Below are 54,427 nucleotides of genomic sequence, written 5' to 3'. Positions count from 1 at the left end.
GGTCGCGCGTGTCGCCCGCCTCGAAGATGGATCTCAGCCGCGCCGCGAGGTCGGGGTGGAAGGGATCGCCCGCCTCCTCGAAGGCCTCGAACCCGTCGGCGTCCAGCACCTCGGCCCACAGGTAGAAGTAGTAGCCCGCGGCATAGCCGCCGCCGGCGAAGAGATGGCCGAAATGCACCGGGCGGTGACGCAGCCCGATAGCCTCCGGCATGCCGATCCCCGCGAGGAACTCCGCCTCGAAGGCATCGAGGTCCAGCGTCTCCGGCGCGGGATGGCGGTGCAGCGCCAGGTCGAGCAGGGCGGAGGCGACGTATTCCGCCGTCGCGAAGCCCTGGCCCTCGTTGCGGGCGGCCAGCAGCCTGTCCAGCATCGCCTCGGGCAGCGGCTCGCCCGTCTCATGGTGGCGGGCGTGCTCGCGCAGGGTCGCGGGCACGCTCAGCCAGTGTTCCATCACCTGGCTCGGGAACTCCACGAAGTCGCCGAGCACGGCGGTGCCGGACTGCGAGGGGTAGCGCGCGCGGCTCAGCAGCCCGTGCAGCGCGTGGCCGAATTCGTGGAACAGCGTCCGCGCCTCGTCGAAGGACAGCAGCACGGGGACGGATTTCGCGAGGTTGTTGTTGTTGACGACGATCGGCGCGGTGCCGCCATCCAGCCCGTCCGCCACGCGGAAGCTGCTCATCCACGCGCCGGACCGCTTGCCGCCGCGGGCGAAGTTGTCGAGCAGGAAGACCCCGCGATGCCCGCCATCCGCGTCCCGCACCTCGAAGGCGCGCAGGTCGGGGTGGTACAGGGGGATGTCGCGCCGTTCCTCGAACCGCACGCCGAACAGCCGCGTCGCCGTGCCGAACACCGCGCGCAGCATCGCCTCCAGCTCGAAATACGGCTTCAGCGCCGCGCCGTCGAAGTCGTGCCTCGCCCGCCGCGCGCGTTCCGCCCAGAAGCGCCAGTCCCAGGCCTCGATCGGGCCCTCCTGCCCGCCGGCGCGGGCGAGGGCGGCGAGTTCCTCGCGCTCCGCCTCGGCGCGGCGCCTCGCCGGCTCCCACGCCGCGCGCAGCAGGCTCTCCGCGGCCTCAGGCGTCCCCGCCATGCTGTCCACCAGGCGGTACTCGGCGAAATCCGCGTGGCCGAGCAGCCGCGCGCGTTCGGCGCGCAGCGCCAGGATGCGCTTCACCAGCGCGGCGTTGTCGCGTTCGGGGTGCAGCGCGCCGCGCGCCACCCAGGCGCGCCAGGCCGCCTCCCGCAGGTCGCGGCGCGCGGAGAAGGTCAGGAAGGGCTCGACCGAGGAGCGCGACAGGGTGACGACGTAGCCCTCCATCCCGCGTTCCCGTGCGGCTTCCCGCGCCGCATCTCGGGCGAAGCCAGGCAGGCCGTCGAGGTCGGCTTCCGCCAGGACCAGCTGCCAGTCGTTCTCGTCCGCCAGCACGTTCTGGCCGAAGCGGGTGTGGAGCGTCGCCAACTCGGTGGAGATCGCGGTCAGCCTCTCGCGCGCCGCGCCGTCCAGCGCCGCGCCGCTGCGCAGCAGGCGCAGGTGCAGCCGTTCCAACAGCCGGAGCTGGTCGTGCGCGAGGCCGAGCCCGCCGCGCGTCGCGTGCAGCGCCCCGACCCGGCGGAAGATGCCGGGATGCAGCGACATCTCCGTCCGGTGCCGGGCGAGCAGGGGCGCCCATTCCCGCTCCACGGCCTGCAGCGCCTCCCCGGCGCGGCTGAGCGTCAGGTTGAAGAAGACCGAGGCGGTGCGGGTCAGCGCCGCGCCCGCGCGTTCCAGCGCCTCCACCGTGTTGGCGAAGGACGGCGGCGCGGGGTCGGCCGCGATCGCCTCCACCTCGGCGCGGTGGGCGGCGACCGCATGGTCGAAGGCGGGCGGGAAGTGCTCCGGCCGGATGCGGTCGAAGGGGGGCACGCCGAAGGGCGTGTCCCAGGGGGCGAGCAGCGGGTTCGTGGGGTCCGTCATGCCCCCCCATCTGGCGCCGCCGCCCCCGGTGGTCCAGGGCCGGTTCAGGCCGCGTTGTCCCGGCACCAGCGCGCCGCCTGCTCATGCGTCGCGAACCACACGCCCGGCCGCGTCCTGATATGCGACACCAGGCGGTCCAGCAGCGCGATGCGGCTGCGGTGGCCGATGACATGCGGGTGCATGGTCAGCAGGAACATGCCGCCTTCGTCGTAGGCACCTTCGAACTCCGCGCGGAAGATCTCCTCCACCGCCGAAGGCGCGGTGTAGGGGCGCAGCGCGGAGAAGCGGACCATGTTGAAATACACCGCGTCGTCGCGGATCCATTCGGGCGGCAGTTCCACGATGCCGGTCGGCTCGCCGCCATCCATCAGCTCATAGGCGTCGTCATCGGCCATCAGGGAGCTGTCGTAGAGCAGCCCCATCTCCCTGATGATCGACATGGTGTCGACCGAGAAGTCCCAGGACGCGGTGCGGATGCCCACGGGGCGGCGGCCGCTGAGCTTCTCCAGCACATCCGCCGCGCGCAGCGTCAGGTCGCGCTCGACGCCCGGCGGCAGCTTGGTGTTGGCCTCGTGGATCCAGGAATGGATGCCGATCTCATGCCCTTCGCCCGCCACGCCGCGCACCTCGTCCGGGTGCAGCAGGGCGGAGACGGCGGGGTAGAAGAAGGTGGCGGGGATGGCGTGGCGCGCCAGCAGCGCGCGGATGCGCGGGATGCCCTGGCGGTTGCCGTACTGCCCCTGGCTGATGCGCATCGGGCTTTCGTCGGCGTCGCGCAGCGGGATGGTCTCGTGGTCCGCGTCGAAGGACAGCGCCACGCAGCAGCGCGCGCCGCCCGGCCATGCCTTCGGCCGCAGCGGCCGCCCGGCGCGGGCGCGGCCGACGATGTGGCGCCATTCCGGTTCCGACCATTCCCAGGGATTCGGGCTGCGGTCTGCCATGGGGTTTCCCTTGCTGTGCCGAGCCGCCATGCTGCGCCGGCATGTCGCACTCCGGAAGCCCCGCATGACGCAGCCCACCGATCCCGCGCTGATGACGGCGGAGCAGCTGCTCGCCCTCTACGCGCGCCGCGCGCTGAGCCCGGTGGAGGCGCTGCGCGCGGTGACGGAACGGGTGGCCCGCTACAACCCCTGGGTCAACGCCTTCGCCGCCATGAACCCGCGCGCGCTGCAGCAGGCGGGCGAGAGCGAGGCGCGCTGGATGGCCGGCCGCCCCCTCGGCCTGCTCGACGGCGTGCCGGCCACGGTGAAGGACCTGCTGAACATGGCGGGCTTCCCGACCCGCCGCGGCAGCCGCGCCACCGATGCGACGCCCGCAACCGAGGACGCGCCCGCCGTGCTCGGCCTGAAGCGGGAAGGCGCGGTCATCATCGGCAAGACCACGACGACGGAATTCGGCTGGAAGACGCCCGGCGACTGCCCGCTGCACGGCGTCACGCGCAACCCCTGGAACCCGCAGCGCACCCCGGGCGGCAGTTCCTCGGGCGCGGGGGCGGCGGGCGCGGCCTGCTTCGGGCCGCTGCATATCGGCACCGATGCCGGCGGGTCCATCCGCATCCCCGCCGCCTATTGCGGCCTGGTCGGCATGAAGCCGAGCTACGGGCGCATCCCGCAATGGCCGCATGGCGCCTTCTCCGCCGTCGCCTGCGCGGGGCCGATGACGCGCACCGTCACCGACGCCGCGCTGATGTTCTCCGCCATGGCGCGCTTCGACCTGCGCGACCCCGTCTGCCTGCCGGACGAGAAGCGGGACTGGCGCTGCGGGCTCGATGACGGGGTGAAGGGGCTGCGTGTGGCGATCGTCCGCAGCTTCGGCTTCCAGCCGCCGCTCGACCTGGAAGGGGAAGCCGCGCTGCGCGTCGCCGCCACCCTTCTGATGGAGGCGGGCGCCACGGTGGAGGAGGCGGACCCCGAGATGCCGGATGCGCGCGCCATCTTCTCCCGCGTGTGGGGGGTGGCAATGGCCCGGCTGTGGGACCAGACGCCGGAGGACAGGCGCGACCTGCTCGACCCCGGCATCGGCGATGTCGCGCGCCAGATGGGCGGCATGGGCGCGGCCGATTTCCTCGGCGCCGACATGCTGCGCCTGCAGGCCGCCCACGCGATGGCGCGCTTCCACCAGCGCTACGACCTGGTGCTGACCGCCTGCACCCCCACCGCCGCCTTCGACGCCGACACGCCGACGCTGAAGCCCGCCGAGGCGCTGTGGCGCGACTGGGCGCCCTGGACCTTCGCCTTCAACCTGACCCGCCAGCCCGCCATTGCGGTGCCGGTCGGGCTCGACGAATCGGGCATGCCGCGGGCCGTGCAGGTGGCGGCCGCGCTCTACCGCGACGACCTGGCGCTTCGCGCCGCCCGCGCGCTGGAACGCGCGGCGAGCCTGCCCCTCGCCAACCCCGACGAGACAGGGCAGATGCAGCCTCCAGGCCGCCATACGGTGAACTGAGGAGAGGACCCCCTGATGCGTCTCGTGACCTTCCGCCGCCCCGACGGGTCCGGTGCCGCGCCCGGCATGCTGGACGATGCGGGCCGGGTGCGGGACCTCGCGGCGGCCGATGCGACGCTGCCGGCCACCCTTCTCGACCTCATCCGCGGCGGGGCCGGTGCGCTGGACGCGGCGCGCGGCGCGGCGGGGAAGGCCCCGGTGGTCGCGGATGCGGTGCTGCTCGCGCCCATCCCGCGGCCGGGCAGGAACATCTTCTGCGTCGGCAAGAACTACCGCGAGCACGCGAAGGAATTCGCCAGCTCCGGCTTCGACGCCACCGCGAAGGAGGTGGAGCCGGAATTCCCCGTCGTCTTCACCAAGCCGCCGAGTTCCGTCATCGGCCCGGGCGAGCCCATCCCCGCCCATCTCGACCCGACCGGCAGCACCGACTACGAGGGCGAACTGGCGGTGGTGATCGGCACGGGGGGGCGGGGGATCCGCAGGGCCGACGCGCTGGCCCATGTCTTCGGCTACACCATCGTCAACGACGTCACCGCCCGCACGCTGCAGCAGCGCCACCGGCAATGGGTGCTGGGCAAGGGCATCGACGGCTTCTGCCCGATGGGCCCCGCCATCCTCACCGCCGACGCGGTCCCGGACCCCGCGGCGCTGCGCCTGACCACGCAGGTGAACGGCGAGAAGCGGCAGGATGCCCCCGTCGCCGACCTGATCTTCGACATCCCGACGCTGATCGAATGCATCAGCGCGGGCATCACGCTCGAACCCGGGGACATCATCGCCACCGGCACGCCCGCCGGCGTTGGCATCGGCTTCCGTCCGCCGGTCTTCCTGAAGCCGGGCGACCTGGTGCGCATCGAGGTCGCGGGCATCGGCGTGCTGGAGAACCGCGTGGCCTGACCCGCCCGCCGCGCCACCGCGCACGAACGGGCCAACCCGAGGGGAGAACGCCAGACATGCACCGCCGCACGCTGCTCGCCGCCGCCGCGCTGCCGCTCGCGCCCGCCGCCCTGGCGCAGGCGACCGAGTTTCCGACCCGTTCCATCACCATGGTCGTGCCCTTCCCGCCGGGCGGGCAGGCGGACCTCGCCGCGCGGCCCACCGCGGCGGCGATGGAGCGCATCCTGCGCCAGCCCGTCGTGGTGCAGAACCGCGGTGGCGCGGCCGGCGCGATCGGCAACGCCTTCGTCGCCCGCAGCGCGCCGGATGGCTACACGCTGGTGATGGCGCTGTCCTCTCTCGCCGTGATCCCGGAGGCGGAGCGCCTGTTCAACCGCCCGCCCCCCTACACGGCCGACCAGTTCGCCCCGGTCGCGCTGGTGAACGCCGATCCCACGATGCTGGCCGTTCCCGCCACCGCACCCTGGCGCACGATGGAGGAATTCGTCGCCGCCGCCCGCGCCAACCCGGGCAGCATCCCCTACGGCTCCTCCGGCACCTACGGCACGCTGCATGTCGCGATGGAGATGCTGGCGGCCTCCGCCGGCATCCGGCTGCTGCACGTGCCCTTCCAGGGGGCGGGCCCGGCCATCACCGCCCTGCTCGGCGGGCAGATCCAGGCGCTTGCCTCCGCCCCCGGCACGCTGACGCAGCATGCGCGGGACGGCCGGCTCCGCGTGCTGGGCTGCTGGGGGCGCGACAGGGTGCCCGCCTTCCCGGACGTGCCCACCTTCATCGAGAAGGGCTTCGCCGATGTGGAGTTCTACATCTGGGCCGGCCTGTTCGCCCCGGCGGGCACGCCCGCCCCGGTGATGGGCCGCCTGCGCGATGCGGTGCGCCAGGCCGTGCAGGACCCGCAGCTCGTGCAGGCCTTCAACGCCGCGGGCGCGCCGGTGGCCTACATGGATGCTCCGGACTTCGCCCGCTTCTTCGCCGAGGACAGCGCGCGGCTGGTGCGCGCCGTCGGTCGTATCGGCCGCGTGGAGTAGCGCGGGGACCCTTCCCGGCGGCGTGCGGCGATGGCAGCCTCGGCCGCCGGAGAAGGAGCCGACATGCCGAACCCCGAGACCGAGATCCTCGCCTGGCTCGCCGCCCAGAAGGGCGCCATGCTCGACGCGCTGCGCGAGATGGTGGACACCGACGGCGGCAGCTACGACAAGGAAGGGGTGGACCGGGTCGGCGCGCAGGTCGCGCGCTTCATGGCCGCGCAGGGCATCCCGGTGGAGACCCTGCCGCAGCCCCGCTTCGGCGACTGCCTGCGCGCCACCGTCGATGACGGCAGCGGCACCGGCGGCGGCAACGACCGGCGCAACATCGTCCTGATGGGCCACCGCGACACCGTCTTCCCGAAGGGCGAGCCCGCGCGCCGCCCCTTCACGATCGACGGCGACCGCGCCTATGGCCCCGGCGTCGCCGACATGAAGGCGGGGCTGGTGATGAACATGTTCGTCCTCGCCGCCTTCCGGAAGTTCGGCGGCGCGCCCGGCCCGCTGGTCGGGCTGTTCACCGGCGACGAGGAGATCGGCTCCCCCGAGGGCCGCCCGGTGATCGAGGCGGAGGCGCGGTCCGCACGCGCCGTGTTCAATTCCGAACCCGGCCGGCCGAACAACGGCATCGTCACCGGCCGCAAGGGCGGCGTCTTCTCGGTCTTCGACATCGAGGGCAAGGCCGCGCATTCGGGCGGCAACTTCGAGCAGGGCGTCAGCGCCATCGGGGAACTCGCCGCCAAGATCACCGCGATCCATGCGCTGACCGACCTCTCGCGCGGGATCACGCTGAATGTCGGCCTCGTCTCCGGCGGGCAGAGCGTGAACACGGTCGCGCCCCACGCGCAGGGCCAGATCGACCTCCGCTATGTCGAGCCCGCCGACCGCGAGGAGGTGATGGCGAAGATCGAGGCGATCGTGGCGCGCAGCCACGTCCCCGGCACGCGCGCGACGCTGACGATCAAGGGCGAGTTCCTGCCGCTGACGCAGACGCCTGCGGCGGCGAAGCTGTTCCATCTCTACGAGGGCGCGGCGAGGGACAGCGGCTTCGCGACCTCCGGCGAGTTCTCCGGCGGCTGCGCCGATTCCGGCTTCACCGCCGCGGTCGGCGCGCCGACGCTCTGCGCCGTGGGGCCGGTGGGCGGCAAGGCGCACAGCCCGGAGGAATACCTCGAGATCGGCAGCCTGGTGCCCCGCGCCCAGGCCCTGGCGCGGTCCATCCTGCGCCTCGACGCGACCGGGCTCTGAGGGGATGGAGGACCGTCCCCCCGCGCAGGACGCTCCGCCCGAGGAAGCGCCGCTGCTGCGCACCATCGCGATGCCGGCCGATGCCAACCCATCGGGCGACATCTTCGGCGGCTGGCTGCTGGGGCTCATGGACCTGGCCGGCGGCAATGCGGCGATGCGCCGCGCGCGCGGGCGGGTGGCGACCATCGCGGTGGACGGCATGGTGTTCCACCGCCCGGTGCTGGTGGGCGACGAGGTGAGCATCTATGCCCGCGTCATCGGCGTGGGGAACACCTCCATGCGCGTGCGGATCGAGGCCTGGCGCCGCCGCCTGGCGGAGGACGCGATGGAGCAGGTGACGGAGGGCACCTTCACCTTCGTCGCCATCGATTCCGAGCGGAAGCCGCGCCCCGTGCCCTCGGGCGAGGTCGCGCATCCGTGAATCCCGCCGAATGGACGATCCTGCGCCCCCAGGTGATCCGCTGGGCGCAATGCGACCTCTACGGCCATGTCAACCACACGGCCTACCTGACGATGTTCGAGGACCTGCGCGTGGACCACTGGCAGGCGGTGGCGGGCGCCCGCATCTCGCCCGACCGCCCCGGCCCGGTGGTCGCGCAGATCGAGGCGCGCTACCTCCGCGCCGTCGGCTTCGGGGACGAGGTGGTGCTGGGCTGCCGCACCGTCGCGCTGCGCCGCACGTCGTACACGCAGGACTATGTGCTGTGGAAGGACGCCGAGCCCTGCGTCACCGCCCGCAGCGTGGTCGTCGTGACGCGCCAGGACACCGGCGCGAAGGTGCCGCTGCCGCCGGAGATCAGGGCGAGGCTCATCGCGGAAGGCGCGCGGGAGGAGTAGGCGGCCCGCGCCGCCTCATCCTTCCCGCCAGGGGCGGCGCCGCCACAGGCCCTGGATCGCCTCGTGGTCGGCGCGCATCATCGCGCGGTACTCGTCGCCGATCAGTGCCCGCATCGGCATCCCCGTGCGCTCGGCCTCCGCCACCATCGCGGGGTCGGCCAGCGCCTCCCGGAAGGCGTCGCGGAGGCGGGCCACGATCTCGGCCGGCATGCCCGGCGGGCCGGCGATGCCGCGGGCGCTGCCGCCCATCGCGTCGAAGCCCTGTTCGCGGAAGGTCGGCACCTCCCCGGTCGGGGCCCAGCGCGCCGGGCCGCCCTGGCCGAGGCAGCGGATGCGCCCGTCGCGCAGCAGGGGCAGCCCCTCGCTCATGTTCAGGCTGCCGATCGGCAGGCTGCCGCCCAGCATGTCGCGCATCACCGGTGCGGTGCCGCTGTACGGCACATGCAGCAGCCGCACGCCGGCCGCCTCCTCGAAGGCGAGTTGCAGGAGGTGGTCGTCGGAGCCGATTCCGGCGGTGCCGACGCCGATCGTCTCCGGCGCGCGGCGCGCGGCCTCCCGCAGGTCGGCCAGTGTCCGCCAGGGGCTGTCGGCGCGCACCCAGAAGCCGCCGGGGTCGTCCACCACATTGGCGATGTAGGTGAAGTCCTCCGGCCGGTAGCGCGGGCGGCGTTCCACCGCGATGGCGTGCATGGCGGTGTTGGTGACCGCGCCGATCGTGTAGCCGTCCGGCGCCGCGTTGAAGATCGCCTCGAAGCCGATCTGCCCCGCGGCGCCGGCGCGGTTGACGATGGCGAAGCGCGCGCCGGGCAGGCGCGGCTGCACGTATTGCACGATGGGCCGCACCATGTTGTCCACGCCGCCGCCGGGCGGGAAGGGGACCACGACCTCGATCGGACGGTCGGCGGGCCAGGCGGCCTGCGCGATGCGCGGCGCGGCGAGCAGGCCGGCGGCGGCGCCGAACAGCAGGCGTCGGGTGGTCATGGCGGCGCGTCCCCCCTGGGTCGTTGCCCGCATCCTCGCCCATCGCGGCCCCGCCCGGCAAGCCGCGGCCCCTGCGGAGTTGCAGGCCGGATGGGGCGGGGGCATCGTCCGCCGCATGATCCCAGCCCGCCCCTACCGCCTGCTGATCAACCGCCGCCACGGCACCCCCGGCGTCGTCGTGCTGCCCGAAGGCGGCTTCCGCCGCGCCCGCGCCGAGATCGAGTCCTGGCCCGGCCACGCGCCGACGCCGCTCCGCCCGCTGGACGAGGTGGCACACGCCACCCGCGTCGCGGCCGTCCACTACAAGGATGAAGGGGGACGCTTCGGCCTGGGCTCCTTCAAGGCGCTCGGCGGCGCCTATGCGGTGGCGAAGCTGCTGGTCGGCGAACTCGCCCGCCGCGGCGTCGCGGCCCATGCGACGACGAAGGAACTGGAAGCGGGCGCGCATCGCGACGCCGCGCGCGGCATCACCGTCACCTGCGCGACGGACGGCAACCACGGCCGTTCCGTCGCCTGGGGGGCGCAGCGCTTCGGCTGCCGCTGCGTGATCTTCGTGCATGAGACGGTGAGCCAGGGCCGCCGCGACGCCATCGCCCGCTACGGCGCCGAGATCCGCGTGGTCCCCGGCACCTATGACGACGCGGTGCGCGAGGCCGCCCGCACGGCCGAGCGCGAGGGATGGTTCGTCGTCTCCGACACCTCCTACCCCGGCTACACCGAGATCCCGCGCGACGTGATGCAGGGCTACCGCGTGATGGCGGAGGAGGCGCTGGACGCGCTGGACCAGCCGCCGACCCATGCCTTCGTCCCCGGCGGGGTCGGCGGCGTCGCGGCCGCGGTGTCGGTCCAGCTGCGCGCCCGGCACGGCGACCGGGTGAAGCTGGTGGTGGCCGAGCCCGAGAAGGCCGCCTGCCTGCTGGCCAGCGCCGAGGCGGGGGAGGCGGTTTCGGTCCCGGGCGAGCTGGACACGCTGATGGCCGGGCTGGCCTGCGGCGAGCCCAGCCTGCTCGCCTGGCAGGAGCTGGAGCGCGGCGCGGCGGCCTTCATGGCGGTGCCGGATGCCAGCGCGGTGGACTGCATGCGGCTGCTGGCGCGGCGCGACCCGCCGGTGGTCGCGGGCGAAAGCGCGGTGGCCGGCCTCGCCGCCTTCCTGCTGGTGGCGGAGGACCCGCTCTCTCGCGCGATGCTCGGCCTCGACGCCGACAGCCGCGTGCTGGTCTTCGGGACCGAGGGCGCCACCGACCCCGAGCTGTACGCAAGGCTGACAGCGTCGGACGATTGACGCGGCGGCGGCGCGGCGGCAACCGGGCGGCGCCTGGCGCGATGGCGCAGGCACCATCCGGAGTGTGATCGACGATGTTCCGCCGCCCCCTTCTCGGCGCCGCGCTTGCCGCCCCCTTCCTTCGCCCCGCCGCCGCGCAGACGGCCTGGCCCGCCCAGCCGCTGCGCCTGATCGTGCCCTTCGCGGCCGGCGGCCCGACCGACATCCCCGCCCGGCTCTTCGCCGAGCGGATGGGCGAGTTCCTGCCGAACCGCGTGGTGGTTGAGAACCGCACCGGCGCGGGCGTGGTGGTGGGCACCGATGCCGTCGCCAAGGCCCCGAAGGACGGGCTGACGATGCTCTACACCACCGTCGCCCATGCCTCGCTGCGGCCGCTCTTCCCGCGCCTGCCCTTCGATCCGGTGGCGGATTTCGTGCCGGTCGCCCTGGTCGGCGTCATCCCGATGGTGGTGACGGTGAACAAGGACCTCCGCGCCGCCAACATGCGGGACCTGCAGGCCCGCCTGCGCGAGGCGCGCGGCGGGCTCGACTACGCCTCCTCCGGCAATGGCGGCGCGCTGCACCTGGCGACGGAGCTGATGCTGCGGCGCATGGGCGTCAGCGGCAACCACATCCCCTATCGCGGCACCGCCGCGGCGATGCCGGACGTGCTGAACGGCACCATCCCGCTCATCGTCGATGTCGCGACGTCGGCCGTGCCATTCGTGCAGCGGGGCGAGACGCGGGCGCTGGCGGTGATGGACGACCGCCGCCTGCCGCAGCTGCCCGACGTGCCGACCACGGCCGAAGCCGGTTTCCCGGACCTCACCGCCTTCACCTGGCACATGGTGCTGGCGCCGGCGGGCACCCCGGCCGAGGTGGTGGCCGCCGCCAATGCCGCCTTCAACCGCGCCGCCGCGCAGGATGCGGTGAAGCAGCGCCTCGGCGACCTCGCGATGCGGCTGGTCGCCGATTCGACCCCCGCATCGGCGGCCGAATGGCTGCGCGCCGAGACGGCGAAGTGGGAAGGCCTGATCCGCGAGGCGAACATCCGCGTGGAGTGACCCGGCCGGCGCCGCCGCGGCGCAACTTCCACACGCGATCCAGAGTTGCTGGACGACGAGCAACCCTGGATCCGCCGTGACGCAACTGCCCTGGATCGCCCGTGCCGCCGGCACGCCCTACTTCATCGACGAGGCCGGGCGGGACTGGACGCCGATGGGCCAGAACGACGCGATCACCTGGCCCGAGCTTGCCGCCCTGTACCGCCGGCGCGACCTGCCGGCGGTGGAGCGCCACCTGCGGCACCTGCGCGACCACGGCGTGACGGTGCTGCGCCTCATGCTCGAATACACCCACCGCGAGCACCGCTACCTGGAACGGCCGGCGGGCCGCTTCGTGCCGGCGATGGTGCGGCTGTGGGACGACCTCGTCGCGCTGTGCCGCAGCACGGGGATGCGCCTGCTGCTGACGCCCTTCGACACCTTCTTCCTGTGGCGCCGCTGGCGCTTCCATCCCTATGCGCGGGAGAATGGCGGGCCCTGCGCGTCGCGGCGCCGCCTGCTGACCTGCCGTGCGACGCGCGAGTTGGTGAAGGCGCGGCTCGCCTTCGCATCCGAACGCTGGGGCGGGGACGGGACTGTCTTTGCCTGGGACCTCTGGAACGAGATGCACCCCGCGCAGGGCGGCGACGACCCGGCGAGCTTCGCCGACTTCATCGACGATGTCGGCCCCTGGCTGCGCGAGCACGAGACGCGCGCGCATGGGCGGGCGCATCTGCAATGCGTGTCGGTGTTCGGGCCGGAACTCGGCTGGAAGCCGGCGATCCGGGAGCCGATCTTCCGCCACCCCGCGCTCGACTTCGCCTCCTCGCATTTCTACGAGGAGGGCACCATCGACGACCCGCGCGACACGGTGGCCCCCGCCCTGGCCTGCGGCCGCCTGACGCGGGAGGCGCTGGCCGAGATCGCCGACGACCGCCCCTTCCTGGATTCCGAGCACGGGCCCATCCACACCTTCAAGGACCGTCACCGCACGCTGCCGGAAGCCTTCGACGACGAGTATTTCCGCCACATGCAATGGGCGCACCTGGCATCCGGCGGGGCGGGCGGCGGCATGCGCTGGCCGAACCGCCACCCGCATGTGCTGACCGGCGGGATGCGCCGCGCGCAGCGCGCCATGGCGGGCTTCCTGCCGCTGCTGGAATGGTCCCGGCTGCGCCGGCGCAACCTGAACGAGGAGATCGAGGTCACGACCCCCGGCATCGCTGCCTTCGGTTGCGGCGATGCGGAACAGGCGGTGGTCTGGCTGCTGCGCCGTGGCCCCTTCGCGCCCGATGGAAGGCTGGACCCGGCGGTGGCGGGGCCGGTGGAGTTGCGCGTGCCGGGCCTTGCCCCCGGTTCCTGGTCCGTCGCGTGCTGGGACACGCGCGAGGGGCGCGAAGTGGCGCGCATCACCGCAACGGCAACCGGCAACGGCGTGGCCGCGGTCACGCTGCCCGCCATGGGGGGCGACATGGCCCTTGCATGGCGCGCCGGTCATTGACACCGCGCCCCCGCCCCCCCATCCGTTGCATGTCCAATGCAAGCGGCCCGACGAGGCCGGGGGAGAGACGTCCATGAGCACGCCGCAGATCGGCCGCCGCCACATCCTCGCGCTCGGCGCCGGCGCGCTCGCCGCGCCCGGCCTGCTGACGCGCCCGGCCGGCGCGCAGCCCGCCGCATGGCCGACCCAGCCGACGCGGATGATCGTGCCCTTCGCCGCGGGCGGCCCGACCGACATCCCCGCGCGGCTGCTCGCCGACGAGATGTCGAAGACGCTGCCGCACCGCGTGGTGGTGGAGAACCGCACGGGGTCCGGCGTGGTGATCGGCACCGACCTGGTGGCGAAGGGCCCGCAGGACGGCACCACCATCCTCTACACCACCGTCGCCCATGCGGTGACGCGCGCGATGTTCCCGCGCCTGCCCTTCGACCCGGTGGGCGACTTCACGCCGGTGGCGCTGGTGGGGCAGGTGCCGGTGATCCTGCTGGTGAACAACAACTTCCCCGCCCGCAACGTGCAGGAATTCGTTCGCGTCCTGCGGGAGAATCCGGGGCGCTACGACTACGCCTCCTCCGGCAACGGCGGCGCGGTGCACCTGGCGACGGAGCTGTTCCTCCATGCGGCGGGCGGGCTGCGCGCCAACCACATCCCCTTCCGCGGCTCCTCCGCCGCCATGCCCGAGGTGCTGTCGGGCCGCATCCCTATGATCTTCGACATCGCCGCCTCCGCGCTGCCCTATGCGCGGTCGGGCGAGTTGCGGGCGCTCGCGATCAGCACGAAGGAACGCTCGCCGCTCGCGCCGAACATCCCGACCTTCATCGAACAGGGCGTCGCCGGCTACGAGGCCTATACCTGGCACATGGTGCTGGTGCGGTCCGGCACGCCGCAGCCGGTGGTGGACGCGATCAACCGTTCGGTCAACGCCGCCGTGAACCTGCCGGCGGTGCGCGCGCGGCTGACGGAACTGGCCATGCAGGTCGTGCCCGACAGCACCCCGGCCTCCGCCGCCGACTATCTCCGCAGCGAGATCGGCGTGTGGGAGCCGCTGGTGCGCGCCGCCAACATCCGCGCCGACTGAGGCGGACGTGCCGGCGCGGCGCCCCGGCGCCGCGCCTTCAACCGCCGAGCCGCGGCACCGGGTCCGCCACCGCGGCGGGGCCGGGATGCACCACCACCTGCCGCAGCCCCTGCGGCCCCGCCTGCCACTGGCACAGCAGCGGCCGCGCGCGCTGGTTCTGCCCGCGTTCGTCGAAGCGTGCCCCCCAGCCGGTGGGGGTCGTGCCCTCCGGCTGGTCGGTGGCGAGGAGGGCGGCGCGGACGCGTTCCTTTTCCGGCCCGCCCGCGCGCTGCATCGCGTCGAGGAAGATGCGCGCGCCGACGAAGCAGGCCATGCCGTGGCCCGACCGCGGCTCCGCCCCGTAGCGCCGCAGATAGGCCTCGGCGAAGGCGCGCGCGCCGGGCGCCACGCGCTCATTCACCTCGAAGGGCGTGAGGTCGGCGCTCATCGCGCCGCGCAGCGCATCGCCGAGGCTCCGCGCCGTCTCCGCCAGGCCGTAGCCGCCTGCGGTGCCGACCACCATGCGCGGCTGCCAGCCCGCGTCGCGCAGCGCGCGGAACAGCAGCGCCTCGTCGCCCGGCGCGCCGGTGTGCAGCACCACCTCCGCCTCCTGCCCGCGCAGGCGCTGCACGGCGGCGTTGAGGTCCGCCGCGCGGGGCGCATAGGCGATGCGCTCCACCAGCGTCAGGCCGCGCGCGCGGATCATCGCCTCCTGCGCGGTGGCGACGGACTGGCCGCCCGGCGCCTCCTCCTGCGCGATGGCAAGGCGCAGCCGCTCGGGCGCGATGCCGAACGCGGGCGCCAGCACCTCGACCACGGCGGCAAGCGAGGTCGCGGCGAAGTCCGCCGCCCGCGGCGAGGCGCGGAACACCCAGCGGAATCCGCGCTCCAGCAGCCCGTCGCCGATCGCGCCGAGTTCGAAGAAGGGCACGCCCGCGACCTCGGCGACCTGGGAGGCGGGCAGCGCCACGGCGGAGGCGAAGCTGCCGAAGATCGCGCTCACCCGCTCGGCGCCCGCGACCAGGCGGCGCGCCTCGGCGGCGGCCGCCGGCTCGTCTGCCGCGTCGGCCCGCACCAGGCGCAGCGGCCGCCCGAACAGGCCGCCGGCCGCGTTCCGCTCCTCCACCGCCAGCTCGACGCCGCGGAAGCTCTCGTCGCCGAGCACGGCGAGGCTGCCGGAAAGGGGGAAGATCGCGCCGATGCGGAGTTCCGCCGGCGCCTGCGCCCGCGCCGGGCGCGGCGCCCCCGCTGGAAGCGTCCCGAGCGCCGCGCCGGCCATCGCGCCGAAGCCTCGGCGACCGATGCCCTGCATGCCGAAATCATCCCCAAGCCCGCGGCCGCGACCCTCACACGCCGCGCGCCGCGCGCGCAACCCCGCGGATCGACCGTTCCCGCCGGCTTGACGTGCATCGCCGCCGCGTGGTCCCTCGCGCCAGCCGGGGCCGAGGAGGGGATTGACGGCATGGTTGCGCTGCCAGCCGAGATGACGTTGATCGACCATGGCGCCGGGGGCGGGCCGGAGGTGCTGGTGCCCGCGCGCGGGCCGCTGCCCGTCCCGCGCGGGGACGAGGTGCTGATCCGCACCCTCGCGGTCGGGGTGAACCGCCCCGATGTCGCGCAGCGCAGCGGCAGCTACCCGCCGCCGCCCGGTGCCTCGCCGGTGATCGGCCTGGAATGCGCGGGGGAGGTGGTGGCGGTGGGCGCCGCCGCCGCGCGCTTCCGGGTGGGCGACCGCGTCTGCGCGCTGACCAATGGCGGCGCCTATGCCGAATACTGCACCGCGCCGGAGGCACAGACGCTGCCCTGGCCGGACGGCTACGACGCCCCCCGCGCCGCCGCCCTGCCGGAGACCTATTTCACCGTCTGGGCCAACCTGTTCGGCCATGGCCGCCTGGCGCCGGGCGAATCGGTGCTGGTGCATGGCGGCACCAGCGGCATCGGCGTCACTGCCATCCAGCTCGCCAAGGCCTTCGGCGCGACGGTCTACGCCACCGCCGGCAGCGCGGAGAAATGCGCCGCCATCCTCCGCTTCGGCGCCGATGCCGCGATCGACTACAAGGCTCAGGACTTCGCGGCCGAGGTGAAGGGGCTGACCGGCGGCAAGGGCGTGGATGTCGTGCTGGACATGGTGGGCGCGCCCTATTTCGCGCGGAACCTGCGCTGCCTGAAGCTCGACGGCCGGCTGGTGATGATCGCCTTCCTCGGCGGCCATGTGGCCGAATCCGCCGATCTCCGCCCCATCATGGTCAAGCGCCTGACGGTGACGGGCAGCACGATGCGGCCGCGCAGCACGGCGGAGAAGGGCGCGATCGCGGCCGCGCTGGAGGCGAAGGTCTGGCCGATGCTGGCCGCCGGCAAGGCCGGCCCGCACATCCACGCGACCTTCCCGCTGGCGCAGGCGGCGGAGGCGCACCGCCTGATGGAGAGCAGCGCGCATGTCGGCAAGATCATGCTGACGGTGGGCTGATGGCCGCCTGGCTGCTGCTCGGCGCCGGGCTGCTGGCGCTGGTCCTCGCGGCGCGCATCTCCGCCCCCATGGCGCGGCGCGCCACGGGGGGATGCGCGGTGCTGGCAGCGATGGCGGGCGGGCTGCTGCTGCTGCGCCGGCCGGGGCTCGGGCTGCTGCCGGGCTACGGGCAGCGCCGGTGGCGGCAGCCATGACCCTTCCTGGAGCATCCCCGCCTTGAACCTGCACCGCATGCTCCTCGCCCGCGCCGCCGAGGGCCGCCCGGTCCGCGTCGCCGTGATCGGGGCCGGCAAGTTCGGCTCCATGTTCCTGCACCAGGCGCCGCGGATGCCGGGGGTCCATGTGCTCGGCATCGGCGACCTTTCCGTCCCCCGCGCCCGCGCCGCCCTCGCCCGCATCGGCTGGGCGGAGGAACGGCACGGGGCGGCGGATCTCGACGCGGCGGCGCGGGCGGGCGGCACCTTCGTCACCACGGACAGCCTCGCCCTCATCGCCGATCCGCGCGTGGAGGTGGTGGTGGAGGCGACGGGCGACCCCGCCGCCGGGCTGCGCCACGCCCGCCACGCCATCGCGCATGGGAAGCATGTGGTGATGGTCAATGTGGAGGCCGACGTCCTCGCCGGCCCCGTGCTGGCGGCCGAGGCCGCGCGGGCCGGCGTGGTCTATTCGATGGCCTATGGCGACCAGCCCGCCCTGGTGGCGGAGATGGTGGACACCATCCGCGCCGCCGGCTTCGCGGTGGTGGCCGCGGGCAAGGGCACGAAATACCTGCCGCGCTACCATGCCTCGACGCCCGAGACGGTGTGGGACTTCTACGGCCTGACGGCGGAACAGGCGGCGGCGGGGGGCATGAACCCGCGCATGTTCAATTCCTTCCTCGACGGCACGAAATCGGGGATCGAGATGGCGGCGATCGCGAATGCCATCGGCCTCGCCCCGCCCGAGGACGGGCTCGCCTTCCCGCCCTGCGGCACGTCGCAACTGCCGAATGTGCTGCGCCCGCGGGAAGAAGGCGGCATCCTGCCGCGCAAGGGGATGGTGGAGGTCGTGTCCTCCCTGACGCGGGAGGGGGCGGAGATCCCGGACAACCTGCGCTGGGGCGTCTATGTCGTCTTCGAGGGGGAGACGGAGTACGCCCGCCGCTGCTTCGCCGAATACGGCGTCGCCACGGACGGGTCCGGGCGCTACGCCGCGCTGTGGCGGCCCTATCACTTCATCGGCCTCGAACTCGGCGTCTCCGTCGCCTCCGCCGCGCTGCGGCGGGAGGCGACGGGCAGCGCCACGGACTGGGCGGCGGATTGCGTGGCGGTCGCCAAGCGCCCGCTCCGCGCGGGGGAGATGCTGGACGGGGAGGGGGGCGGGACGGTCTGGGGCAAGTGCATCCCGGCCGCGCGGTCCCTCGCGCTCGGGGCGGTGCCGATCGGGCTGGCGCAGGGCGTGGCGCTGGCGCGCGACGTGGCGGCGGGGGCGCTGGTGACGGAAGCGGACCTTGGGCCGCGCGGCGCGGACGCGCAGGACGCGCTCGGCCTGCGCGCAAGTCTGCGGCATTTCCTGCGCGGGCCGGCGTGACGGCGCATCCGCGGGCGCCGTCCGCCTTCCCGTGCCGCGCGCGGCGCGGCTAGGGTCGTTTCACGATGCCCATGGCCTCCGCCTTCCGGCTGCTCTTCGCGGCCGTCATCCTGTTCGGCGGCGCCTGGCCGATCACCAAGGCCGCGCTCTCGGACGCGACGCCGCTTTGGTTCGGCACCGGCCGCGCGGCGCTGGCGGCGCTGGTCGCGGCGGTGCTGCTGGCGGCGCTCGGCCGGCTTCGCTTCCCGGCCGCCGAGGACCGGCGCGCCGTGTTCTTCCTCGGCCTGTTCCAGCTGGGCGGCTTCTTCGCGCTGACGCACTTGGCGGTGGCGCTGGTGCCGGCGGGGCGGACCGCGGTGCTGTCCAATGTCGTGACCTACTGGCTGATCCCGCTGTCCGTGCTTGTGCTGGGGGAAAGGGTCTCGGCCCGGCGATGGGTGGCGGCGGGGCTGGGGCTGGCGGGGGCGGCGGTGCTGATCGGGCCCTGGGCGGTGGACTGGACCGACCACGACGTGCTGATCGGCCATTTCCTGCTGGTGCTGGCCGGGCTGCTCTGGACCATCGCCATCATCGCCAGCCGGAAATGGCCGCCGAGGACGGCGATGCTGGACCTGCTGCCCTGGTGCTTCGGCATCGGCGCGCTGTTCCTGACGCCCTTCGCCCTGGTGCTGGAGCCGCAGGGCGGGGTCGGCCTGCATGCATGGCCGCACCTGCTCTACATCGGCATGGTCGCGGCCCCGATCGGCACCTGGTGCGTCATCGAGGCCGGGCGGAAGCTGCCGGGCGCGGTGGCCTCGGTGGGCTTCCTGATGGTGCCGGCCTTCGGGGTCCTGCTCTCCACCCTCTGGCTCGGCGAGCCGCTCGGCTGGGACGTGATCCTGGGAGGGCTGCTGATCGTGGGGTCGGTCGTGCTGGCAGCGCGCGGATGAGGGGTGCTGGCAGCGCGCGGATGAGGGGTGCTGGCAGCGCGCGGATGATCCCGCTGCGCCGCGGGCCGGCGCCGGGCGGGGCGGTCCAGGGCGGAGCGATGCGACGGGGATGAAACTCGCCATCACCGAGGCCGGGCAGGGCGCGGGCCCACCCGTGGTGCTGCTGCACGGCCTGCTGGGCGCGGGGCAGAATTTCGGCGCGGTGCAGAAGGCCCTCGCCGCGGCGGGGCGGCGCGTCCTCGCGCTCGACCTCCGCAACCACGGCGCCTCCCCCCACGCCCCGACCATGTCCTATTCCGAGATGGCCGCGGACGTGGCGGAGACGCTGGATGCGGCCGGCGCCCTGCCCACGGCGGTGGTGGGGCATTCGATGGGCGGCAAGGTCGCCATGGCCCTGGCGCTGGCCCGGCCCGCGGCGGTGGAACGCCTGGTGGTGGCGGACATCGCCCCGGTCACCTACCCGACGCCGCTGTTCACGCAATACCTGGCCGCGATGCGCGCCATCCCGCTGCGCCCCGGCCTGGCGCGACGGGATGCGGATGCGGCGCTGGCCGGGGCGGTGCCGAACCCGGCGCTGCGCGGCTTCCTGCTGCAGAACCTGGTCTTCGCCGCCGACCCGCCGCGCTGGCGCGTCGCGCTCGACGTCATCGCGTCGGAGATGGGATCGATCGGCGGCTGGCCGGACCCGCCCGGCCGCTACGATGGCCGCGTGCTGGTGCTGGCCGGCGACCGGTCCGACTACATCCGCCCCGACCACCACCCGCGCTTCCGCGCCCTGTTCCCCGCCGCGGCGTTCGAGACGATGGCCGCCGGCCACTGGCTGCACGCCGAGAACCCGCAGGCCTTCCTCGCCGCCCTCACGCGGTTCCTGCGGGAATAGCTTCCGCCGCCATGCGCCGGCGCGTCGCCGCGTCCAGCATGGCGCGGAGGGAGACGAGCAGCGGATCGACCGAGGTCGCGGCGCGCCCGTAATCCAGGTTGAAGCCGATATCGAGGCCCGGCGCGTTCAGTCCCTGCGTGTGCTGGAGGATGGTCTCGAGCTTGTCGAGCCCACGTGCCAGCCGCCCCTCGCGCGAGGAGCCGGTCTCGTATTCCTCCCACAGCGCCAGCAGCTCCGCCCGCAGCGCCGCGGGCAGGGGGGCGGTCAGTTCGGCCATCGCCTGCCGCTCGGCCGCTTCCTTGTCGTGGCCGGGCGTCTGCAGCGGCGCGGGCAGGTCGCCGGTCAGCGCCTCCGCCAGGTCGTGCAGCAGGCAGATCTTCAGCAGCCGCGCGGGATCGGCGCCGAGGGGCCCGGCCAGCAACATCGCCATGAGGCTGAGGCGCCACGTATGCTCGGCCGTGCTTTCCGGCCTTCCGTCGGACCCGTAGCCGGTCCGCAGCGTGCCCTTCAGCTTCTCCGCCGCGCGGAGGAAGTCCAGCACGCCTTCCAGTTCCGTCCTCGTCATCGTCCTGTCCGCAGCAAGGGAAGGACGAACGAGCGTCGCATGGAAGGGACGCGCCTGTCACCGGAATCGCAACATCAACCCTGCGCTACCCGACGCCGCCCAGGCGGACCAGCGTGATCTCCGGCGGCACGCCGAGCCGCACCGGCAGGAGGGAGGTGCCGAGGCCGCCCGAGACGACCATGTGCTTCCCCTCCTCGACCACATGTCCATGTGCGTAGCGGTTGCCGAAGGCCGAGGGCACGATGGGCGACCAGCCGCCGAGCCGCACCTGCCCCCCATGCGTGTGGCCGCAGAGCGTCAGCGCGACGCGCCCCGCCGGCACCTGCGGGAAGATGTCCGGCTCGTGGCTCAGCAGGATGACGGGGTCGCGGTCCGTCACCCCGGCCAGCGTGCGGCCGAGGTCGTTGGCGCCGAGGTAGCGGCCCTCGCCCTCGTTGAAGGCCCAGAGGCTGCCGAGGCCCGCCACCCAGAAGCCCTGCCCGCGGAAGCCGGTCTTCACCGCCGCGTTGTGCAGCACCGACAGCCCGGCATCGGCCAGCTGCCGGGCCATGCGCGGCGGGCCGCGGCGGAATCGCTGCGCCTGCGGGTCCTCCCACCAGTCATGGTTGCCGAGCACGGTGTGCACGCCGTGCGGCGCGCGCAGCCCGCGCAGCACCTGCGCCGTCTCGGCCGCGGGGATCACGCGACGGATGAACCTGGCATTGCCGAGATAGTCGCCGAGCAGCACCACCAGGTCCGGCCGCAGCGCGTTGGTCGCCTCCACGATCTCCTGCACGCGTTCCAGCGGCATGAAAGGCTCGTTGGCATGGATGTCGGAGAGCGCGGCGATGGTCAGCGCCCGGTCGGCCGGCCAGCCCGGCGGGCGCAGCCGGTATTCCGCGACGCGAAGCCGGTACGTCGGCTCGATCCAGAAGCCGTAGAGCCCGCCCGCGGCCAGCGTCGCCGACAGCCCGCCCAGCACCGTCAGCAACGCACCCCGTCGTGTCATCGGCCCCCGCCCCCTTCGCGTCCGGCGCGCATGGGGCACGAAGCGTCCGCGCGCGACAACCCGGCCCGGCTATCCCTGGGGCACCAACGGCCGGCCGAAGGCGGCCTCGATCTCCGAGATCCAGGCGGCTTCCTGCCCGTGGTAGCGCGGCGAGAGGTGGAAGGGCTCGACCCGCCGCACCCCGGCCGCCCGCGCGATGACGCCGGCGGCGGCGGTGGTCAGGTGCATCCGGTCGGCCGCGATCGCGGCATCCGCGGCCAGGAAGGGCGCCTCGATGAACAGCGTGTCGGCCCCGCGGGCGAGGTCGATGGCCGCGGCGCGGTTCGCCGGCGTGTCGGCGAAGTCGGTCAGGTAGGCGATCCGCTGCCCCGGGCTGACCCCGACGAGGTCGCGCAGCGCGCCGAGCGGGCGGCGCGGCGCGCCCCGCGCTTCCGCCGGGCGGGCGAAGACGGGCACCGGATGGTCGTCCGCCAGCCCCGCCGCCACCGCCGCCTTCAGGCCCGCGAGCCAGGGCCCGGTCGGCAGGCCCGCCGCATCCAGCCGGCTGCGCCAGACATTCAGGTGCACCGCCTCCCGCAGGGCGAAGCCGAGCGAGGGCGTGCCGTGGTCGAGCAGCGCCGCGTGCAGCCGCAGCGCACCGACGGTGAGCAGGGCGCCGTCCGGCCCCGGCGCCAGGGGCGGCATCTCCTCCGCCGCGAAGGCCGTCCGCAGGCGCAGCCGGCTGCGCGGGAAGGGCGGCGCGGGATGCACCTCCGTCACCTCCAGCACCAGTTCCGCCGCGATGCGGTCCACCAGGTTCCAGGTGTAGGACCGCATCCGGTGGTGCAGCCGCGCGGCGAGGCCCGGCGGGCCGACCAGTCGCAGCGTCTTCTCCCGCCCCACCAGCGGCCGCAGCAGCCGGTCGAGATCCGCCCAGTGGTCCATGTGGGCGTGGGAGACGCAGAGCGCCTCGACCCGCAGGAGGTGGCCGGGCGACAGGGCGGAGAGGTCGCCGCAGTCGAACAGCACCGCGCCCGGCGCGTGCATCGCCTCCACGAAGACCGCCGGGTCGCCGGTGCGGCCGTTCAGCAGGCGGGGATGCAGCGTCGGGCGCATCCGCCCCGCTTACTCCCTGCCGCGCGGGCGGGGGAGGGGTGGCGGCGCCGCCCTACTGGGGCTTGAAGCGGCTGGCCTTCGCCGCATCCGCCGCGCGCCACAGGTACCAGGCCGCGATGGACCGCCAGGGCCCCCAGGCCTCGCCGATCGCGGCAAGCTCGCGGGGCTTCACCTGGGCATCGGCCCCCGTCGCCACGCGCCAGCCCTCGCGCACGCCGAAATCGTCCACCGGCAGCACGTCCGGCCGGCCGAGGGTGAAGATCAGCAGCATCTCCACCGTCCAGCGGCCGACGCCGCGGATGGCGACCAGTCGCTCGACCAGCGCCTCGTCCTGCAGGCGGGCCGCGGCGCGGCGTGTGGGAACCAGCCCGCCCACGGACTTCTCCGCGATGTCGCGGATCGCGGCGACCTTGGCGCCCGAAAGGCCGCAGGCGCGCATCGCCTCCACCGGGGTCGCCAGCACCGCATCCGCGGGCGGGAAGTCGTGGCCCGGATGCAGCGCGATGAAGCGGCCGAGGATGGCTTCCGCCGCGCGGCCATGCACCTGCTGGTGCGCGATGGCGCGCACCAGCGCCTCGTACGGCTCGCGCCGCACCGGGCGCAGCGTGCAGGGGCCGATGCTGCGGATCACCGCCTTCAGCACCGGGTCGCGCCGCAGGTGCTTCAGCGCGGCGGGCCCGCCCATGGCGGGCGCGGCGCGCGGCAGCTTCGGCGCCAGCGCCGCCGGCCCCGCCTCGCTCACCGGAACACCAGGTGCGGCAGGGTCAGGGTGATCCAGGGAACGTAGGTGATGACCATCAGGCAGGCGAAGATGACGCCGATGAAGACCGGCAGGTAGCGCATCATGCGGTCGATGCTGGTGCCGGCCACCTGCGCGGCGGCGAACAGGTTCACGCCGAAGGGCGGCGTGATCATGCCCATCGCCAGGTTCACCACCATCACCGTGCCGAAATGCACGCCGTCGATCCCGAAGCGTTCCGCCGCCTCCTGCAGGATGGGGGCGAGCACGATGATCGAGGCCGAGGTCTCGACGAACATCCCCACCACGAACAGGAACAGGTTCACGCCGAGGAGGTAGAGCCCCGGCCCGTCGAAGGTCTCCACCAGCCAGGCCGCCGCCAGGTCCGGCACGCCCTGCCGGTTCAGCAGCCAGGAGAACAGCGCCGCGCAGGCGATGATGAACATGATGACGGCCGACGAGACGACCGACTTGCGGAAGATCGGGTAGAGGTCCCGCCAGCCGAGTTCGCGGTGCAGGAACATGCCGACCAGGATGGCATAGACCACCGCGATCACGCTCGCCTCGGTCGGCGTGGTGACGCCGCCATAGATGCCGCCGAGCACGACCACCGGCATGAACAGCGCCCAGCCCGCCTGCCGCAGCGCGGTGCGGAAGGGCAGGCGGCCTTCGCCGTCCTGCTTCCCCCAGCCGGCGATGCGGCACCACACCAGTACGGTCGCGATCAGCGCGCCACCGATCAGCAGGCCCGGCCCGAAGCCCGCGATGAACAGTTCGGGGATGGAGGTCTGGGTGGTGACGCCGTAGAGGATCATCGGGATCGACGGCGGGATGATGACGCCGAGCTCCGCCGCCGTGGCCTGCAGCGCGGCGGCGAAGGCCACCGGGTAGCCCGCGCGTACCAGCGCCGGAATCATGATGGCGCCGATCGCGAAGGTGGTCGCGACGCTCGACCCGCTGATCGCGGCGAAGATCATGCAGGTGACGACGCAGGTCGCCGGCAGCCCGCCCTGGATGCCGCCCACGAGCGACTTGGCGAAGTCCACCAGCCGGCGGGAGATGCCGCCGACATCCATCAGGTTGCCCGCCAGGATGAAGAAGGGGATGGCGGCGAGCGGGAATTTGTCGACCGCGACGAAAAGCTGCTGCGCCGCGACGATCAGCGGGAAGCTCGTGTAGCCCTGGATGCCGACGATGGCGGCAAGCCCGATGGCCACCGCGACGGGGATGCTGGCCGCGAACAGCACCAGCATCACCGTGAGCATCGCGCCGCTCATACCGCGGCCTCCAGTTCCTCGTTGCGGCGGTCCAGGAAATGCGCCACCGCGCCCACCATCGCGAAGACCGCGCCGACCGGGATCGCGGCGTAGCCCCAGGACATGCTGACCTCGAGCCCCGCCATCTCCTGGAACTGCACGCGCCCCGCCATGATCCAGCCGAACCAGAACATCACCCCCATCAGCGAGAGCGAGCAGGCCAGCGCCGCGGCCTCGATCCCGCGCTGCAGCGTGCCGCGGGCATAGCGATGCGCGACGTCGATCGACACCAGCGCCCCCGCCCGCAACGCGACCGCGACGCCGAGATAGGCCATCCACACCAGGCTGACGCGGACCAGCGCCTCGGACCAGGTGGCGGGCGTCTCCGTCGCGAAGCGGGAGACCACCTGCCACAGCCCCGCCAGCACCGCGATGGCAAGGGCCAGGCAGGCGAGGATGGAGGCCGCCCCCGTGGTGACGCGGTCGAGACCCAGCACGGCGCGGCGCAGCGCGGCGCGCGCCCCGCCGCCGGACCCCGCCCAGAGCGCCGCGGCGACGGCGGCCAGCGTCGCCGCCCCCGTCGCCCAGAGCGGCATGGCATTCATCGCGTTCATCCGCCCCCCGGACAGAGACAGCGGGCGCGGGCCGGTCCCGCGCCCCCGCTTCGCGGTGCCCTCTTACGAGCCCGGCTGCCACTCGCGGATACGGCGGAGCAGGGCGGCGTCGAGCTGCTGCTCGATCTGCGCGGCCTGCGGCGCGAGCGCCTGCTGGAAGGCGGCGTTGTCGACCGAGGTCGTCACCGTCATGCCGCGGCGGCGCAGCTCGTCGATGCCGGACTGGTCGTCGGCGGTGACGCGGGCGCGGTTGGCGTCCCGCCCGGCCACGGCTGCGGCCTGGAAGGCGGCGCGGTCGGCGGCGTTGAGGCGGTTGATGAAGCCCGGGTTGCAGATGAGGATGCCCGGCGAATAGACGTGGCCCGTCAGCGTCAGGAAGCGCTGCACCTGGTTCAGGTTGTTCGCCACGATCACCGGGATCGGGTTCTCCTGCCCGTCCACCGTACCCTGCTGCAGCGCCGGCACCAGTTCGCTGAAGGCCATCGGCGTCGGCAGGGCGCCGAGCGCGTTGAAGGCCCGCATGTGCACCGGGTTCTCCATCGTGCGGACCTTCAGGCCGCGGATGTCGGCGGGCTGGTTCACCTCGCGCCTGGAATTGGTCAGGTGGCGGAAGCCGTTCTCCATCCAGACCACGCCGACCAGCCCGCGGGAGGGGAAGCGGGCCAGCAGTTCCTGGCCGATCGCGCCGTCGAGCACGCCGCGGGCATGGGCGGTGTCGCGGAACAGGAAGGGCACGTCGAGGTTCCGGGCCTCCGGCACGAAGTTGCCGACCGGGCCGTTGGAGCCGAGATAGCACTCGATGGTGCCGATCTGCGCGCTCTCGATCGCCTCGCGCTCGTTGTCGTTGCGCTGGATGTTGACGCGGAAGCGGTTGTTGGTCGCGCGCTCGAACGCCTCCTTGATGGCGCTCGCGCCGGCGCCGTAGTGGCTGTTCAGCGGCAGCGGGTGCTGGATGGTCAGCTGGGTCTGCGCGAGGGCGGGCGCGGCGCCGAGCGGCAGGGCCAGCGCGGCGGCGAACGCCAGGCGGCGGGCGATGGTCATGGAAGCTCTCCCCAGGTCCGGGCGCCGCGACCGGCGTCCGCTGCGGAGCCGTATAGGTGAAGCGGGGGCCGGCCTTCAATCCCGCGCCGGCCCCCGCCTTCCCCGCGCCGCGCCTCAGTGCCCGTGCGGCGCCGGCAGGGGCAGGCCCAGATGCAGGGTCGCGTTCGCGATGATCAGGCCCTCCCACAGCAGCTCGATGCCGATATAGGCGATCAGCGCCAGGCCGATCCAGGCGATGAACCTGTAGCGGTCCAGCAGCCGCGCCAGGAAATTGCCCAGCACGCCCATCAGCACGATGGAGACGAGCAGCCCCGCGACCAGCATCGGCACGTTGTTCCGCGCCACCGCCGCGACGGCGAGCACGTTGTCGAGGCTCATCGACACGTCGGCGACGATGATCTGCCACAGCGCCTGGAGGAGGGTCTTCTCCTTGTGCTCGCCATGGCTCTCCTCCTCGTCCTCCTTGCCGCGAAGCTCCTTCATGAAGCCCCAGGCGATGTAGAGCAGCGCCAGCCCGCCCACGATGTCGATCCACCACAGCGTCAGCAGGAAGGTGGCGAAGATCGAGAAGACGATGCGGAGCACCGCGGCCGCCACGATGCCGAACATCACCGCCCTGGTGCGCAGCTTCTCCGGCAGGCCCGCGGCGGCAAGGCCGATGACCACGGCGTTGTCGCCGGACAGCACGATGTTGAGCCAGAGGATCTCCAGGAACTGCGGCGCCTGGGAGAGCAACGAATCCATTCCGAATCTCCAGGGGCGGCTCGACCCCTGGCCGCGTCCCTCCGCGGCGGACGCTAGGGGCGGCGCCGCGCCGCGTGAAGTTTCGGTGGAGTGTCAATGCCGCAATCATGTGACGGCGCCGACACGCGCGATCCACCTCGCGCGCCGCGGCGCGGGAATGGCGGGCCGCCCTGGCGCGGCACGCGCGGCTTGCGCCGCATCACCGGCAGGCGCAAGACGGGAAGGCAGGGCGCCCGGCCGTCCCTCGGCGCCCGGCGGAGGAAACGCCATGACCGCCACCACCGAACCCCTCGTCCTCGACCTCGTGGAATATGTCGCGGCCCGCCCGCGCCCCTATGCCGAGGCGATCGACGCGTGGCGCACATCCTGCCCCCGCCTGACGGTGTGGGAGGAGGCGTCGGAGCGCGGGCTGATCCGCTGCCATGCCGAGCCCGATGGCAGCCTGCTGGTCGCGGCGACGGCGGATGGGCGCGCGGCGCTGGCGGCCGCCGGCCGGCTCAGCGCCACAGCGCCACGCTGATCCAGCCGATCGCCAGCACCGCCGCGAGGGAGGGCGCGAGCAGCCGCCACAGCGCCGCCTGCCGCGTGCCATCCGCCAGCAGGCCGCAGACCAGCGCCGTCACCGCGAAGGACATGCCCGCCCCCGCCGCGCCGGCGAAGTTGTGCAGCGCCGGGGCGAGCATCTCCGGCAGGCCCGCGGCGCGGCCCAGCGCGGCCTGCACCGGCATCAAGGCCGCGTTCGACCCCACATTGCTGCCCGTCACCATCCCCGAGAGCAGCCCGAGCGGCGGCACGAGATAGGGCGCCGCGGGCCCGAGCGCCGCGGCGGCGGCGCCCGCCAGCGCACCCGCCACCCCCGCCCCCGCCAGCCAGCGCGCCAGCACCACGTACAGCAGCATCGCCAACGCCGGCCGCCAGGCGCGCCACAGCGCGCCGCGCGCCCGCGCCGCGCCATCCGCCCGGCGCAGCAGCAGCGCCCCGGCCACCACCCACAGCACGACGGCGACATGGGTGGCGGGGAAGCCCGGCAGGTCGGGGAAGGGCGCCCAGGCCGGCGCGCGCGCCCAGCCGCGCGCCAGCAGCAGCGCCGCGGTCAGGCCCAGATAGGGGGACATCGCCACCCCCGCCCGCCGCCAGCCCTCCGCGCCCCGTGGCGGGTCGAGCCGCCAGAGCGCGAGGAGCAGCGGCAGGCCCGTCGCCAGGATTCCCGCGACCTCGAAGGGGAACAGCGCGTGGGACGCCACGAGCAGCGCCGCGACGACGACGAGGAAGGCGGTCTGCGCCAGCCGCTCCGCCGCCGGCACCGCCACCCCGGCCGCGGCGCAGAGCCGCCACAGCACCGGGCCCAGCAGCGGCAGCCAGGCGGCGTTGGGCCAGGCCGTCGCGGCGGCGACCGCCTGCGCCGGCAGCCCGATCAGCGCGGCGCCCAGCGCCGTGCCGGGGCCGAGCCCGCCCCAGGGCACCAGCACCAGCGCCAGCAGCGCCATCGCCCCCGCCGGCGCCCCGCCGAGCCCCATGCCGCGCAGCGCCGACAGGGCGAAGACCGCGCCGACGGCAAAGCCCGTGACGCTTTCCATGAAGCCGCCCATCAGCAGGGTGGCGACGAAGATGCGTCGCGGCGCGGCCGGCGCCGCGCGGGCCGGTTCCTCGCGCGCGAGGGAGGCATGGAACAGCAGCCCGCCGGTGACCACCCCGATCGGCTTCGCCGCGAGGAAGGCGCCGCGCGCCGTCTCCTCCGCCAGGAAGGCCAGCGGCGCGGTGCCGCCGGGCAGCGACAGCAGCACGCCCGGCACCGCCGCGGCCAGCGCGGCCAGCACCGCCGGCACCGGCCCCGCCCGCCCCGACAGCAGCAGCGCGACCAGCAGCAGCAGCGGCGCGGCCTGGAGGATCAGCAGCATCGCCCCATCCTTGCTATCCGGGAACGGCGCCGGCAAGTTGCCGCCCCATGGACGATGCCGTGCTCTACGCCGCCTATGGCAGCAACCTCGACCCGGCCCGGATGCTGTCCCGCTGCGCGGGGGCCGAGGCGGCGGCGACCGGCAGCCTCGAGAACTGGCGACTCGTGCTGAACCTGAGGGCGAGCATCGTGCCCGAGACCGGCGCGCGCACGCCGGTCGCGATCTGGCGCATCCCGCTGTCCGAACTCCCCGCCCTCGATGCGGCGGAGGGCTATGCCGAGGGCAGGCCGGAGGCGATGAACACCTATGCCCGCGTCAGCCTGCCCGTGGCGGTGGCAGGGAATGAGCGGTTCATCTGCTACACCTATGTCGAGGCCCGCCACCGCCCCGGCCCGCCAGATGCCGCCTATGTCCGCCACCTGCGCGACGGCTACGCGCATTTCGGCTTCGACGCCGCGGCGCTGCAAGCCGCGCTGTCGCCCTGGCGCGCGACGGGCTGAACGGCGTGCCGGGCGGCGGCCGACGTCATCGCCGCCGCGCTTCCGCCACCGTCACCGCCAGCGCGCCGCCCAGGATGACGGCGGCGCCGAGCCAGCCCCAGGCATCCGGCGCCTCGCCGAAGACGAACCAGCCGAAGGCCGCGACCGCCAGCAGGCGCAGATACTGGAAGGGCGCGATCGCGCTCGCCTCCCCGGTGCGGAGCGCGTCGGTCACCATCCAGATGATGCCCGGCGCGATCAGGCCGAAACTGGCCAGCAGCAGCCAGTCGCCGGCCGAAAGCGGCACCCAGGCCGCGGCCGCGAAGGGCAGGGCGCCCGCCGTGGTGACGATGCCGACCCAGGCGATGACGGTGCGCGTGCTCTCCGTTGCGGTCAGGACGCGGCTGGTCAGCGTGATGCCGCACCAGGCGACCGCGGCGCCCACCGCCGCGAGGGCGCCGAGCGTGTCGATCTGCGCGCCCGGCCGCAGCATCACCGCGACCCCCACCAGCCCTGCCAGCGTCCCCGCCCAGCGCCAGCGGTCCACCTTCTCCCCCAGCACCGGGCCGGCGAGGAGGGTGGTGAACATCACGTTGGTGAAGGACAGCACCGTCCCTGTCGCGAGGTCGAGCCGCGTGAAGGAGAAGTAGTAGAGCGCCCAGGTGACCAGCGAACAGGCGCCGCGGAACAGGTGCAGCGCCAGCCGCCGCGTGCGGAACACCGCGACGCCGCTTGCCGCGATGGTGGGCGCCACCCAGACGAGCTGCCCGGCCGCGCGCGCGGCCACCTGCACCTCGGTCGGCACGCCGCGCGCCGACAGCCAGCGGATGAACAGTAGCTCCACCGCGAACAGCATCGCCGCGCCGGTCATCAGCGCGGCGCCGCGCAGGTTATCGTTCCTGTTCATCCCGTGCGGCGCATTGACGCGGCGTCTGTCCCGGCTAGCGTGGGCCGCAGGTTGGGGCGGCGCCGGGCAACGGCGCAAGCGCCCCGGGCGCATGGGCGGGTTGCGCCCTTGCGGAACGGAAGGGACGGGCAGCTTGGCGAAGGAAGCGGAACAGGCGCAGGCGCGGGACGCGGTGGACCGCGGCCCCATCCTCATCTGGGGGGCGGGCGCCATCGGCGGGACGGTCGGCGCGCACCTTGTCCGCGCGCGGCATGCGGTGGTGTTCTGCGACATCGTGGGGGACCATGTGGCCGCCATCTCGGACCCGGCGCGGGGGCTCGCCATCGAAGGGCCCGTCGCGCAGCTGAAGGTGGTCGCCCCCGCAGTGACGCCCGATGCGGTGAAGGGCACGTTCCGCCGCATCTTCCTCTGCGTGAAGACGCATGAGACGGAGGCCGCCTGCCGGCAGCTGCTGCCGCATCTGGCGCCCGACGGCTACGTGCTGTCGCTGCAGAACGGCCTGTGCGAGCGCACCATCGCCGAGGTCTGCGGCGCGGCGCGCACCATGGGCGCCTTCGTCAATTTCGGCGCGGACTGGCTGGAGCCGGGCCGCATCCTCTACGGCAACCGCGGCGCCGTGGTGGTGGGAGAGCTGGACGGTGCGGCGACCCCGCGCGCCGCGGCGCTGCACGCCCTGCTGCGCGACACCTTCGAACCCGACGCGGTGCTGACGCCCAACATCTGGGGCTTCCTGTGGGGCAAGCTCGCCTATTCCTCGCTGCTCTACATGCAGGGGCTCGCCGAGGCCGGCATCGCCGACACGCTGGCGCGACCCGAACTTCTGCCGCTGATCCGCGCGCTCTGCACCGAGGTGCTGGAGGTGGCGCGGGCGGACGGCGTCGCGCCGCTCGGCTTCAACGGCTTCGACCCCGCCGCCTTCCGCGCCGGCGCCGGCGAACAGGCGGCGCGCGAATCGGTCGCCGCGCTGGTCGCCTTCAACCGGCCCAACGCGAAGACCCACAGCGGCATCTGGCGCGACCTCTGGGTGCGCCGCCGCGCGACGCCGGCGGATGCGCAGATCGGCGCGGTGCTGCCGGTGGCGCGGGCGCATGGCATGGCCTGCCCGACGCTGGAGCGCCTGATCGCCATGATCCACCAATGCGAGCGCGGCGAGCGCCCGATGTCCGACGACAACCTGCTGGAGCTGATGCGCGGATGAACATCCGATTCGACGGGGTGACGGTGGCCGTCACCGGCGCGGGCCACGGCTTCGGCCGCGCCATCGCGCAGGGCTTCGCCGCGCTCGGCGCGCGCGTCTTCGCCTGCGACCTCTCGGCCGCCGAACTGGAGGAGACGGCGCGCGGCGGGGCCGGCATCGCGACGCAGGCCTTCGACCTGACGGCGAAGGGCGCCGCCGCCGGCTGGATCCGCGGGATCGAGGCTGCGACGGGCGGGCCCGTCGGCGTGCTGGTCTGCAACGCCGGCGGCGTGCGCGGGCAGGTGATGCGCCCGGTGGAGGAGGTGCCGGAGGAGGACTGGCACGCGATCTTCGACATCAACGCCCATGCCGCCTTCAACCTGGCGCGCGCGGTCGCGCCGGGGATGAAGCGGGCCGGCGCGGGGCGGATCGTCACCATCAGCAGCGGCGCCGGACTCAAGCCCAGCCGCACCGGCATCCAGGCCTATTGCGCGGCGAAGCACGCGCTGGTCGGGCTGACGAAGCAGCTTTCGCGCGAACTGGGGCCGCACGGCATCACGGTGAATTCCGTGGCGCCCGGCTTCGTCCTGTCCAACCCCGCTTCCATCGCGCAGTTCGAAAGCTATGGCGAGGCCGGGAAGAAGGCGATGATCGAGGGCATCGCGATGCGCCGGCTCGGCCGGGTGGAGGACATCGCGAACGGCGTGCTGTTCTTCGCATCCCCCCAGGCCGGCTGGATCACCGGGCAGATCCTGTCGGTGGATGGGGGAAGCTGACGCCAGGCGCCGGGCCTTCCCGGCCAGCGCCGCGCGGCGCCGTTCCGCCCGGCGCCGAATCTGTCTAGGATCGGCCGATGCACGATGCCGCGCCACCGCCCATGCCGGATGCGCAGCAGCCCAGGGTGCGCCCCCCGCCGCTGCGGCGGCGCGCCTTCTGGCCCCTCTGGGCCGCCTCGGTCACGCTGCCGCTCGCGCTGCTGGCCGGCGCGGCGGTCTTCGCATGGGACCGCATCCAGGATGCCGCGCGCGCCGACCTGCGCAGCAGCGTGGACATCCTCCACGAACATGCCCGCCGCGCCTTCGAGACGCAGGACACGCTGCTCGGGACCCTCCAGTGGCACACGCGCGGCCTGTCCTGGGCCGAGATCGCGGCCAGCGCGGAGCTGGCGGAGATGCTGCGCCACCTGGGGGATGTCGCGCCCGGCACGGGCAACATGGGCATGGTGGCGCCGGACGGGCGGGTGGCGCAGATCGGCGCCTCGCCCTTCCCGCCGCCACCGATCGACTTCTCCGACCGCGACTATGTGCGCCACCAGCAGGGCGCCGAGGCAGGGCCCTTCGTCTCGGGGCCGCTCACCGGCCGGCTCACCGGGCGTCCGGCCTTCAATTATTCCCGCCCGCGCCTCGGGCCGGACGGGCGGCCGGATGGCGGCACGCTCTGGACCACCTTCCGCCCGCGCGCCTTCGGCGCCGTCTACGAAGCCCATGCCGCCGGGACGCAGGACGAGATCATGCTGCTGCGCAGCACGGACGGCCTGGTGCTGGCCAGCCATCCGGAGATGCCGCCCGGCACCATCGGCCCCGCCTTCCCGCGTCAGCCCACGCCCCGCGCCCGTGGCGAGATGGCCTTTGTCGAGGCCCCGTCGCCCGCCGACGGCGAACGCCGGCTCTACGCCGCGCGCGTCCTGCCGGGCATGCCGGTGATGGTGGCGCAGGGCCTGCACCCGGACGGGCCCGCCTCCGAATGGCGGAGGGAGATGGCGGGCATGTCGGCCGTGGCCGCCACCGCGATGCTGGTGCTCCTGTGGCTGACCTGGCTGGTCCGCAGCAGCGCCCGGGCGGAGGCCCTGGCCCTGGCGCGCGGACGGGCCGAGGCGGAGCGCCGCGCCGAGGCCGAGGCCGCTTTGCGCCAGCGCCAACGCCTCGGCGTGCTGGGGGAGGTCGCGGCCGGCGTCGCGCATGACTTCCGCAACACGGTCCAGGCCGTGCAGGGGGGCGTGGTGCTGGCGCGCAAGGCGGTCGATGCGGGGGATGCGGACCGGGCGCGCAGCCTGCTGGCGATGGTGTCCGAGGCCGCCGGCCGCGGCGCGGCCCTGACCGAGCGAATGCTGCGGTTGGCCCGGCGCGAGGAGCCGGCGGAAGCCGGCCGCCCCGCCGGCAGCCTCAACCCCGCCGCGGTGCTCACCGCCGCGGCCGAGCTGCTCAGCCGCACCCTGCCGCCCGGCTATCCTGTGACGCTCGAGATCCGCCGCGAAGGGCTGCCCGCCCGCGTGAATGGCGACGCGACGGAGCTGGAGGCAGCGGTGCTGAACCTGGCGCTCAATGCGCGCGATGCCATGCCGGACGGCGGGAGCATCGCGATCCGGCTTGATGCGGGGGCGGGGGGCGCGGCAGGGGACGGGCCCAGCCCCGCCGAGGCCCGCATCACCGTGACCGACAGCGGCACGGGGATGGACGAGGAGACGCTGAAGCGCGTCAGCGAACCCTTCTTCACCACCAAGGCGCCGGGCAAGGGCACCGGGCTGGGCCTCGCCTCGGTCCGTGCCTTCGTGCTCCGGGCCGGCGGCAGCCTGCGGGTCGAGAGCGATGGCCCCGGGCGGGGCAGTTCCGTCACGCTCCGGCTGCCGGCGGCAACCCCGCCCGCGGGCTGAAGGCGCGGCGCCTACCTCACGCCCGGGAAGGCCCGCGCGGCGCGCTCCTCCGCCTCCATCTGGCGGCGGCGGGCATCGGCCATCCGCGCCTCATGCGCCGCCATGCTGTCCGGGGACCGGCCGGCCTGCGGGCCGGTGCCGGTACGCGTGCGCCGCGTCGCCTGGCCGGCCTCGGCCTGCGCGCGGTGCTGCGCGACGCGGCGCTGCTGCTGCTGGGCCTGCTGGCGCTGCGCCGCCTGCGACTGGCGGCGCAGCTGCTGCGTGCGGGTCTGCGGCGCCTGCGGCGTGGTCGCCTGCAGCGACGCGGCGGGCGCACCCGGCGCGTTGTGCAGGTCCTGGCGCATGTCTGGCCGCTGGCCGTGGATCTGCCCGGCCCCCATGCCCGTCATCGGGTTCGACTGGGCCGTCGCCAGCCCCGGAAGCCCCAGCCCCAGCGAGAAAGCCAGCGCCATGCCAGCCATGAACCTCATGCCCCGCACTCCCGTCCGTCATGCCGAAGCCGGACCATAACGCGAGGCGCGCGGACTGGGCAGCCCGTCCGTTCCGATCGCGGCATGAGGCGCTGTCTCTGGCGTGTCAGGCGAGCGTCGCCAGCAGCCCCGCCATCAGCCGCGCGCGCGGCACCAGCGTGCCGACCACGATGTGCTCGTCGAGCGTGTGGGCGCCCGCCCCGCCGACTCCGAGCCCGTCGAGCGTCGGGATGCCCATCGCGCCGGTGAAGTTGCCGTCCGACCCGCCGCCCGAGGACTGGTGGGAGATGTCGAAGCCGATGGCGCGGGCCAGGGTGCGGGCGTGGTCGTACAGCGCCATCACCCCCGCATCCGGTTCCCAGACCGGGCGGGTGACGCCGCGCCTGACCTCGAGCTGCACGTCGGGCACGGAGGACTGGAGCGCCAGCATCCGCCCCACCCCCGCATCCAGGTCCGCCTGGCGCTTGGCCATGGACAGCACCTCCAGGTCGCAATGGGTGGCGACGCAGTTCACCCATTGCCCGCCGCGGATGACGCCGGCCGAGAAGGTGCAGTCCTCCGTCGTCATCGCCTCGATCGCCAGCACCTGGCGGCACATCTCGCGGATGGCGCTGCGCCCTTCGGACAGCGTCCAGCCGGCATGGCTGGGCCTGCCGGTGGCGCGCAGGTTGAAGCGGGCGATGGCGTAGCGGCCGCTGACCACGCCGCCATCCGGCCGCGCCGGTTCCGGCACCAGCACGAAGCGGGCGCGGGCGGCCTCCGCCTCGATCAGGTCGCGCGTCGAGGGGCTGCCGACCTCCTCGTCGCCCGTCAGCAGGAAGGTGACGGGCAGCGGCGTGGACAGGCCGGCGCGCAGGATCTGGCGCATCGCCTCCACCGCCAGGTAGGTGCCGCCCTTCATGTCGAAGATGCCGGGGCCGCGCACCGTGCCGCCATCCCGGCGCCAGGGCAGCCTTTCCAGCGTGCCGACGGGATGGACGGTGTCGAGATGCGCCATCACCAGCACGCCCGGCGCGGCATCGCCCGCCGGATGGGGGAAGCGGGCGCGCACGCAATCCCCGAAGCCCATCCGGCCGGGGATGCGCTCCACCCGCGCGCCGAGCAGCGCGAGTTCCCGCCCCGCCAGCGTCATCATCCGGCCGACCGCGGCGGCGTCGAAGGTCGGGCTCTCGCATTCCACCCAGGGGCGCAGCCCCGCCAGGATCGCCTCCGTGTCGAAGGGCAGGTCGAGGGCGGGGTGGCGGGTGGTGGCGGCGTCCATGCGGCGGCTCCGGACTGGTCCGCGCCAGCCTGCGCAAGCCCCGGCGGCTCGGCAAGGGGGGCGCCTGCCGCCCCGGTATACCGGCCCCCCCGCGGGCTGGTAGCCTGGGGCGGATGAGTGACACCCCCCCGACCTTCCGTCCGCGCCTCGCCCCCCAGGCCGGCCCGGCCGCCTGGAGGGCCAGCGAATTGCGGCCCTCCGACTGGATGATCCCCCTCGGCGCCGAGGATGCGGCGGAGCTGGAGGCGGCGCTCGCCGCGCTTGGCGGCCGCGCCCCCGCCGCCGCGGCCGAGGTGCCGCTGCCGCGGCTCGGCGCCGTGCTGCGCCAGGCGGCCACCAGGCTCGACACCGGGCGCGGCTTGGCGCTGCTGCGCGGCCTGCCGATCGACCGGCTGGGCGAGGCGTTGCAGGAGCCGCTGCTGACCGCGCTCGGCGTCCATCTCGGCCGCGCCGTGCCGCAGGGGACGCAGGGGGAGGTGGTGACGCGTCTGGCCAGCCCTGCTTCCGGCGCCGCGCGCTGGCGCTTCCATGCGGACGCGGCCGATGCGGTCGCGCTGCTGGTGCTGCGCCAGCCGCCCGATGTCGACCCGGTGATGCTGGTCGCCGCCGCGGCGGTGCAGAACGAGATGCTGAAGCGCGACCGCGCCGCGCTGGAGGTGCTGCACCGGCCGCTGCCGCATGTGGTCCCCGCCGCGCCGGGGGCGCCGCCGCGCGTCGCCGACCTGCCGGTGTTCAGCACCGCGTCGGGCGCCTTCGTCGGCCGCTACGCCCGCGACGCGATCGAGGCGGCGCAGCGCCTGCCCGAGACGCCGCGCCTGACCGCGGCGCAGGTCGAGGCGCTGGACCTGCTGGACGCGATCTGCGCCGAACCCGGACTTGCGCTGCGGATGGAGGTGCGGCCGGGCGACGTGCTGCTGTTCAACCCCCTGCAGGTCTGGAAGCGCCGCGCCGAGATGGCCGAGGGTGCGGAAGCCGAGGCGACGCGCGTCGCGCTGCGGCTGCTGCTGGTCACGCCGACCTCCCGCGCGCTGCCGCAGGGCCTCGTGCAGCTCGGCGCGGCGGAGGAAGGCGGCGCGCGCGGGGGCGCGACGGTGGCGGGCGGCATGGTCGGCGGCTGATTCGCCGCTCAGGCGATTCCGCCTCGGCGGATCAGGCGCTAGGCTGCGCGCATGCGCATCCTCGTCGCCAACGCCAACACCACCGAAGCCATCACCGAGGCCTGCGTCGCCGCCGCGCGCGCCGCCGCCGCGCCCGGCACCGTGATCCTCGGCGCCACGCCCGCCTTCGGGCCGCGCGTGATCTCGACGCGGGCGGAGAACGCCATCGCCGCGCATGCGCTGCTGGAGACGCTGGCCGCGCATGCGGGCCGCGTCGATGCGGTGGTGCTGGCGGTCAGCCACGACACCGCGCTCGACGCCGCGCGGCAGCTGATGCCCTGCCCCGTGGTGGGGATGACGGAAGCCGCATGCCTGACCGCCTGCACCCTGGGCGGGCGCTTCGCCATCCTCACCCTCGGCCAGGCGGTGCCGTACGAGGAACTGGTCGCGCGCCACGGCCTTGCCGCGCGCTGCGCGGGCGTCACGGGCCTGCCGATCACCCCGCCGCAGGTGCTGGAGGACCCCGCCGCGGCGCGGCGCGCCCTGCTCGGCGCGGTGGAGGCGCTGGCCGAGCGTGCGGATGCCGTCGTGCTCGCCGGCGCCGTGCTGGCGGGGATGGACCGCGTGCTGCAGCCGCAGGCGCGGCTGCCGCTGCTCGACGGCATCGCCTGCGCGGTGAAGCTGTCGGAGATGCTGGTCGCGCTCGGCCTGCCGAAGCCCGCCGCCGGCAGCCATGCCGCCCCCCGCGGGCGGGAGGCGATCGGGCTCGCCGCGCCGCTGGCGGCGCTGCTGCGCGGAAACTGACCGCCCCCGCCTCACGTTCCACCGCCGGTCTGGAGGAACGGCGATGCGGCTTGGTGGCGGACGGGAAAGCCGGAACGTGGAGGACCGCCGCGGCGGCGGCGGCGGGTTCGGGCGCGGCGGCCTTGCGGTCGGCGGCGGGATCGGCGGGGTGGTGCTGGCGCTGCTCGCGCTGTTCCTCGGCGTCGATCCCGGCGTGATCATGTCCGGCGACCCGGGCGGCGCGCCGCCGGCCGCGCAGGGCGGCGGCGGCCCGGCGCGCCAGCCGCCGGCCGATGATCCCGCGGCCCGCTTCGTCTCGCGCGTGCTCGCCGAGACGGAGGATGTCTGGACGCCGGCCTTCGAGCAGATCGGCCGCCGCTACGAGGCGCCGCGGCTCGTGCTGTTCTCGGGCGCGGTGCAGAGCGGCTGCGGCGTCGCGGAATCGCAGGTCGGCCCCTTCTACTGCCCGCCCGACCGGCGCGTGTACATCGACCTCGAATTCCTCGCCGACATGCAGCGGCGGCTCGGCGCCACCGGCGACTTCGCGGCCGCCTACGTCATCGCGCATGAGGTCGGGCATCATGTGCAGAACCAGCTCGGCGTGCTCGGCCGCGTGGAGAGCCTGAAGCGCCGCGCGGGCGAGCGGGAGAGCAACGCGCTGCAGGTCCGCGTCGAGCTGCAGGCGGATTGCCTGGCCGGCGTCTGGGCCCGCCGCGCTCAGGAAGCGCGGCAGATCCTGGAGGATGGCGACATCGAGGAAGGGCTGAACGCCGCCGCCGCGGTCGGCGACGACCGGCTGCAGCGCCGCGCCCGCGGCACGGTGGTGCCGGAGAGCTTCACCCATGGCAGCTCCGCCCAGCGCGTGCGCTGGTTCCGCAACGGGCTCGAAAGCGGGCGGATCGAGGCCTGCGACACCTTCGGCGCGCAGCAGCTCTAGCCCGCGATCGTCCTGAGTGGGCACGCCGCAGGCGGGCATACGAAGGGCGGGAATCGCCAGGCCAAAGGGCGCTGCCCCCGCCCCCCTGGCCAGCCGGGTCGTCCCGACCCTAGGCTCGGCCCATGCCGCGCATCGCCGTCGCCCGCCTCTGGTTCGAGGGCAACTCCTTCACCCCGGTCCCGACCGGGCTGGCCGAATTCCACGCCCGCGAATGGGTGGCGGGGCCGGAGGCGCTGGCGCGCTATGCCGGCACCGCCACCGAACTCGGCGGGCTCGGCGCCTTCCTCGCCGGCCGGCCGGGCTGGCGGGCGGAGGTGCTGCGCTGCGCGGCCGCGCAGCCCGGCGGCAAGATGACCGCCGAGGCCTACGATGCCTGGATCGCCGAGGTGCTGGCAGGCCTGCGCGCCGGCGCGCCCTGGGATGGCGTCTATCTCTCGCTGCACGGCGCCTGCGTGACGGAGGACGACGCGGAGGCGGACCTCACCACCCTGCGGCGGGTGCGCGCCGCGATCGGCGCGGTGCCGCTCGTCGCCAGCTTCGACTTCCACGGCAACATGGCGGAGGAGATGGCGACGCTGCTGGACGGCGCGAGCGTCTACCGCACCTATCCGCATGTCGACATGGACGCGACGGCGACGCGCGCGCTGGCGCTGCTGGAAGGCGCGATGGCCGGGCAGCGGCTGCACGGCGCCATCGCGAAGCGCCCCTTCGTGCTGCATTCCTTCCAGATGCGCTCCGCCGAGGGGCCGATGGCGGAGGTCTGGGCGGAAGCCGCGCGGCTGCAATCCGGCGCGGTGGCGGAAGCCGCGCCCTTCGGCGGCTTCGCCTGGGGCGACAGCCCCCATGCCGGCCCCTGCGGCATGGCCTGGGCGACGGAACCCGCTGCGGCGCGCGACGCCGCCGAGGCGGTGGCCGCAGCGATCGAGGCGCGCCGCGCCCGATTCGTCGTCTCGCTCCCCGCACCGGCGGAGGCGCTGGCCCGTGCGCTCGCTGCGCCGCCCGGCCTCGTCGCGCTGCTGGACCCCGCGGACAACCCGCTGTCCGGCGGCGTCGCGGACACGCCGGCGCTGCTGCGGCTGCTGGTGGAGGCTGCGCCGCCGGTGCCGACGGTCTTCGCCTTCCTGCACGACGCGGCCGCGGTGGCGCGCGCGCGGGCGGCTGGGCAGGGGGCATCGGCGTGCTTCGCGCTCGGCGGCCGCACCACCGACACCTTCGGCCCGCCGGTCGAGGTGACGGCGGCGGTCGAGCGACTGACGGAAGGGCGCTTCGCCAACACCGGCCCGATGGAGCGCGGCGCGCCGGTCGATCTTGGCCCGACGGCGGTGCTGCGGGTGGGGGAATGGCTGCGCGTCATCGTCACCAGCCGGAAGGAGGCGGCGGTCGATCCCGCCTTCTTCGAACTGCACGGCATCGACCTCGGCGCGACGCGGCTGCTGGCCAACAAGGCGAAGAACCACTTCCGCGCGGCTTTCGCGGGGCGCTGCGCCGCGATTGTCGAATGCGACTGCCCCGGCCCCGCCGCGCTTGCGCTCGGCACGCTGCCCTTCCGCTTCGTCCCCGCCGCGGCGCGGACCGGCATCGCTTGACGAAGGTGGGGCCTGGGCGCGGCTACCCGGCATCCGCGGGCACCCAAGGCGATGCCGACGGTCATCGGACATGACCGTCGGCAGGAAGGCACGAAGGGTGGTGCCGTTCAGTCCAGCCGCGCGCCGGACAGGCGGACCACCTCGCGCCACTTCTCGTTCTCCTCGCGGATGAACGCCTCGAACTCGGCCGGGCCCAGCGGCCGCGGCTCGGCGCCGATCTCGCGCTGGCGGGCGATGACGGCGGGATCGCGGGAGATCTCGACGATGGCGCCGGCATAACGTTGGAAGGCCGCCTGCGGCATGCGCGCGGGGGCCTGCACGCCGAACCAGGCCACCGCCTCGAAGCCGGGGATGCCGCTCTCGATCACCGTCGGCACCTCGGGGAAGGAGAACCAGCGATCGCGCGAGGTGACGGCGAGCAGCCGCATCCGCCCGTCGCGGATATGGGGGATGTAGGCGGGCAGGTTGTCCACCGCGACCTGGAGGTTGCCCGAGATCAGGTCCGGCACCACGCCGCCGGTGCCGCGATAGGGAACATGGGTCAGGTCGATGCCCGCGCGCACCTTCAGGTATTCGCCCGACATGTGCCCCGAGGTGCCGTTGCCCGGCGTGCCGTAGTTCAGGCGGCCCGGATTGGCCTTCGCATAGGCGACGAGTTCCGCGAAGGTCCGGGCGGGCACGTTCGGATTCACCACCACGCCGTTGGCCACCAGGTTCACCAGCGCCACCGCCGCCAGGTCCTCCTGCCGGTAGGGCATGCGGCTGTAGAGGAACTGGTTGATGCTGGCGGTGCCGATGGTGCACATCAGCAGCGTGTGGCCATCCGGGTCGGCCCGCGCCACCATCTCCGCCCCCACATTGCCGCCGGCTCCCGGGCGGTTGTCCACCACGACGGGCTGGCCGAGGATCGGGCCGAGGCGTTCGGCGATCAGCCGGGCGGTGAGGTCGGTGGCGCCGCCGCCCTGGAAGGGCACGACGAGCCGCACGGGACGGGTCGGCGCCCAGGCCTGGGCCAGGCCCTGGGCGGCGAAGGGAAGGGCAAGCGCGGTGCCGAGCAGCGCGCGGCGGCGGAACGTCATCGACGTGGTCTCCCTGTTGTGAAGTCCTGGGGGCGGCGCGTCACGCCGCCACCGCGCTCCGCCCCGGCATGGCGCCGCCGCGCAGCGCGCCGGCGCGGACATCGCCCCATTGCCCCGCATGGCCCGCCGGCAGCGCGCGGCTGATCGGGCTGGCGAGCCAGATCCGCAGCAGCACCCGCCGCGCCCCCGCCGTCGCGTCATCCGCATAGGCCGTGCGGCCGTGATAGGTGACGTGCTGGTTCATCAGCTGGATCTGCCCCGGCTCGAAGGGCATCTCCACGCAGAGCTCCTCCGCCAGCGCGGCCAGGGTGTCCATCGCCTCCACCTGGCGCGCCGTCAGCGGCGGCACGCCGGGCATGCCCTGCGCCATCTCGACATAGGTGCGGCTGTACTGGCTGGTGAAGGCGCCGTCCGGCCCGCGCGCGAAGACCGGCATGGGGAAGGGGCGGCTGGCCATGCCCTCCCCCTCCTCGTCGGCCGGGCGAGCGCGCCAGAACTCCCCGTGCAGCACCTCCAGCAGGTCGGGCCGGCGGCGCGCCATCTCGTCCTGGACCGCCACCGTGGAGACGATGCGCGAGACGCCGCCCGCGATGCCGTTCGACGCGCAGAGCAGGGCGAGCAGGTCGCACTTGTCCGTGTGGAAGCGCAGCGGCCCGGTGGACCGGCTGCGCGCGCGCGCCGACCCGCTGGCCACCGCCGCGCCCATCCCCGTCTCGTCCTTCACCTCGGCCAGCACCTCGCCGGTGGTGTTCTGGGGCAGCGGCGTGCCGAGATGGCACATCAGCCCCCAGAAGACCCGCCGGAGATCGTCGGCCGGGTAGCGGGCGGGATCGAGCCCGGTGAGCCGCACCAGGCCCCGCCCGTGCTCCAGCTCCTCCGCCACGGCGCGCAGGAAGGCGGCGGTCGCGGGCAGCGGGAAGTGGCGCGCATCGAAGCGCGGCACCCCCCGCGCGCCGAGCCCGGCCAGCGCCGCGTCGATCTCCGCCAGCGCGTCCCCGGGCAGCGCCATCACCCACGACCGGTCGGCCGCCAGCTCCGCGCCCGTCCAGGCGGCGGGGCCGCCGATGATGCCCGGCACGGCGCCGCTCAATCCGCCGTCGCGCCGGACCGCCGCACGACATCGCCCCACTTGGCGATCTCGGCGCGGATGAAGGCGTCGAAGGACTCGGGGCTGGTGCCGCCATCGGGCGTCAGGTTCGGCGCCATGCCGCCGAGATCGGCGAGCCGCCGCTGCATGTCCGGCTCCCGGATGATCTGGTTCAGCTCGTCGGAATAGCGGGCCAGGATGGCGCGCGGGGTGCGGGCCGGGGCCTGCAGGCCGAACCAGGCGGTCGCCTCCACGCCGGGCAGGCCTTCCTCCGCCGTGGTCGGCACTTCCGGCATGGCGGGGGACCTTTCGCGCGTGGTCACCGCCAGGGGCCGCAGCCGCCCTTCCCGCAGGTGGCCGATGACCGAGGGCAGGTTGTCCACCCCCACCTCCACCCGGCCGGCGATCGCCTCCTGCATCATCGGGCCGGCGCCGCGGAAGGGGACGTGGGTCATGTCGATCCCGGCTTCGAGCTTCAGCAGCTCCCCCGTCATGTGCAGCGAGGTGCCGGCGCCGGAGGAGCCGATGTTGAGCTTGCCCGGATTGGCCTTCGCATGGGCCACGAGCTCGCGCAGCGAGCGGACGGGGAGGGAGGGCGAGACGAAGATGGCGTTCGGCACCCGGATCATCAGCCCGACCGCGGCCAGGTCCTCGGGCTTGATCGGCATGCGCGGGCCATACAGCGAATAGTTGATCGCGCCGCCGCTGATGGTCTGCATCAGCAGCGTGTGACCATCCGGCTCGGATTGCGCGACCACCTGGTTGCCGATGTTGCCGCCCGCGCCCGGCCGGTTCTCCACCACCACCTGCTGGCCGATCCGGCGGCCGAGCGGTTCGGCCAGCAGCCGCGCCGCGATGTCGGTGGTGCCGGCGGGCGTGAAGCCCACCACGATGCGGACGGGACGGGACGGCGCCCAGCCCTGCGCCCGGGCGCCCGCGGGCAGCAGGGCGGGGGAGGCGAGCGTGGCGAGCAGCAGGGCGCGGCGGCGCGGACCGGCGGCCATCGAGGGGGGCAGCATCGTCATGGCGTCGTCTCCTCCATCGGTGCGGGAACTCTAGCCCGGTTCGTCCGCTTCCCTGCCGTTCCTGCCGCAACATGGCTGCGGCTTGCAAGCGGGCGGGTTTTTCGCGAGTCCTGTGGGGCGGATCTCCACCGTCCCGCGGGACGAAGGGGGCGCGGGAGGCGGAAGGGGCCCGGCGGGATGCAGTTCATCAGGCTCTACGGGCGTGTGCTGGCGCTGTTGGCGCCGGATCGCTGGGTGGCGGTCGGGCTCGCCTTCGCGGCGCTGGCCCTCGCCGGGCTCTCCTTCCTGGAGCCGGTGCTGTTCGGCCGCGTGATCGACCTGCTGTCGCGGTCCGAGCGGCTGAGCGAGTCGGCGCTCTGGACGGAAGCCATCGCGCTGCTCGCGCTCTGGGCCGCGGTCGGGCTCTCGGGCATCGGCGCCAATGTCGCGGTCGCGCTGTTGTCGGACCGCATGGCGCACCGCAACCGGCTGGTCGTGATGGGGCGGTATTTCGAGCACGTCCTCTCGCTCCCGCTGTCCTTCCACGGCGACACCCAGTCGGGGCGGCTGATGAAGGTGATGCTGGTGGGGTCGGACAACCTGTTCGGGCTCTGGCTGTCCTTCTTCCGCGACCACCTGACTACCTTCATCGCGGCCCTGGTGCTGCTGCCGCTGACGCTGATCCTGAACTGGCGGCTGGGCCTGCTGCTGATCGGGCTGGTGATCCTGTTCGCCCTCGTCTCCGCCTGGGTGATCCGCAAGACCGAGGCGGCGCAGGGCAAGGTGGAGGACCTGCACACCCGGCTGGCCGGCAACGCGCAGGACGCGCTGTCCAACGTCGTCGTCGTGCAGTCCTTCTCGCGCCTGAATTCCGAGGCGCGGCTGTTCGGCGACATCGTGCGCCAGGTGCTGGACCACCAGTTCCCGGTGCTGAACTGGTGGGCGGTCGTCGCGGTGCTGACCCGCGCCGCCGCGACCGTCACCGTGATCGCGATCTTCGTCCTCGGCACCGTGCTGCATGTCCGCGGCCAGGCGACGGTGGGGGACATCGTCTCCTTCATGGGCTTCGCCACGCTGCTGATCGGCCGGCTGGAAGGCGCGGTGGGCTTCGTGTCCCGCCTGGTGTTCCAGATGCCGTCGCTGCAGGAATTCTTCAACGTGATGGATGCCCGCTCCTCGGTGCCCGAGAAGCCGGATGCGCGCGACCTGCCGCGCGTCTCGGGCGAGGTCCGGTTCGAGAACGTGGCCTTCGCCTATCCGGGCGGGCCGCGCATCCTGGCCGACGTGTCGCTGGTCGCGCCGCCCGGGCGGACGGTGGCGCTGGTGGGCCAGACGGGGGCGGGCAAGTCCACCGCCATGGCGCTGCTGCAGCGCCTGTGGGACCCGGTGGAGGGGCGCATCACGGTCGACGGGCACGACCTGCGGGACCTCACGCTCGACAGCCTGCGGCGCAATGTCGGCGTGGTGTTCCAGGAAAGCCTGCTGTTCAACCGCACCATCCGCGACAACCTGCTGGTCGGCCGCCCCGACGCCACGCAGGAGGAGATGGAGCGCGCCTGCCGCATGGCGGAGGCGCACGACTTCATCAGCCGCAAGCCCCAGGGCTACGATACCATCGTGGGCGAACGCGGCGCGGCGCTGTCCGGCGGCCAGCGCCAGCGCCTGGCCATCGCGCGCGCCCTGCTGAAGGACCCGCCGGTGCTGATCCTGGACGAGGCGACCAGCGCGCTCGACGCCGCGACGGAGGCACGGGTGCAGAAGGCGCTGAAGGCGCTGATGGCAGGCCGCACCACCTTCGTCATCGCCCACCGCCTGTCCACCGTCCGCGACGCCGACGAGATCCTGGTCTTCGAGGGCGGGCGCGTCGCGGAACGCGGCAGCTTCGACGAGCTGGTGCGCCTGGGCGGTCGCTTCGCCGAACTCGTCCGCACGCAGCTGACGGGCGCGGACGCCGCCGCGGCCTGATCCGTCAACCAATGCGCGAACAGCACGCGGCGGCACACGGATCGCTTGAATCCGGGCCGCCGCCGCTGGCAGCATCGGGGTCCAGCCGGAGGAAGCACGCGGATGACCATCGCCAGGATCCTCAAGACCAAGGGCAGCGACGTCGTCAGCGTCGGGCCGCATGACGAGGTCGGCACCATCGCCCGCATCCTGTCGGGCCACCGCATCGGCGCGGTCCTGGTCCTCGACGGCGGCACCGACGTGCTCGGCATCGTCAGCGAGCGCGACATCGTCCGCTGCATCGCCGCCCACGGCACCGCGGCGGTCACCCTGCCCGCCGCGCAGCTGATGACCCGCGCCCTGCACACTGTAACGCCGAACACCCGCATCAGCGAGGCGCTGTCCCTGATGACCGACCGCCGCGTGCGGCACCTGCCGGTGATCGCCGAGGATGGCAGCCTGGCCGGCATGATCTCCATCGGAGACCTGGTGAAGGCCCGCATCGACGAGGCGGTGCACGAGGCGGAGGAACTGCGCCACTACGTCGAGACGGCGGGCTAGCGCCCCGCCCCCGTTGGCGGGGCACCCGCCCGGTGCATCCGGCCCGGCATTGATCCGCGTCAAGGACGGCGGCCGCCATCCGTCCCAGCCTGCAGGGGTCACGCAAGGCAACGGAGACCCCGGCCAGATGAACCACTCCCACCGCAAGGTGCTGCACGCGCTCTTCTCGCACCCCGTCAGCGCCAACATCGACCCGAAGCACGTCCTCGCCGTGTTCGAGGATCTCGGCGCCGAGGTGGCGCATGGCGGCCACGGCGCGCTGAAGGTGACGCTGAACGGCCGCACCCATGGCTTCCACGACACCCGCCACAGCCTGTCGAAGCAGGAAGTGGGGGAGATGCGGAAGTTCCTCGCCGAGGCCGGCATCGACCCCGCGCGCGACTACCCGCTGTAACGAACCCCTTGCCGCCGGCGCGCCCGGCGGCAATGCTCCCCCGGAACAGGGATTCCGGGGGAGAACCTTCATGCTGAACCGACGCCGCCTCCTCACCGCCGCCGGCGCGGCCGGGCTCGCGCCGCTCGCCGCCCGCGGCGCCGCCGCCCAGGCGACCGCGCGCTGGCAGATGGCGACCCCCTATCCGGACGGCAACTTCCACACCCGCAACATTCGCACCTTCATCGAGGAGGTGCAGCAGGCCTCGGGCGGGCGGGTCGCGGTCCAGCTCCATTCGGGCGCCAGCCTGCTGCCGATGCCGCAGATCAAGCGCGGCGTGCAGACCGGCCAGGTGCAGCTGGGCGAGATCCTGCTCGCCGCCTATTCCAACGAGGACGTCTTCTTCGACGCCGACAGCATCCCGCAGCTGGTCAGCAACCTGGGGGAGGCGAAGAAGCTCGCCGACCTCCAGCGGCCCTACATCGAACAGCGGCTGGCGCGGCAGGGCCTGTCGCTGCTCTACATGGTGCCCTGGCCGCCGGCCGGGCTCTACGCGCAGCAGCCGATCACGACGATCGAGGGGCTGCGCGGCCTGCGCTTCCGCACCTTCAGCCCCGCCACCAACCGCTTCGCCACGATCGTCGGCGCGCAGCCCACGCTGGTCCAGGCGGCCGAACTCGCGCAGGCCTTCGCGACCGGCGTGGTGCAGGCGCAGATCACCTCCGCCCAGACCGGCGTCGACACCTCCGCCTGGGACTATGCGCGGGTCTTCACGCCGCTCGGCTTCACCATGACGAAGAACGCCGTCTTCGTCTCCCGCCGGGCGATGGAGGCGCTGCCGGCGGAGGTGCAGCAGGCCATCCGTGCCGCCGCCGCGCAGGCCGAGCGGCGCGGCTACGAGCTTGCCGCCGAATCGCAACGCGCCTCGGAGGAGACGCTCGCCCAGCGCGGGATGCAGGTGATCCCGCCGACCGCCGAGTTCCTGGAGGGCCTGCGCCGCGTCAGCCGCCAGATGACCGAGGAATGGGTCGCCCGCGCCGGCGAGGACGGGGCGAAGCTGGTCGAGGCCTACCGCGCGGCCTGACGCCGCCCGGCCCGCCCCGCGACGGCGCTTGCGCCGCCGCGGGGCGACGCCGATGATCCATGACCACAGCCATCGATCGACGGGAGATTCCCGCATGCGCGTCCCCCGCCGCCGTGCCGGCACGGCCATGCCCATCCGGCGCGGGCGGCGCTGAGATGGCCGCCCTTCGCCGCGGGCTCGATGCCCTCTACCTCCTCGGCGGCGTCGCCGGCGGCGTCGCGCTGTTCGCGATCGGCGGGATCATCGCGGCGCAGGTCGTCGGCCGCCAGTTCGGCCTGACGCTGGAAGGCGCCGACGACCTGACGGCCTTCGCCGTCGCCGGATCGGCCCTGCTGCCGCTGGCCTACGCCTTCCGCCACGGCGCGCATATCCGCGTCGACCTCATCATCGGCCACCTGAAGGGGAGGGCGCGCTTCGCGATGGAAGCGGCGGCGCTGCTGGCGACAGCGGGGCTCGCGGCCTTCCTCGCCTTCTCCATGGCCGACCTCGCCCATGATTCATGGCAGTTCGAGGACGTGGCCCAGGGCACCGTGCCGTGGAAGCTGTGGTACCCGCAGGCCGCCTGCGCCGCGGGCTGCGCGCTGATGGCGGTGGCGCTGCTGGACGACCTGGCGGTGCATCTCTCGGGCGGCACGCCGTCCTACCGGCGCGCGGCCGAGCAATCCGCGGTGCAGCGCGCGGCGGAGGAGCTGTAGGATGGAGGTCGCGCAGACCGAGGCGGGGCTGATCCTCCTCGGCTTCCTCTTCGCCGTGCTCGCGCTCGGCGTCTGGATCGGGCTCGGCCTGCTCGCCACCGGCCTGGTCGGCATCCTGGTCCTGCCGGAGCTGATGCCGGGCATGGCCACCTTCCCGGCCGAGAAGGTGCTGGGCAGCGCGGTCTGGGGTGCGCTCGCCTCCTGGACGCTCGCGGCGCTGCCGCTGTTCATCTGGATGGGCGAGATCCTGTTCCGCACCCGCCTGTCAGAGGACATGTTCCGGGGCCTCGCGCCCTGGGTGCAGCGCCTGCCGGGGCGGCTGATGCATGTGAACGTGATCGGCTGCGGCATCTTCGCCGCCGTCTCGGGCAGTTCCGCCGCCACCGCGGCGACGATCGGCAAGATGTCGCTGCCCGCGCTGCTGTCGCGCGGCTACCACGCGCCGATGGCGATCGGCTCGCTCGCCGGGGCCGGGACGCTCGGCCTGCTCATCCCGCCGTCGATCGTGATGATCGTCTACGGTGTCGCTGCCGAGGTCTCGATCGTGCGGCTGTTCATCGCCGGCATCGTGCCGGGCCTGCTGCTGATGGCGCTGTTCAGCGGCTACATCGCGGTGTGGTCGCTGATGAACCCGCAGCTGACCCCGCCCGCCGACCCGCCGATGCCCTTCTCCGAAAAGCTGAAGGCGTCGGGCCAGCTCATCCCCGTCGTGCTGCTGATCGCCTTCGTCATGGGCAGCATCTATTTCGGCTGGGCGACGGCGACCGAGGCGGCGGTGTTCGGCGTGGTCGGCGCGCTCGCCCTGTCGGCCTGGGGGGGAACGCTGAACCGGCGCAGCTTCGCTGACAGCCTGATGGGCGCCGTCCGGCTATCCTGCATGATCAACCTGATCCTGGCCGGCGCCGCCTTCCTGACCAAGGCGATGGCCTATTCGGGCATCCCCGCCGCCATGGCCGCCTGGGTCGGCGCGCAGGGGTTCAGCCCCGTCACCATCATCCTGGTGCTGACGGTGATCTACCTCATCCTCGGCTGCTTCATCGACGGCATCAGCATGATCGTGCTGACCGCGTCCGTCGTGCTGCCCATCATCGCGGCGACCGGCTTCGACCTGATCTGGTTCGGCATCTTCATCGTGCTGGTCGTGGAGCTGGCGCAGATCACGCCGCCGGTGGGCTTCAACCTGTTCGTGCTTCAGGGACTGACGGGGAAGGACATCCTGACGGTCACGCGCAACACCATGCCCTTCTTCTTCCTGATGCTGGCGGCGGTCGCGCTGGTGACGGTCTTCCCCGCCATCGTGACCTTCCTGCCGAACACGATGTTCGGCGCGTAGTAGCCGCCCGTACATGGAAACGGCGGGGGCGTCGCCGCCCCCGCCACCGTCACGCGCCGCTGGTCAGCGCGTGCCGCCGCTGTTGCCCGACCCGCCCGAGCCGCTGCCCGACGAGCCGCTGTTGGCGTTGGTGTTGTTGTTGTTGCTGCCGGACGTGTCGTTCATGCTGCCCATCTGGCCCGGCATGGCGCCGGCATTCGGCGCACCGCCGCGGCCGGGCGCGCCCATGCCGGTGAAGCCGCCCTGGCTGCCGGACTGCGAGCCCATGCTGCTGCCGCTGCCCATGCTGCCCTGCGGCATCGACCCGCCACCCTGCGGGTTCACGTTGTTGGTCATGCTGCCGCCCGCGGCCGGGGTCTGCACGCCGGTCGTGGTGTTGGCCTGGCCGACCACCATGCCGCCGCCCATATAGGCGCGGTCACGCTCGGCCGTCGGGCGCGAACGGGTGGTGGAGGCGTTCTGCACGCCGCTGCGGCCGCTGCGGCTGTTCGACGCGCTGCTGCGGCTGTTGCTCGCCGGGGTGCGCACTTCCGGGTCGTTCCACAGCGGGCGGCCGAGGTTCACGTCGCTCGGGCTCGTCGCCGCGCCGGTGATCGCGCCGGCGCCGCCGCCGATCGCCGCGCCCGCCAGCGCGCCCGCCGGGCCACCCAGCGCGCCGATGCCGGCACCCGTCGCCGCGCCGGCAGCCGCGCCGCCCGTCACGCGTTCCTGCGGGTTCGTACCGCACGCGGCCACCAGCAGACCCAGGGCCGCAGCACTCAGCAGTTTGGCCTTCATGTCGTCGCTCCTCACCTGTCTCGGCCGGGTGGCGCGGCCACCGCGCCGTGCCCTGCCGGGTCCGATGCAGTGGCAACGCAAGCGGGGCGCGGATGGTTGCGGCGTGGGAGCGTCCCGCGACAGTCTGGACGCGACGAGGGATGCATCATGCCGCCGGAAGACCGTTCCACACCGCGCGCCCGCCGCCCGCTGCGCCACCTCCGGGCGGCATGGCCGGTGGTGGTCACCTTCATCCGCAGCTGGGGCCTGATGGCCCTGCTGGTCGCGGGCGGGCTCGCCATCGCCTACCGCTTCGTCGCGCCGCCGCCGCCGGCGACGCTGCGGATCGCCACCGGCCCGGGGGAGGACAGCGCCTATTCGGTCGCGGTCGCGCGCTATGCCGAGGCGCTGCGCGGCCAGGGCTTCGCAGTGGAGCTTGTGGCCAGCGAGGGCAGCGTGCGGAACCTCGAACTCCTGCGCGACCGCCGCGTCGATTTCGCGCTGGTGCAGGGCGGCGTCGCGGAGGCGGGGCGCGGGGCGGGGCTGGTCTCGCTCGGCTCGGTCTTCTTCGAGCCGGCCTGGGTGTTCCTCCGGCGCGACGCGGGCATCGGGCGCCTGCCCGATGCGCGCGGCCGCCGCGTCGCCATCGGGCCGGAGGGCAGCGGCACGCGCGTGCTGGCGCTGGCGCTGCTGGAGGCGAACGCCGTGCCTGCGGATGCCATCATCGCCTCGCCGCTGGCCGGCGCCGCCGCGGCCGCGGCGCTGCTGGCCGGCGAGGTGGATGCGGCGGTCTTCGTCTCGGCCACGCCGGGGCAGGGCATCGGCACGCTGATGCGCGCGCCCGACCGCGCGATGCTGGTCGATTTCGAGGAACGCGCCGGCGCCTACGCGACGCTGCTGCCCGCGCTGACCCCGGTGCGCCTGCCGCGCAGCGGCTTCTCCCTGCCCGAGGACCTGCCGGCGGAGGACATCGTGATGCTGGCGCCGGCGGCCGCGCTGCTGGCGCAGGCGGATGTCCACCCGCAGCTCGTCAGCCTGTTCATCCGCATCCTGCAGGCCGCGCACCGGGGCCGGCAGGTCTTCGCGCCGGAAGGGCGCTTCCCCTCCGCGCTGAACCAGGACGTGCCGCTGCACCCCGACGCCGCGCGCTGGTACGAGCGCGGGCCCACCTTCCTGCAATCCTGGCTGCCCTTCTGGGTCGCGGTGACGGTGGAGCGGCTCTGGGTCCTCATCATCCCGCTCGTCACCCTCGGGCTGCCGCTGATCCGCTTCGCGCCGCCGATCTACACCTGGCAGATGGAAAGCCGTGTGCTGCGCTACTACGACGACCTGCGCCGCATCGAGGAGGAGGCGGCGGCCGCGCGGGACCGCGCCGCGCGCGACGCGGTGGAGGCGAAGCTGAAGGCGCTCGACACCAAGGTGGCGACCCTCGGCATCCCCTCCGGCTACGGCGCGCTGCTCTACGCGCTTCGGCGCGACATCGCCTTCGTCCGCGACGCGGTCAGGACCCTGCGGCGAGGCTGACCGCCCCCGCGCCGACCAGTGCCGCGACGCGGGCCGCGATGGCGGGCGCCTGCGCCGGCTCCAGCCCCAGCAGCCGGGTGACGCCGGCCGCCAGCTCCTCCTCCGTTGCCACCTGCATCGCGCCGGCCAGCAGGCGCGCCGCGGCCTCCACCTCGGACGGCGCCACCATGGCGGCGCGGCGGAGATGCGGGGCGGCGGACCGGCGGTCCCGCGCGACGACGGGCGGCGCATCCTCGGCCCGCCAGAAGCCGCCTGCCTCCGCCACGCCCTGCAACTGCGCGGCAAGGCGCAGGCCCTGCTGCAGCGCGGCACGGTCGGCGGCGTCGAGCCTGTCGCGCCCCCACAGCAGGCGCGCGCGCTCCATCACCGCATCGGCGTGCACCGGCTGCTCGGCGCGGATCACCGCGGCCAGGATCTCCGACAGGCGTGCGAAGGGCACCTGCGGGATGGGCGTGTCCCGCGGCACCTCCACCGCCGCTTCCGCATAGGGCGGCGCCAGGCCCGGATCGGCGCCAGCCGGCGCGGGGGCGGGCGTCGCGTCCTGCGGCGCGGCACCCAGCGCCGCGCGCAGCCGCGCGCGCTCCGCCTCCGGCCGCGCGAGCCAGGCGAGCGACCAGGCGCGGTGCAGCTTCCAGCCCATCTGGCCGAGCGCCGCGGCGCGCCCGCGTTCCCGGTCGCGCGCCGCGCGCACGGCGGCCCAGTCCCCGGCATCGGCCTCGACGCCCAGCACGAAGTCGTCGCCCTCCCGCGCCGCGACGTCGAGGAACAGGCCGGAGGTGCCGACGCGCGCCACCGCATCGCGGCCGAGCGCGCGCAGCTCCTCCGCGATCACGCCCGCGAGCGGCGCGGCCACGGCCTCCCCCCCCGCGTGCGCCCCGCCGGCTTCGGCCGCGAAGCGCAGGAAGGCCTTCAACGCCTTCTCCCCCCCGACGCCGTCGCTGCGTTCCAGGTCGATGTCGTCGGCCGTGATGCTGCTGAACACCACGCAGCGCCGCCTTGCGCGGGTGATCAGCACGTTCAGCCGGCGTTCGCCCCCTTCCGCGGAGACCGGCCCGAACCGCTGCGCGACCCTTCCTTCCGCTCCCTTCGCGAAGGCGATGCTGATGAGGATCGCGTCGCGCTCGTCGCCCTGCACGTTCTCGAGGTTCTTGACGAAGAAGGGCTCGTGCGGGTGCGCGGCGAAGAAGGCGTCGGCCGAGGGATCCTCCCGCCGCAGCCGCTCCACCTCGTCGAGGATCGCGTCGCGCTGCCGCAGGCTGAAGGCGGCGACGCCGAGCGTGTCGCCCGGCGTCTCCCTCGCGTGGCGCATAACCGCCTGCGCGACCTCCGCCGCCTCGATCCGGTTCACGCCGGCCTCCCACCGCCCGTCCACCCGCACCAGCGACAGGCCGAGCGTGCCGGAGCGTGCGCGCGGCGAGGGCAGGACCAGCAGCCGCCCCTCGTAGAATTCCGCATTGCTCGTCGCGATCAGGCTCTCGTGCCGGCTGCGGTAGTGCCAGCGCAGCATCACGTTCGGCACGCCGCGCGCATTGGCCAGGCCGAGGATGCTCTCCACTTCCCGCGCCGCGACAGGAGCATCGGCGCGGTCCTCCGGCGCTTCCTCCCCCTCCTCGGTGGTCATGCGCTGGAAGAAGCGGGTGGGCGGCATCTGCCGGTCGTCGCCCACCACCACCACCTGCCGGCAGCGCGCGATGGCGCCCAGCGCATCCACCGGCTCCACCTGCGACGCCTCGTCGATCACCAGCAGGTCGAAGGTGAGCCCCGGCCGCAGCCCGTGCGGTGGCGCCAGGAACTGCGCGACGCTGAGAGGCGACATCATGAAGACCGGCTTCGCCGCCTGCACAGCCGGGCCCGCGCGCGTCAGCAATTCGCGCACCGGCAGGTGGCCGCGTTTCTTCTCCATCTCGCCGCGGATCAGCGTGTATCCCGCCATCCCCGCCCGCACGCGCGCCAGCGCCTGCGCATGCGTCCAGGCCGCCTCGCGCCGCGCCAGGTCGATCCGCGCGCGGTCCGCCTCGCGGAACTCCTCGACCAGCCGGTCGAAGGCGGCGCCGTCGAAGGCCGCCAGCTCGGGGCGGGCGCGCATCGCGGATTTCAGCAACGCCTCGTCCAGCGCGTAGTCGAAGGCGGGCAGCGCGGCTTCCGGCGCAAGCCGCCCGTCGGCCAGGCGCTCCGCCAGCGGCGCCAGCGCCGCATCCGCCTCCGCCACGGCGCGCCGCCAGCCGAGCCAGACCGGCAGCGCCTCCGGCGCGCCCGCCCAGTCGCCGAGCCGCGCGGCCAGGGTGGCGAAGTCCGGATCGTCGGTGCCGAAGGCTGCAAGGGGGTCGAGCGCGGTGGTCCCGGACAGCACCTCCCACGCATCCAGCGCGCCCTCCACCGTCTCGCCCGCCACCGGCGGCAGGCCCGCGGCCAGCGCGGCGGCCGCCTCCGGCCCCCAGGCGCGGCGCCAGGCCAGCAGGGCGCCAAGCGCCGCCGGGTCGCTGCCCGCGCCTTGCCAGAGCGCGCCGAAGGCCGCGCGGCCCAGCCCATCGCCCGCCCGCACCTCCGCCGACGCGGCCTGCACGGCCAGCGCGGCGTCGAGCGCCGGCAGCGGGTCCTCCGGCCGCGCC

General features: G+C 74.1%; 52 protein-coding genes (1 of these 52 cut by a window edge). 31 read left to right on the top strand and 21 right to left on the bottom strand.

The features are described from left to right. Positions 1–1,951: the 5' portion of a M3 family metallopeptidase gene (locus ACK8OX_RS13655; protein ID WP_430664685.1), read on the bottom strand. It extends 80 nt beyond the left edge of the window; 1,951 of the gene's 2,031 nt are visible here — the first part of the coding sequence; the start codon lies at positions 1,949–1,951; its stop codon lies beyond the left edge, outside the window. Between the two features lie 44 nt (positions 1,952–1,995). Beyond that, a complete protein-coding gene (locus ACK8OX_RS13650; RefSeq protein ID WP_430664684.1) occupies positions 1,996–2,892 on the bottom strand; it encodes a polysaccharide deacetylase family protein in 897 nt (298 codons plus the stop codon). A 64-nt stretch (positions 2,893–2,956) separates the two neighbouring features. Between ACK8OX_RS13650 and ACK8OX_RS13645 the strand changes: the two genes are divergently transcribed. The 6 genes from ACK8OX_RS13645 (at position 2,957) to ACK8OX_RS13620 (ending at position 8,403) form a co-directional block, all read left to right on the top strand. Beyond that, entirely contained in the window at positions 2,957–4,396 is a 1,440-nt protein-coding gene (locus tag ACK8OX_RS13645; RefSeq protein ID WP_430664682.1) for an amidase, read from the top strand. A 15-nt stretch (positions 4,397–4,411) separates the two neighbouring features. Next, complete coding sequence (locus ACK8OX_RS13640) at positions 4,412–5,293, top strand: fumarylacetoacetate hydrolase family protein (RefSeq protein WP_430664681.1); 882 nt, start codon at positions 4,412–4,414, stop codon at positions 5,291–5,293. A 56-nt stretch (positions 5,294–5,349) separates the two neighbouring features. Beyond that, a complete protein-coding gene (locus tag ACK8OX_RS13635; RefSeq protein ID WP_430664680.1) occupies positions 5,350–6,321 on the top strand; it encodes a tripartite tricarboxylate transporter substrate binding protein in 972 nt (323 codons plus the stop codon). 63 nt (positions 6,322–6,384) lie between these two features. Continuing rightward, a complete protein-coding gene (locus tag ACK8OX_RS13630) occupies positions 6,385–7,566 on the top strand; it encodes a M20 family metallopeptidase (protein ID WP_430664679.1) in 1,182 nt (393 codons plus the stop codon). A gap of 4 nt (positions 7,567–7,570) precedes the next feature. After that, complete coding sequence (locus ACK8OX_RS13625; RefSeq protein ID WP_430664678.1) at positions 7,571–7,987, top strand: acyl-CoA thioesterase; 417 nt, start codon at positions 7,571–7,573, stop codon at positions 7,985–7,987. Then, positions 7,984–8,403 (top strand): acyl-CoA thioesterase, encoded by a 420-nt coding sequence (locus tag ACK8OX_RS13620; RefSeq protein ID WP_430664677.1) that lies wholly within the window; start codon positions 7,984–7,986, stop codon positions 8,401–8,403. Before ACK8OX_RS13625 ends, ACK8OX_RS13620 begins: the two co-directional genes overlap by 4 nt. Before the next feature lie 15 nt (positions 8,404–8,418). Here the strand turns inward: ACK8OX_RS13620 and ACK8OX_RS13615 are convergent, their stop codons facing one another. Continuing rightward, positions 8,419–9,384, bottom strand: a complete 966-nt coding sequence (locus ACK8OX_RS13615) for a Bug family tripartite tricarboxylate transporter substrate binding protein (RefSeq protein ID WP_430664676.1) — start codon at positions 9,382–9,384, stop codon at positions 8,419–8,421. Positions 9,385–9,499: 115 nt separating this feature from the next. Here ACK8OX_RS13615 and ACK8OX_RS13610 point away from each other — a divergent pair, with 115 nt between their 5' ends. The 4 genes from ACK8OX_RS13610 to ACK8OX_RS13595 all read left to right on the top strand — a co-directional run bounded on the left by ACK8OX_RS13610 (position 9,500) and on the right by ACK8OX_RS13595 (position 14,267). Then, positions 9,500–10,666, top strand: coding sequence for a diaminopropionate ammonia-lyase (locus ACK8OX_RS13610; RefSeq protein WP_430664675.1), 1,167 nt, complete (start codon positions 9,500–9,502; stop codon positions 10,664–10,666). Between the two features lie 74 nt (positions 10,667–10,740). After that, complete coding sequence (locus tag ACK8OX_RS13605) at positions 10,741–11,709, top strand: Bug family tripartite tricarboxylate transporter substrate binding protein (RefSeq protein ID WP_430664674.1); 969 nt, start codon at positions 10,741–10,743, stop codon at positions 11,707–11,709. A gap of 76 nt (positions 11,710–11,785) precedes the next feature. Next, positions 11,786–13,189 carry a hypothetical protein gene (locus tag ACK8OX_RS13600; RefSeq protein ID WP_430664673.1) on the top strand — a complete coding sequence of 468 codons (1,404 nt, stop codon included), beginning with the start codon at positions 11,786–11,788 and terminating at the stop codon, positions 13,187–13,189. Positions 13,190–13,262: 73 nt separating this feature from the next. Then, entirely contained in the window at positions 13,263–14,267 is a 1,005-nt protein-coding gene (locus ACK8OX_RS13595; RefSeq protein ID WP_430664672.1) for a tripartite tricarboxylate transporter substrate binding protein, read from the top strand. Positions 14,268–14,304: 37 nt separating this feature from the next. On the opposite strand, the gene ACK8OX_RS13590 is transcribed toward ACK8OX_RS13595, so the two are convergent. Continuing rightward, complete coding sequence (locus ACK8OX_RS13590; protein ID WP_430664671.1) at positions 14,305–15,558, bottom strand: ABC transporter substrate-binding protein; 1,254 nt, start codon at positions 15,556–15,558, stop codon at positions 14,305–14,307. A gap of 150 nt (positions 15,559–15,708) precedes the next feature. On the opposite strand from ACK8OX_RS13590, the gene ACK8OX_RS13585 reads away from it, so the two are divergent. The 5 genes from ACK8OX_RS13585 to ACK8OX_RS13565 all read left to right on the top strand — a co-directional run bounded on the left by ACK8OX_RS13585 (position 15,709) and on the right by ACK8OX_RS13565 (position 20,091). Beyond that, the gene (locus ACK8OX_RS13585) at positions 15,709–16,713 is read left to right on the top strand and encodes an NAD(P)H-quinone oxidoreductase (protein WP_430664670.1); all 1,005 of its coding nucleotides are present in this window, start codon (positions 15,709–15,711) and stop codon (positions 16,711–16,713) included. Further along, positions 16,713–16,907: a hypothetical protein gene (locus ACK8OX_RS13580; RefSeq protein WP_430664669.1), complete on the top strand. Its 195-nt coding sequence runs from the start codon at positions 16,713–16,715 to the stop codon at positions 16,905–16,907. Before ACK8OX_RS13585 ends, ACK8OX_RS13580 begins: the two co-directional genes overlap by 1 nt. A gap of 22 nt (positions 16,908–16,929) precedes the next feature. Next, positions 16,930–18,282, top strand: a complete 1,353-nt coding sequence (locus ACK8OX_RS13575) for an NAD(P)H-dependent oxidoreductase (protein ID WP_430664668.1) — start codon at positions 16,930–16,932, stop codon at positions 18,280–18,282. Positions 18,283–18,353: 71 nt separating this feature from the next. After that, complete coding sequence (locus ACK8OX_RS13570; RefSeq protein ID WP_430664667.1) at positions 18,354–19,211, top strand: DMT family transporter; 858 nt, start codon at positions 18,354–18,356, stop codon at positions 19,209–19,211. Positions 19,212–19,320: 109 nt separating this feature from the next. Then, entirely contained in the window at positions 19,321–20,091 is a 771-nt protein-coding gene (locus ACK8OX_RS13565) for an alpha/beta fold hydrolase (RefSeq protein ID WP_430664666.1), read from the top strand. Here ACK8OX_RS13565 and ACK8OX_RS13560 read toward each other — a convergent pair. The 8 genes from ACK8OX_RS13560 to ACK8OX_RS13525 form a co-directional block, all read right to left on the bottom strand. Next, the gene (locus ACK8OX_RS13560) at positions 20,069–20,656 is read right to left on the bottom strand and encodes an HD domain-containing protein (protein ID WP_430664665.1); all 588 of its coding nucleotides are present in this window, start codon (positions 20,654–20,656) and stop codon (positions 20,069–20,071) included. The genes ACK8OX_RS13565 and ACK8OX_RS13560 overlap by 23 nt on opposite strands. An 85-nt stretch (positions 20,657–20,741) precedes the next feature. Beyond that, positions 20,742–21,644 carry a metallophosphoesterase gene (locus ACK8OX_RS13555; protein ID WP_430664664.1) on the bottom strand — a complete coding sequence of 301 codons (903 nt, stop codon included), beginning with the start codon at positions 21,642–21,644 and terminating at the stop codon, positions 20,742–20,744. 69 nt (positions 21,645–21,713) lie between these two features. Continuing rightward, the gene (locus ACK8OX_RS13550; protein WP_430664663.1) at positions 21,714–22,739 is read right to left on the bottom strand and encodes a hypothetical protein; all 1,026 of its coding nucleotides are present in this window, start codon (positions 22,737–22,739) and stop codon (positions 21,714–21,716) included. A 52-nt stretch (positions 22,740–22,791) separates the two neighbouring features. After that, positions 22,792–23,424, bottom strand: a complete 633-nt coding sequence (locus tag ACK8OX_RS13545) for a DNA-3-methyladenine glycosylase family protein (RefSeq protein WP_430664753.1) — start codon at positions 23,422–23,424, stop codon at positions 22,792–22,794. 53 nt (positions 23,425–23,477) lie between these two features. Then, the gene (locus ACK8OX_RS13540; protein ID WP_430664662.1) at positions 23,478–24,755 is read right to left on the bottom strand and encodes a TRAP transporter large permease; all 1,278 of its coding nucleotides are present in this window, start codon (positions 24,753–24,755) and stop codon (positions 23,478–23,480) included. Further along, on the bottom strand, positions 24,752–25,348 hold the full coding sequence (locus tag ACK8OX_RS13535; RefSeq protein WP_430664661.1) for a TRAP transporter small permease: 597 nt from the start codon (positions 25,346–25,348) through the stop codon (positions 24,752–24,754). Before ACK8OX_RS13535 ends, ACK8OX_RS13540 begins: the two co-directional genes overlap by 4 nt. Before the next feature lie 63 nt (positions 25,349–25,411). Continuing rightward, positions 25,412–26,389 carry a TRAP transporter substrate-binding protein DctP gene (dctP, locus tag ACK8OX_RS13530; protein ID WP_430664659.1) on the bottom strand — a complete coding sequence of 326 codons (978 nt, stop codon included), beginning with the start codon at positions 26,387–26,389 and terminating at the stop codon, positions 25,412–25,414. A gap of 114 nt (positions 26,390–26,503) precedes the next feature. Next, positions 26,504–27,133 (bottom strand): TerC family protein, encoded by a 630-nt coding sequence (locus ACK8OX_RS13525; RefSeq protein ID WP_430664658.1) that lies wholly within the window; start codon positions 27,131–27,133, stop codon positions 26,504–26,506. Positions 27,134–27,401: 268 nt separating this feature from the next. On the opposite strand from ACK8OX_RS13525, the gene ACK8OX_RS13520 reads away from it, so the two are divergent. Beyond that, positions 27,402–27,653: a hypothetical protein gene (locus ACK8OX_RS13520; RefSeq protein WP_430664657.1), complete on the top strand. Its 252-nt coding sequence runs from the start codon at positions 27,402–27,404 to the stop codon at positions 27,651–27,653. Here ACK8OX_RS13520 and ACK8OX_RS13515 read toward each other — a convergent pair. Next, positions 27,631–29,031, bottom strand: coding sequence for an L-lactate permease (locus tag ACK8OX_RS13515; protein ID WP_430664656.1), 1,401 nt, complete (start codon positions 29,029–29,031; stop codon positions 27,631–27,633). The two genes, ACK8OX_RS13520 and ACK8OX_RS13515, sit on opposite strands and share 23 nt — an antisense overlap. Before the next feature lie 47 nt (positions 29,032–29,078). Here ACK8OX_RS13515 and ACK8OX_RS13510 point away from each other — a divergent pair, with 47 nt between their 5' ends. Beyond that, positions 29,079–29,531, top strand: coding sequence for a gamma-glutamylcyclotransferase family protein (locus tag ACK8OX_RS13510; RefSeq protein ID WP_430664655.1), 453 nt, complete (start codon positions 29,079–29,081; stop codon positions 29,529–29,531). Between the two features lie 25 nt (positions 29,532–29,556). On the opposite strand, the gene ACK8OX_RS13505 is transcribed toward ACK8OX_RS13510, so the two are convergent. Next, on the bottom strand, positions 29,557–30,417 hold the full coding sequence (locus tag ACK8OX_RS13505; RefSeq protein WP_430664653.1) for a DMT family transporter: 861 nt from the start codon (positions 30,415–30,417) through the stop codon (positions 29,557–29,559). A 133-nt stretch (positions 30,418–30,550) separates the two neighbouring features. Between ACK8OX_RS13505 and ACK8OX_RS13500 the strand changes: the two genes are divergently transcribed. From ACK8OX_RS13500 to ACK8OX_RS13490, 3 genes are all read left to right on the top strand, one after another. Next, a complete protein-coding gene (locus ACK8OX_RS13500) occupies positions 30,551–31,615 on the top strand; it encodes a ketopantoate reductase family protein (RefSeq protein ID WP_430664652.1) in 1,065 nt (354 codons plus the stop codon). After that, positions 31,612–32,370: an SDR family NAD(P)-dependent oxidoreductase gene (locus tag ACK8OX_RS13495; RefSeq protein WP_430664651.1), complete on the top strand. Its 759-nt coding sequence runs from the start codon at positions 31,612–31,614 to the stop codon at positions 32,368–32,370. Before ACK8OX_RS13500 ends, ACK8OX_RS13495 begins: the two co-directional genes overlap by 4 nt. Before the next feature lie 77 nt (positions 32,371–32,447). Next, entirely contained in the window at positions 32,448–34,244 is a 1,797-nt protein-coding gene (locus tag ACK8OX_RS13490; RefSeq protein WP_430664650.1) for an ATP-binding protein, read from the top strand. A gap of 11 nt (positions 34,245–34,255) precedes the next feature. On the opposite strand, the gene ACK8OX_RS13485 is transcribed toward ACK8OX_RS13490, so the two are convergent. Then, positions 34,256–34,714 (bottom strand): hypothetical protein, encoded by a 459-nt coding sequence (locus ACK8OX_RS13485; RefSeq protein ID WP_430664649.1) that lies wholly within the window; start codon positions 34,712–34,714, stop codon positions 34,256–34,258. 106 nt (positions 34,715–34,820) lie between these two features. Then, positions 34,821–35,975, bottom strand: a complete 1,155-nt coding sequence (locus ACK8OX_RS13480) for a M20/M25/M40 family metallo-hydrolase (RefSeq protein WP_430664648.1) — start codon at positions 35,973–35,975, stop codon at positions 34,821–34,823. 113 nt (positions 35,976–36,088) lie between these two features. On the opposite strand from ACK8OX_RS13480, the gene ACK8OX_RS13475 reads away from it, so the two are divergent. From ACK8OX_RS13475 to ACK8OX_RS13460, 4 genes are all read left to right on the top strand, one after another. Then, positions 36,089–37,093, top strand: a complete 1,005-nt coding sequence (locus ACK8OX_RS13475) for a TauD/TfdA family dioxygenase (protein ID WP_430664647.1) — start codon at positions 36,089–36,091, stop codon at positions 37,091–37,093. A gap of 51 nt (positions 37,094–37,144) precedes the next feature. Beyond that, a complete protein-coding gene (locus ACK8OX_RS13470; RefSeq protein WP_430664646.1) occupies positions 37,145–37,876 on the top strand; it encodes an aspartate/glutamate racemase family protein in 732 nt (243 codons plus the stop codon). Positions 37,877–37,919: 43 nt separating this feature from the next. Continuing rightward, positions 37,920–38,792 (top strand): KPN_02809 family neutral zinc metallopeptidase, encoded by an 873-nt coding sequence (gene ypfJ / locus ACK8OX_RS13465; protein ID WP_430664645.1) that lies wholly within the window; start codon positions 37,920–37,922, stop codon positions 38,790–38,792. A gap of 122 nt (positions 38,793–38,914) precedes the next feature. Next, positions 38,915–40,378 (top strand): M81 family metallopeptidase, encoded by a 1,464-nt coding sequence (locus ACK8OX_RS13460; protein WP_430664644.1) that lies wholly within the window; start codon positions 38,915–38,917, stop codon positions 40,376–40,378. 107 nt (positions 40,379–40,485) lie between these two features. On the opposite strand, the gene ACK8OX_RS13455 is transcribed toward ACK8OX_RS13460, so the two are convergent. Genes ACK8OX_RS13455 through ACK8OX_RS13445 form a run of 3 tightly spaced genes read right to left on the bottom strand, consistent with a single transcriptional unit; the run spans position 40,486 to position 43,569 of the window. After that, positions 40,486–41,457, bottom strand: a complete 972-nt coding sequence (locus tag ACK8OX_RS13455) for a Bug family tripartite tricarboxylate transporter substrate binding protein (RefSeq protein ID WP_430664643.1) — start codon at positions 41,455–41,457, stop codon at positions 40,486–40,488. A gap of 40 nt (positions 41,458–41,497) precedes the next feature. Then, a complete protein-coding gene (locus ACK8OX_RS13450; RefSeq protein WP_430664642.1) occupies positions 41,498–42,535 on the bottom strand; it encodes a TauD/TfdA family dioxygenase in 1,038 nt (345 codons plus the stop codon). 8 nt (positions 42,536–42,543) lie between these two features. Continuing rightward, entirely contained in the window at positions 42,544–43,569 is a 1,026-nt protein-coding gene (locus tag ACK8OX_RS13445) for a Bug family tripartite tricarboxylate transporter substrate binding protein (RefSeq protein ID WP_430664641.1), read from the bottom strand. 177 nt (positions 43,570–43,746) lie between these two features. Between ACK8OX_RS13445 and ACK8OX_RS13440 the strand changes: the two genes are divergently transcribed. The 6 genes from ACK8OX_RS13440 to ACK8OX_RS13415 all read left to right on the top strand — a co-directional run bounded on the left by ACK8OX_RS13440 (position 43,747) and on the right by ACK8OX_RS13415 (position 49,538). Beyond that, complete coding sequence (locus ACK8OX_RS13440; protein WP_430664640.1) at positions 43,747–45,513, top strand: glucan ABC transporter ATP-binding protein/ permease; 1,767 nt, start codon at positions 43,747–43,749, stop codon at positions 45,511–45,513. Between the two features lie 102 nt (positions 45,514–45,615). Further along, on the top strand, positions 45,616–46,053 hold the full coding sequence (locus ACK8OX_RS13435; protein ID WP_430664639.1) for a CBS domain-containing protein: 438 nt from the start codon (positions 45,616–45,618) through the stop codon (positions 46,051–46,053). A 127-nt stretch (positions 46,054–46,180) separates the two neighbouring features. Next, entirely contained in the window at positions 46,181–46,447 is a 267-nt protein-coding gene (locus ACK8OX_RS13430; protein ID WP_430664638.1) for a hypothetical protein, read from the top strand. A gap of 70 nt (positions 46,448–46,517) precedes the next feature. Beyond that, positions 46,518–47,510 (top strand): TRAP transporter substrate-binding protein, encoded by a 993-nt coding sequence (locus ACK8OX_RS13425; RefSeq protein ID WP_430664637.1) that lies wholly within the window; start codon positions 46,518–46,520, stop codon positions 47,508–47,510. A gap of 155 nt (positions 47,511–47,665) precedes the next feature. Further along, positions 47,666–48,205, top strand: coding sequence for a TRAP transporter small permease (locus ACK8OX_RS13420; RefSeq protein WP_430664636.1), 540 nt, complete (start codon positions 47,666–47,668; stop codon positions 48,203–48,205). Between the two features lies 1 nt (position 48,206). After that, the gene (locus ACK8OX_RS13415; protein WP_430664635.1) at positions 48,207–49,538 is read left to right on the top strand and encodes a TRAP transporter large permease; all 1,332 of its coding nucleotides are present in this window, start codon (positions 48,207–48,209) and stop codon (positions 49,536–49,538) included. A gap of 63 nt (positions 49,539–49,601) precedes the next feature. On the opposite strand, the gene ACK8OX_RS13410 is transcribed toward ACK8OX_RS13415, so the two are convergent. Further along, positions 49,602–50,315 carry a hypothetical protein gene (locus ACK8OX_RS13410; RefSeq protein WP_430664634.1) on the bottom strand — a complete coding sequence of 238 codons (714 nt, stop codon included), beginning with the start codon at positions 50,313–50,315 and terminating at the stop codon, positions 49,602–49,604. 147 nt (positions 50,316–50,462) lie between these two features. On the opposite strand from ACK8OX_RS13410, the gene ACK8OX_RS13405 reads away from it, so the two are divergent. After that, positions 50,463–51,818, top strand: a complete 1,356-nt coding sequence (locus ACK8OX_RS13405; RefSeq protein WP_430664633.1) for a TAXI family TRAP transporter solute-binding subunit — start codon at positions 50,463–50,465, stop codon at positions 51,816–51,818. Here the strand turns inward: ACK8OX_RS13405 and ACK8OX_RS13400 are convergent. Then, the coding region (locus ACK8OX_RS13400; RefSeq protein WP_430664632.1) for an AAA domain-containing protein at positions 51,796–54,427 on the bottom strand (2,632 nt) is incomplete at its 5' end. The two genes, ACK8OX_RS13405 and ACK8OX_RS13400, sit on opposite strands and share 23 nt — an antisense overlap.

This window comes from Falsiroseomonas sp. CW058 (genome assembly GCF_050563535.1).
Lineage (GTDB): Bacteria > Pseudomonadota > Alphaproteobacteria > Acetobacterales > Acetobacteraceae > Falsiroseomonas.
Note: the sequence above shows the minus strand (reverse complement) of the source record. Positions and strands in the feature narration are given on the sequence as shown.

Excerpts from the sequence above, each read along its gene's own strand:
- ACK8OX_RS13570 (WP_430664667.1), top strand. The coding sequence starts at position 18,354 with ATGGCCTCCGCCTTCCGGCTGCTCTTCGCGGCCGTCATCCTGTTCGGC.
- ACK8OX_RS13610 (WP_430664675.1), top strand. The coding sequence starts at position 9,500 with ATGATCCCAGCCCGCCCCTACCGCCTGCTGATCAACCGCCGCCACGGC.
- ACK8OX_RS13505 (WP_430664653.1), bottom strand. The coding sequence starts at position 30,417 with ATGAACAGGAACGATAACCTGCGCGGCGCCGCGCTGATGACCGGCGCG.
- ACK8OX_RS13495 (WP_430664651.1), top strand. The coding sequence starts at position 31,612 with ATGAACATCCGATTCGACGGGGTGACGGTGGCCGTCACCGGCGCGGGC.
- ACK8OX_RS13640 (WP_430664681.1), top strand. The coding sequence starts at position 4,412 with ATGCGTCTCGTGACCTTCCGCCGCCCCGACGGGTCCGGTGCCGCGCCC.
- ACK8OX_RS13630 (WP_430664679.1), top strand. The coding sequence starts at position 6,385 with ATGCCGAACCCCGAGACCGAGATCCTCGCCTGGCTCGCCGCCCAGAAG.
- ypfJ (WP_430664645.1), top strand. The coding sequence starts at position 37,920 with ATGCGGCTTGGTGGCGGACGGGAAAGCCGGAACGTGGAGGACCGCCGC.
- ACK8OX_RS13625 (WP_430664678.1), top strand. The coding sequence starts at position 7,571 with ATGGAGGACCGTCCCCCCGCGCAGGACGCTCCGCCCGAGGAAGCGCCG.
- ACK8OX_RS13405 (WP_430664633.1), top strand. The coding sequence starts at position 50,463 with ATGCCGCCGGAAGACCGTTCCACACCGCGCGCCCGCCGCCCGCTGCGC.
- ACK8OX_RS13410 (WP_430664634.1), bottom strand. The coding sequence starts at position 50,315 with ATGAAGGCCAAACTGCTGAGTGCTGCGGCCCTGGGTCTGCTGGTGGCC.
- ACK8OX_RS13580 (WP_430664669.1), top strand. The coding sequence starts at position 16,713 with ATGGCCGCCTGGCTGCTGCTCGGCGCCGGGCTGCTGGCGCTGGTCCTC.
- ACK8OX_RS13515 (WP_430664656.1), bottom strand. The coding sequence starts at position 29,031 with ATGCTGCTGATCCTCCAGGCCGCGCCGCTGCTGCTGCTGGTCGCGCTG.
- ACK8OX_RS13525 (WP_430664658.1), bottom strand. The coding sequence starts at position 27,133 with ATGGATTCGTTGCTCTCCCAGGCGCCGCAGTTCCTGGAGATCCTCTGG.
- ACK8OX_RS13550 (WP_430664663.1), bottom strand. The coding sequence starts at position 22,739 with ATGCGCCCGACGCTGCATCCCCGCCTGCTGAACGGCCGCACCGGCGAC.
- ACK8OX_RS13475 (WP_430664647.1), top strand. The coding sequence starts at position 36,089 with ATGAGTGACACCCCCCCGACCTTCCGTCCGCGCCTCGCCCCCCAGGCC.
- ACK8OX_RS13565 (WP_430664666.1), top strand. The coding sequence starts at position 19,321 with ATGAAACTCGCCATCACCGAGGCCGGGCAGGGCGCGGGCCCACCCGTG.
- ACK8OX_RS13440 (WP_430664640.1), top strand. The coding sequence starts at position 43,747 with ATGCAGTTCATCAGGCTCTACGGGCGTGTGCTGGCGCTGTTGGCGCCG.
- ACK8OX_RS13605 (WP_430664674.1), top strand. The coding sequence starts at position 10,741 with ATGTTCCGCCGCCCCCTTCTCGGCGCCGCGCTTGCCGCCCCCTTCCTT.
- dctP (WP_430664659.1), bottom strand. The coding sequence starts at position 26,389 with ATGACCATCGCCCGCCGCCTGGCGTTCGCCGCCGCGCTGGCCCTGCCG.
- ACK8OX_RS13635 (WP_430664680.1), top strand. The coding sequence starts at position 5,350 with ATGCACCGCCGCACGCTGCTCGCCGCCGCCGCGCTGCCGCTCGCGCCC.
- ACK8OX_RS13615 (WP_430664676.1), bottom strand. The coding sequence starts at position 9,384 with ATGACCACCCGACGCCTGCTGTTCGGCGCCGCCGCCGGCCTGCTCGCC.
- ACK8OX_RS13425 (WP_430664637.1), top strand. The coding sequence starts at position 46,518 with ATGCTGAACCGACGCCGCCTCCTCACCGCCGCCGGCGCGGCCGGGCTC.
- ACK8OX_RS13430 (WP_430664638.1), top strand. The coding sequence starts at position 46,181 with ATGAACCACTCCCACCGCAAGGTGCTGCACGCGCTCTTCTCGCACCCC.
- ACK8OX_RS13435 (WP_430664639.1), top strand. The coding sequence starts at position 45,616 with ATGACCATCGCCAGGATCCTCAAGACCAAGGGCAGCGACGTCGTCAGC.
- ACK8OX_RS13645 (WP_430664682.1), top strand. The coding sequence starts at position 2,957 with ATGACGCAGCCCACCGATCCCGCGCTGATGACGGCGGAGCAGCTGCTC.
- ACK8OX_RS13420 (WP_430664636.1), top strand. The coding sequence starts at position 47,666 with ATGGCCGCCCTTCGCCGCGGGCTCGATGCCCTCTACCTCCTCGGCGGC.
- ACK8OX_RS13510 (WP_430664655.1), top strand. The coding sequence starts at position 29,079 with ATGGACGATGCCGTGCTCTACGCCGCCTATGGCAGCAACCTCGACCCG.
- ACK8OX_RS13445 (WP_430664641.1), bottom strand. The coding sequence starts at position 43,569 with ATGACGATGCTGCCCCCCTCGATGGCCGCCGGTCCGCGCCGCCGCGCC.
- ACK8OX_RS13470 (WP_430664646.1), top strand. The coding sequence starts at position 37,145 with ATGCGCATCCTCGTCGCCAACGCCAACACCACCGAAGCCATCACCGAG.
- ACK8OX_RS13535 (WP_430664661.1), bottom strand. The coding sequence starts at position 25,348 with ATGAACGCGATGAATGCCATGCCGCTCTGGGCGACGGGGGCGGCGACG.
- ACK8OX_RS13460 (WP_430664644.1), top strand. The coding sequence starts at position 38,915 with ATGCCGCGCATCGCCGTCGCCCGCCTCTGGTTCGAGGGCAACTCCTTC.
- ACK8OX_RS13590 (WP_430664671.1), bottom strand. The coding sequence starts at position 15,558 with ATGCAGGGCATCGGTCGCCGAGGCTTCGGCGCGATGGCCGGCGCGGCG.
- ACK8OX_RS13480 (WP_430664648.1), bottom strand. The coding sequence starts at position 35,975 with ATGGACGCCGCCACCACCCGCCACCCCGCCCTCGACCTGCCCTTCGAC.
- ACK8OX_RS13650 (WP_430664684.1), bottom strand. The coding sequence starts at position 2,892 with ATGGCAGACCGCAGCCCGAATCCCTGGGAATGGTCGGAACCGGAATGG.
- ACK8OX_RS13415 (WP_430664635.1), top strand. The coding sequence starts at position 48,207 with ATGGAGGTCGCGCAGACCGAGGCGGGGCTGATCCTCCTCGGCTTCCTC.
- ACK8OX_RS13490 (WP_430664650.1), top strand. The coding sequence starts at position 32,448 with ATGCACGATGCCGCGCCACCGCCCATGCCGGATGCGCAGCAGCCCAGG.
- ACK8OX_RS13595 (WP_430664672.1), top strand. The coding sequence starts at position 13,263 with ATGAGCACGCCGCAGATCGGCCGCCGCCACATCCTCGCGCTCGGCGCC.
- ACK8OX_RS13545 (WP_430664753.1), bottom strand. The coding sequence starts at position 23,424 with ATGGGCGGGCCCGCCGCGCTGAAGCACCTGCGGCGCGACCCGGTGCTG.
- ACK8OX_RS13455 (WP_430664643.1), bottom strand. The coding sequence starts at position 41,457 with ATGACGTTCCGCCGCCGCGCGCTGCTCGGCACCGCGCTTGCCCTTCCC.
- ACK8OX_RS13555 (WP_430664664.1), bottom strand. The coding sequence starts at position 21,644 with ATGACACGACGGGGTGCGTTGCTGACGGTGCTGGGCGGGCTGTCGGCG.
- ACK8OX_RS13560 (WP_430664665.1), bottom strand. The coding sequence starts at position 20,656 with ATGACGAGGACGGAACTGGAAGGCGTGCTGGACTTCCTCCGCGCGGCG.
- ACK8OX_RS13585 (WP_430664670.1), top strand. The coding sequence starts at position 15,709 with ATGGTTGCGCTGCCAGCCGAGATGACGTTGATCGACCATGGCGCCGGG.
- ACK8OX_RS13540 (WP_430664662.1), bottom strand. The coding sequence starts at position 24,755 with ATGAGCGGCGCGATGCTCACGGTGATGCTGGTGCTGTTCGCGGCCAGC.
- ACK8OX_RS13485 (WP_430664649.1), bottom strand. The coding sequence starts at position 34,714 with ATGAGGTTCATGGCTGGCATGGCGCTGGCTTTCTCGCTGGGGCTGGGG.
- ACK8OX_RS13520 (WP_430664657.1), top strand. The coding sequence starts at position 27,402 with ATGACCGCCACCACCGAACCCCTCGTCCTCGACCTCGTGGAATATGTC.